This window comes from Streptomyces sp. NPDC029526, assembly GCF_040637405.1.
Lineage (GTDB): Bacteria > Actinomycetota > Actinomycetes > Streptomycetales > Streptomycetaceae > Streptomyces.
In genome coordinates, this window is sequence record NZ_JBEZWE010000008.1 from 57,291 (window position 1) to 113,971 (window position 56,681).

Annotated in this window: 48 protein-coding genes and 1 pseudogene (2 of these 49 cut by a window edge); 19 read left to right on the plus strand and 30 right to left on the minus strand. The window is 74.1% G+C overall.

The window, feature by feature from the left end; genetic code table 11:
• On the plus strand, window positions 1-82 hold the final stretch of the coding sequence (locus AB0F01_RS19115) for an MFS transporter (RefSeq protein ID WP_362097193.1). It extends 1,400 nt beyond the left edge of the window; the window shows 82 of its 1,482 coding nt (coding positions 1,401-1,482); the start codon falls outside the window, past its left edge; its stop codon occupies window positions 80-82.
• A 112-nt stretch (window positions 83-194) separates the two neighbouring features.
• Here the strand turns inward: AB0F01_RS19115 and nhaA are convergent, their stop codons facing one another.
• Both nhaA and AB0F01_RS19125 read right to left on the minus strand, forming a co-directional pair.
• On the minus strand, window positions 195-2,027 hold the full coding sequence (nhaA, locus tag AB0F01_RS19120; RefSeq protein WP_362097194.1) for a Na+/H+ antiporter NhaA: 1,833 nt from the start codon (window positions 2,025-2,027) through the stop codon (window positions 195-197).
• 130 nt (window positions 2,028-2,157) lie between these two features.
• Window positions 2,158-2,667: a carboxymuconolactone decarboxylase family protein gene (locus AB0F01_RS19125; protein ID WP_362096788.1), complete on the minus strand. Its 510-nt coding sequence runs from the start codon at window positions 2,665-2,667 to the stop codon at window positions 2,158-2,160.
• A 993-nt stretch (window positions 2,668-3,660) separates the two neighbouring features.
• Here AB0F01_RS19125 and AB0F01_RS19130 point away from each other — a divergent pair.
• A complete protein-coding gene (locus tag AB0F01_RS19130) occupies window positions 3,661-4,575 on the plus strand; it encodes a YceI family protein (protein ID WP_362096789.1) in 915 nt (304 codons plus the stop codon).
• Between the two features lie 9 nt (window positions 4,576-4,584).
• Here the strand turns inward: AB0F01_RS19130 and AB0F01_RS19135 are convergent, their stop codons facing one another.
• Window positions 4,585-5,190, minus strand: a complete 606-nt coding sequence (locus AB0F01_RS19135; protein ID WP_362096792.1) for a DUF998 domain-containing protein — start codon at window positions 5,188-5,190, stop codon at window positions 4,585-4,587.
• A 240-nt stretch (window positions 5,191-5,430) separates the two neighbouring features.
• Here AB0F01_RS19135 and AB0F01_RS19140 point away from each other — a divergent pair, with 240 nt between their 5' ends.
• A complete protein-coding gene (locus tag AB0F01_RS19140; RefSeq protein ID WP_362096794.1) occupies window positions 5,431-6,303 on the plus strand; it encodes a CAP domain-containing protein in 873 nt (290 codons plus the stop codon).
• A 9-nt stretch (window positions 6,304-6,312) separates the two neighbouring features.
• Here the strand turns inward: AB0F01_RS19140 and AB0F01_RS19145 are convergent, their stop codons facing one another.
• From AB0F01_RS19145 to AB0F01_RS19155, 3 genes are read right to left on the minus strand one after another with little or no spacing between them, the layout of a single operon-like run.
• Entirely contained in the window at window positions 6,313-7,623 is a 1,311-nt protein-coding gene (locus tag AB0F01_RS19145) for a HAMP domain-containing sensor histidine kinase (protein ID WP_362096797.1), read from the minus strand.
• Window positions 7,620-8,309 carry a response regulator transcription factor gene (locus AB0F01_RS19150; RefSeq protein WP_362096800.1) on the minus strand — a complete coding sequence of 230 codons (690 nt, stop codon included), beginning with the start codon at window positions 8,307-8,309 and terminating at the stop codon, window positions 7,620-7,622. Before AB0F01_RS19150 ends, AB0F01_RS19145 begins: the two co-directional genes overlap by 4 nt.
• A gap of 53 nt (window positions 8,310-8,362) precedes the next feature.
• Window positions 8,363-8,788: a hypothetical protein gene (locus AB0F01_RS19155; RefSeq protein WP_362096802.1), complete on the minus strand. Its 426-nt coding sequence runs from the start codon at window positions 8,786-8,788 to the stop codon at window positions 8,363-8,365.
• A 1-nt stretch (window position 8,789) separates the two neighbouring features.
• Here AB0F01_RS19155 and AB0F01_RS19160 point away from each other — a divergent pair, with 1 nt between their 5' ends.
• The 4 genes from AB0F01_RS19160 (at window position 8,790) to AB0F01_RS19175 (ending at window position 11,245) form a co-directional block, all read left to right on the plus strand.
• A complete protein-coding gene (locus AB0F01_RS19160) occupies window positions 8,790-8,915 on the plus strand; it encodes a hypothetical protein (protein WP_362096805.1) in 126 nt (41 codons plus the stop codon).
• Window positions 8,916-8,992: 77 nt separating this feature from the next.
• Window positions 8,993-9,841 (plus strand): NAD(P)H-binding protein, encoded by an 849-nt coding sequence (locus AB0F01_RS19165; protein WP_362096807.1) that lies wholly within the window; start codon window positions 8,993-8,995, stop codon window positions 9,839-9,841.
• Between the two features lie 135 nt (window positions 9,842-9,976).
• Window positions 9,977-10,357, plus strand: a complete 381-nt coding sequence (locus tag AB0F01_RS19170; protein WP_362096810.1) for a hypothetical protein — start codon at window positions 9,977-9,979, stop codon at window positions 10,355-10,357.
• 87 nt (window positions 10,358-10,444) lie between these two features.
• Window positions 10,445-11,245: a thioesterase family protein gene (locus AB0F01_RS19175; RefSeq protein ID WP_362096812.1), complete on the plus strand. Its 801-nt coding sequence runs from the start codon at window positions 10,445-10,447 to the stop codon at window positions 11,243-11,245.
• A gap of 462 nt (window positions 11,246-11,707) precedes the next feature.
• On the opposite strand, the gene AB0F01_RS19180 is transcribed toward AB0F01_RS19175, so the two are convergent.
• Complete coding sequence (locus AB0F01_RS19180) at window positions 11,708-13,837, minus strand: MMPL family transporter (RefSeq protein ID WP_362096815.1); 2,130 nt, start codon at window positions 13,835-13,837, stop codon at window positions 11,708-11,710.
• A 119-nt stretch (window positions 13,838-13,956) separates the two neighbouring features.
• On the opposite strand from AB0F01_RS19180, the gene AB0F01_RS19185 reads away from it, so the two are divergent.
• Window positions 13,957-14,475 (plus strand): MarR family transcriptional regulator, encoded by a 519-nt coding sequence (locus AB0F01_RS19185; protein WP_362096818.1) that lies wholly within the window; start codon window positions 13,957-13,959, stop codon window positions 14,473-14,475.
• Between the two features lie 16 nt (window positions 14,476-14,491).
• On the opposite strand, the gene AB0F01_RS19190 is transcribed toward AB0F01_RS19185, so the two are convergent.
• From AB0F01_RS19190 to AB0F01_RS19200, 3 genes are all read right to left on the minus strand, one after another.
• Complete coding sequence (locus AB0F01_RS19190; RefSeq protein ID WP_362096821.1) at window positions 14,492-14,926, minus strand: PPC domain-containing DNA-binding protein; 435 nt, start codon at window positions 14,924-14,926, stop codon at window positions 14,492-14,494.
• Between the two features lie 44 nt (window positions 14,927-14,970).
• The gene (locus tag AB0F01_RS19195; RefSeq protein ID WP_362097197.1) at window positions 14,971-15,948 is read right to left on the minus strand and encodes a zinc-binding dehydrogenase; all 978 of its coding nucleotides are present in this window, start codon (window positions 15,946-15,948) and stop codon (window positions 14,971-14,973) included.
• 362 nt (window positions 15,949-16,310) lie between these two features.
• Complete coding sequence (locus tag AB0F01_RS19200; protein WP_362096823.1) at window positions 16,311-17,579, minus strand: FAD-dependent oxidoreductase; 1,269 nt, start codon at window positions 17,577-17,579, stop codon at window positions 16,311-16,313.
• 199 nt (window positions 17,580-17,778) lie between these two features.
• Here AB0F01_RS19200 and AB0F01_RS19205 point away from each other — a divergent pair, with 199 nt between their 5' ends.
• Window positions 17,779-19,449, plus strand: coding sequence for a helix-turn-helix domain-containing protein (locus AB0F01_RS19205; RefSeq protein ID WP_362096825.1), 1,671 nt, complete (start codon window positions 17,779-17,781; stop codon window positions 19,447-19,449).
• A gap of 344 nt (window positions 19,450-19,793) precedes the next feature.
• Here AB0F01_RS19205 and AB0F01_RS19210 read toward each other — a convergent pair whose 3' ends face one another.
• Window positions 19,794-20,204, minus strand: coding sequence for a hypothetical protein (locus tag AB0F01_RS19210; protein ID WP_362096828.1), 411 nt, complete (start codon window positions 20,202-20,204; stop codon window positions 19,794-19,796).
• A 157-nt stretch (window positions 20,205-20,361) separates the two neighbouring features.
• On the opposite strand from AB0F01_RS19210, the gene AB0F01_RS19215 reads away from it, so the two are divergent.
• Together AB0F01_RS19215 and ligA are read left to right on the plus strand one after the other, a co-directional pair.
• Window positions 20,362-20,526: a hypothetical protein gene (locus tag AB0F01_RS19215; protein ID WP_362096830.1), complete on the plus strand. Its 165-nt coding sequence runs from the start codon at window positions 20,362-20,364 to the stop codon at window positions 20,524-20,526.
• 61 nt (window positions 20,527-20,587) lie between these two features.
• Entirely contained in the window at window positions 20,588-22,702 is a 2,115-nt protein-coding gene (gene ligA / locus AB0F01_RS19220) for an NAD-dependent DNA ligase LigA (RefSeq protein ID WP_362096833.1), read from the plus strand.
• A 60-nt stretch (window positions 22,703-22,762) separates the two neighbouring features.
• On the opposite strand, the gene AB0F01_RS19225 is transcribed toward ligA, so the two are convergent.
• From AB0F01_RS19225 to AB0F01_RS19235, 3 genes are all read right to left on the minus strand, one after another.
• Window positions 22,763-23,524, minus strand: coding sequence for a PepSY domain-containing protein (locus AB0F01_RS19225; RefSeq protein WP_362096835.1), 762 nt, complete (start codon window positions 23,522-23,524; stop codon window positions 22,763-22,765).
• A gap of 596 nt (window positions 23,525-24,120) precedes the next feature.
• Window positions 24,121-27,495 (minus strand): pyruvate carboxylase, encoded by a 3,375-nt coding sequence (locus AB0F01_RS19230; protein ID WP_362096837.1) that lies wholly within the window; start codon window positions 27,493-27,495, stop codon window positions 24,121-24,123.
• A gap of 210 nt (window positions 27,496-27,705) precedes the next feature.
• Window positions 27,706-28,911 carry a S8 family peptidase gene (locus AB0F01_RS19235; RefSeq protein WP_362096839.1) on the minus strand — a complete coding sequence of 402 codons (1,206 nt, stop codon included), beginning with the start codon at window positions 28,909-28,911 and terminating at the stop codon, window positions 27,706-27,708.
• A gap of 473 nt (window positions 28,912-29,384) precedes the next feature.
• Here AB0F01_RS19235 and AB0F01_RS19240 point away from each other — a divergent pair, with 473 nt between their 5' ends.
• Complete coding sequence (locus tag AB0F01_RS19240) at window positions 29,385-29,759, plus strand: hypothetical protein (RefSeq protein ID WP_362096841.1); 375 nt, start codon at window positions 29,385-29,387, stop codon at window positions 29,757-29,759.
• Between the two features lie 190 nt (window positions 29,760-29,949).
• The gene (locus tag AB0F01_RS19245) at window positions 29,950-30,315 is read left to right on the plus strand and encodes a metalloregulator ArsR/SmtB family transcription factor (protein WP_362096844.1); all 366 of its coding nucleotides are present in this window, start codon (window positions 29,950-29,952) and stop codon (window positions 30,313-30,315) included.
• A 355-nt stretch (window positions 30,316-30,670) separates the two neighbouring features.
• On the opposite strand, the gene AB0F01_RS19250 is transcribed toward AB0F01_RS19245, so the two are convergent.
• The 6 genes from AB0F01_RS19250 to AB0F01_RS19275 all read right to left on the minus strand — a co-directional run bounded on the left by AB0F01_RS19250 (window position 30,671) and on the right by AB0F01_RS19275 (window position 36,813).
• Complete coding sequence (locus AB0F01_RS19250; protein ID WP_362096845.1) at window positions 30,671-30,934, minus strand: GlsB/YeaQ/YmgE family stress response membrane protein; 264 nt, start codon at window positions 30,932-30,934, stop codon at window positions 30,671-30,673.
• Between the two features lie 123 nt (window positions 30,935-31,057).
• Window positions 31,058-31,633: a TerD family protein gene (locus tag AB0F01_RS19255; RefSeq protein WP_362096847.1), complete on the minus strand. Its 576-nt coding sequence runs from the start codon at window positions 31,631-31,633 to the stop codon at window positions 31,058-31,060.
• A gap of 128 nt (window positions 31,634-31,761) precedes the next feature.
• Entirely contained in the window at window positions 31,762-32,763 is a 1,002-nt protein-coding gene (locus AB0F01_RS19260; protein ID WP_362096850.1) for a sporulation protein, read from the minus strand.
• Window positions 32,764-33,357: 594 nt separating this feature from the next.
• Entirely contained in the window at window positions 33,358-34,467 is a 1,110-nt protein-coding gene (locus AB0F01_RS19265) for an AI-2E family transporter (protein ID WP_362096853.1), read from the minus strand.
• Between the two features lie 66 nt (window positions 34,468-34,533).
• A complete protein-coding gene (locus AB0F01_RS19270; RefSeq protein ID WP_362096856.1) occupies window positions 34,534-35,763 on the minus strand; it encodes a glycoside hydrolase family 64 protein in 1,230 nt (409 codons plus the stop codon).
• A gap of 201 nt (window positions 35,764-35,964) precedes the next feature.
• Complete coding sequence (locus AB0F01_RS19275; protein WP_362096858.1) at window positions 35,965-36,813, minus strand: GntR family transcriptional regulator; 849 nt, start codon at window positions 36,811-36,813, stop codon at window positions 35,965-35,967.
• 650 nt (window positions 36,814-37,463) lie between these two features.
• Between AB0F01_RS19275 and AB0F01_RS19280 the strand changes: the two genes are divergently transcribed.
• Window positions 37,464-38,900 carry a cellulose binding domain-containing protein gene (locus AB0F01_RS19280; RefSeq protein ID WP_362096861.1) on the plus strand — a complete coding sequence of 479 codons (1,437 nt, stop codon included), beginning with the start codon at window positions 37,464-37,466 and terminating at the stop codon, window positions 38,898-38,900.
• A 164-nt stretch (window positions 38,901-39,064) separates the two neighbouring features.
• Complete coding sequence (locus AB0F01_RS19285; RefSeq protein ID WP_362096864.1) at window positions 39,065-39,721, plus strand: CBS domain-containing protein; 657 nt, start codon at window positions 39,065-39,067, stop codon at window positions 39,719-39,721.
• Between the two features lie 329 nt (window positions 39,722-40,050).
• Here the strand turns inward: AB0F01_RS19285 and AB0F01_RS19290 are convergent, their stop codons facing one another.
• From AB0F01_RS19290 to AB0F01_RS19300, 3 genes and pseudogenes are all read right to left on the minus strand, one after another.
• Window positions 40,051-41,499, minus strand: a complete 1,449-nt coding sequence (locus AB0F01_RS19290; protein ID WP_362096867.1) for a cellulase family glycosylhydrolase — start codon at window positions 41,497-41,499, stop codon at window positions 40,051-40,053.
• 398 nt (window positions 41,500-41,897) lie between these two features.
• Window positions 41,898-43,466 (minus strand): MFS transporter, encoded by a 1,569-nt coding sequence (locus tag AB0F01_RS19295; protein ID WP_362097199.1) that lies wholly within the window; start codon window positions 43,464-43,466, stop codon window positions 41,898-41,900.
• A 463-nt stretch (window positions 43,467-43,929) separates the two neighbouring features.
• Window positions 43,930-44,247 (minus strand): annotated as a pseudogene (locus tag AB0F01_RS19300) (VWA-like domain-containing protein); the annotation flags it as partial.
• A gap of 253 nt (window positions 44,248-44,500) precedes the next feature.
• Here AB0F01_RS19300 and AB0F01_RS19305 point away from each other — a divergent pair.
• Complete coding sequence (locus AB0F01_RS19305) at window positions 44,501-44,953, plus strand: phospholipase (RefSeq protein WP_362096870.1); 453 nt, start codon at window positions 44,501-44,503, stop codon at window positions 44,951-44,953.
• A gap of 84 nt (window positions 44,954-45,037) precedes the next feature.
• Here the strand turns inward: AB0F01_RS19305 and AB0F01_RS19310 are convergent, their stop codons facing one another.
• Genes AB0F01_RS19310 through AB0F01_RS19320 form a run of 3 tightly spaced genes read right to left on the minus strand, consistent with a single transcriptional unit; the run spans window position 45,038 to window position 48,934 of the window.
• The gene (locus AB0F01_RS19310) at window positions 45,038-47,104 is read right to left on the minus strand and encodes an iron ABC transporter permease (RefSeq protein WP_362096873.1); all 2,067 of its coding nucleotides are present in this window, start codon (window positions 47,102-47,104) and stop codon (window positions 45,038-45,040) included.
• Between the two features lie 4 nt (window positions 47,105-47,108).
• Complete coding sequence (locus AB0F01_RS19315) at window positions 47,109-48,086, minus strand: iron-siderophore ABC transporter substrate-binding protein (RefSeq protein WP_362096876.1); 978 nt, start codon at window positions 48,084-48,086, stop codon at window positions 47,109-47,111.
• Window positions 48,083-48,934 (minus strand): ABC transporter ATP-binding protein, encoded by an 852-nt coding sequence (locus AB0F01_RS19320; protein WP_362096879.1) that lies wholly within the window; start codon window positions 48,932-48,934, stop codon window positions 48,083-48,085. Before AB0F01_RS19320 ends, AB0F01_RS19315 begins: the two co-directional genes overlap by 4 nt.
• Window positions 48,935-49,138: 204 nt before the next feature.
• On the opposite strand from AB0F01_RS19320, the gene AB0F01_RS19325 reads away from it, so the two are divergent.
• Window positions 49,139-49,633, plus strand: coding sequence for a DUF5949 family protein (locus AB0F01_RS19325; protein WP_362096882.1), 495 nt, complete (start codon window positions 49,139-49,141; stop codon window positions 49,631-49,633).
• Between the two features lie 113 nt (window positions 49,634-49,746).
• Here the strand turns inward: AB0F01_RS19325 and AB0F01_RS19330 are convergent, their stop codons facing one another.
• Complete coding sequence (locus AB0F01_RS19330; RefSeq protein WP_362097202.1) at window positions 49,747-49,971, minus strand: hypothetical protein; 225 nt, start codon at window positions 49,969-49,971, stop codon at window positions 49,747-49,749.
• Window positions 49,972-50,193: 222 nt separating this feature from the next.
• Here AB0F01_RS19330 and AB0F01_RS19335 point away from each other — a divergent pair, with 222 nt between their 5' ends.
• Window positions 50,194-50,670 carry a carboxymuconolactone decarboxylase family protein gene (locus tag AB0F01_RS19335; protein WP_362096885.1) on the plus strand — a complete coding sequence of 159 codons (477 nt, stop codon included), beginning with the start codon at window positions 50,194-50,196 and terminating at the stop codon, window positions 50,668-50,670.
• Between the two features lie 113 nt (window positions 50,671-50,783).
• Here AB0F01_RS19335 and msrA read toward each other — a convergent pair whose 3' ends face one another.
• Window positions 50,784-51,296, minus strand: a complete 513-nt coding sequence (gene msrA, locus AB0F01_RS19340; protein ID WP_362096887.1) for a peptide-methionine (S)-S-oxide reductase MsrA — start codon at window positions 51,294-51,296, stop codon at window positions 50,784-50,786.
• Between the two features lie 636 nt (window positions 51,297-51,932).
• On the opposite strand from msrA, the gene AB0F01_RS19345 reads away from it, so the two are divergent.
• Window positions 51,933-54,680, plus strand: coding sequence for a SpoIIE family protein phosphatase (locus AB0F01_RS19345; protein WP_362096889.1), 2,748 nt, complete (start codon window positions 51,933-51,935; stop codon window positions 54,678-54,680).
• Between the two features lie 52 nt (window positions 54,681-54,732).
• Here AB0F01_RS19345 and AB0F01_RS19350 read toward each other — a convergent pair whose 3' ends face one another.
• Together AB0F01_RS19350 and AB0F01_RS19355 are read right to left on the minus strand one after the other, a co-directional pair.
• Window positions 54,733-55,185, minus strand: coding sequence for an ATP-binding protein (locus AB0F01_RS19350; protein ID WP_362096891.1), 453 nt, complete (start codon window positions 55,183-55,185; stop codon window positions 54,733-54,735).
• Between the two features lie 792 nt (window positions 55,186-55,977).
• Window positions 55,978-56,681, minus strand: the 3' portion of a protein-coding gene (locus AB0F01_RS19355; RefSeq protein ID WP_362096894.1) for an NAD(P)-dependent oxidoreductase. The gene runs 199 nt beyond the window's last position; the window shows 704 of its 903 coding nt (coding positions 200-903); its start codon lies off the right edge, out of view; it ends in the stop codon at window positions 55,978-55,980.

Below are 56,681 nucleotides of genomic sequence, written 5' to 3' on the forward strand. Positions count from 1 at the left end.
ACTGATCGCCGTCGTGGCCATCCAGGTCCGGCCGTCCGACCTGCAACGCCTGCGGGGAGGCGACGGGCCCGGCCAGGTGTGAGACGTGGTGTCCACACCCGGCCGGGCCCGTCGGCCGGTGCCGCCCGCGCGCTGTCTCCCCGGTGGGCGGGGGGCGCGCGGACCGCGGAGCCCTGTCGGCTAGCCGACGGCCGTCACGACGTCACCGCGCCGGTGTCGGACGCCTCCAGCTCCCGGGCGAGGGTAGCGGCGTCGTACGGTCCGGTGTGCCGGCGGTTGCCGATGAAGAACGTCGGGGCGCCGGTGGCACCGCTGGCCTCCGCGCTCGCGACGTCCTGCCGCACTCGCTCGGCCGTCGACTCGTCGTCCAGGTCGTCCAGGAACTTCTCGATGTCCAGTCCCAGGTCGCCCGCGTACCCGACGACGTCGTCGAACTCCAGGTGCTCCCGGTGCGCGAACAGCAGGTCGTGCATGTCCCAGAAGCGTCCCTGCCGGTCGGCGGCGACGGCGGCCCGGGCGGCGAGCTCGGAGTGCTCGTGCACGTCGGGCAGCGGGAGGTGCCGGTAGACGTACCGCAGCCGGTCGCCGAAGCGGTCCCTCAGCTCCTGCAGCACACCCGTGGCGTGCGCGCAGAACGGGCACTCGTAGTCGCCGTACTCGACCAGGGTCAGCGGGGCGTCCACCGGGCCGGAGATGTGGTCCGTCTCCGGGTCGACGGGTGCGTCGAGGAAGCGCGGCAGGTCGGCCTCCGTCTCTCCGCGCAGGACGGCGGCGAGACGGAAGGCCACCCAGCCGAGGAGGGTGGCGAACACGGCCGCGAGCAGGATGCCGACCGTGGCCTCGGCGCGCAGTTCCTCGTTGTCCGCGAAGGCGAGCTGGGCGATCAGCAGGGAGACGGTGAAGCCGATGCCGGACAGGACGCCGCCGCCCATCACCTGGCCCTCGCCGACACCGCGCGGCAGACTGCCGAGGCCGAGCCGGGTGCCCAGCAGCGCACCGCCGCTGACGCCCAGGAGCTTGCCGAGCACCAGACCGATGACGACGGCCCAGGTGACCCAGGAGGACAGGGCGTCGGCCAGGACACCGTCCCGCAGGTCCACGCCCGCGCTGGCGAGTGCGAACACCGGGACGATGAAGTAGCTGCTCCAGGGGTGCAGCACCGTCTGCAGGCGCTCGTTGACCGAGACGGCCTGCTTCAGCCCTCGACGGGCGGTCATGCCCACATCGGCCCGCGGCGACTGCCGGAAGGCGCGGAACAGCCTGGCCGCCCGTTCCACCGCGTGACGCGCGGGCGCCTGGGCGGGGATGAGCAGACCACCGATCATGCCCGCGATGGAGGCGTGCAGACCGCCCTCGTAGGTGGCCACCCACAGGACGAGCACGACGATCACGTACGGTGCCGCGCGCCAGACCCCCAGCCGGGTCAGGCTCGACAGGAGGACGCAGAGGGCGAGCGCGATCAGCAGCGGTCCGTAGCCCACCGACCCGGAGTAGACGAAGCCGATGACGGTGACGGCCACGATGTCGTCGATGACGGTGATGGCCAGCAGGAAGACGCGCAGCTGGGTGGACAACCGCGGCCCGACGATGGCGAGCGCGCCCAGCATGAAGGCGGTGTCCGTGCCGATGACGATGCCCCAGCCCTTGGCGGCCTCGCCGCCGGGGGAGACCGCCAGGTACAGCAGGACGGGGATCAGCATGCCGCCGATGCCCGCCATGGCGGGGATGATGATGCGCTGTCGGCTGTTCAGCACACCGACGGAGACCTCGTAGCGGACCTCCAGGCCGATGACGAAGAAGAACACCGCCATCAGGCCGTCACTGACCCAGTGGCCCAGGTTCATGGACAGGTCGGCGCCGCCGACGGAGATGGACGCCTCCGTCGACCAGAGCGAGGTGTACGCGTCGGACCAGGGTGAGTTCGCCCAGATCAGGGCGATCACGACGGCGGCCAGCAGCAGGCCGACACTGCCCGCCTCGGTCGTCAGGAAGTTGCGTGCCCGGCCCGCCAGCTGGGCCCCCAGCATGCGCCGCTTGGCCGTGGTCTGGCTCTTGGGCCGACGGCGGTCTGTCACCTCGCTCACGGGCGCCGCCAGGAGGTCTCGCGCAGACGCTGTTCTGGGTCGAGGCGGACGCTGGAGGTCATGCGTGCCCTTTCTAGGGGTTGTGCGGACTGACTGCGGGCGGGCTCACGGCCGCCCGTTCGTGCACGGGGTGGCGACTCGCGATCGACACCCGGTTGAAGGCGTTGATGGTGATCACGATCCAGATCACGGCCGAGAGTTGCTCCGGTGTGAGGTGCCGGGCGGCCTCGGCGTGGTCCTGGTCCTGGACGCGCGGGTCCGGGAGGGTGGTGAGGCTCTCGGTCAGGACGAGTGCGGCGCGCTCGGCCGGGGTGAAGAGGTCCGTGTCGCGCCAGGCCGGCAGGACGGCGATGCGCTGGGACGTCTCCCCTGTCCGCAGCGCGGCCCTCACGTGGACGTCGAGGCAGGAGGCGCAGCCGTTGAGCTGGGAGGCGCGGATGTTGACGAGTTCGACCAGGGTCCGGTCCAGCCCGGCCTCGCGGGCGGCGCGACGGACGGCTTTGGCGACCTCGACCTGCGCCCGGTACAGCTCCGGGTGCTGCCGGTCGATCGCGATCCGGCCGCCGGGCGGAGGGCCGCTCATTTCTCCCCCGCCCGGTGGTGCCGGGCCGGGCCCGCGGCGGTGGCCGGAGGCACGGGGGAAGCGGGACGGGCCGGACGACCGCGGCCGGGGCGGAGGACGGTGCCGGGGCAGGCGTGCAGGTCGGGACCGGGGTCAGGTTCGCCGGTGCCGGTGGGGCAGGAGCCCCGGCCGGGCGCGGAGCGACGGGCGGGCAGGGCCGAGCACCGCGGGCGGAGGGCGCGGCGGTCCGGACGGAGGGGGTTGTCCGTACGGGCCCGCGGGGCGTCGACGCGGGTGTGCCGGCCGACGGCGGTCACGTCGCGGCCCGGGCACGGGTGGCCGGTGCGGGCGTGGTCCGCGGGAATGACCTCCGTACTGACCGGTCCGTTCATCACACGACACCTCCACCCTTGCGTCCACCACGGCCCCCGGGGGACACATCCCCCGCACAACCTCTCCTCATACTGTGCCAAACATCTCGTCCCGCCCGGTCGGAAGAAGGGGGAACGAGGGAGCACGGGGACGGACGATCACCGCAAGGGCGCTCGTCCATCTGTTCGCCACCCTATACGCAGGTCAAGAGCAAGCAAAGACAGTGTTTACCGCACCTCCGCGACCCTTCGCGCGGGCGGAGGCACGAGTAGCCCTCACCGCCCCGCCCACTCCTCCGACCAGGTGCGGAACCCGTGGGGCCGGCGTGAACCGAACGTCACGCCGCTCACACTTTGCCGATACAGGAACGCAAACCACCGCCCGTCCGACGAGCCGGAAACCATGCCACAACCGGACATCTCCCCACGAAGGGAGCGACCTGCCATCGCGACCCGCCGTTCCACGGTGCCGATGCGGGGTGATCTGCTCCGTGTCGGCGGCTTTATGATCACATCAGGAACAGGCGACACCAGGTTGCAACCCGCGTGCGCCCCCTTCCCTGTCGACGACTCTTGGCAACCGCGAACAGTGGCGCCGCACGCTCGCGCGCCGGTGACACGTGTGACGAAAGGTGTGAACAGCATGGTCCTCGGACTGCTGCGGCGACGGCGCGACCACGGCGCCTCCGGCTCGGCACCGGACCTCTCCGCCCTCCTGCCGGCGGGGGCCGGTGGTTTCGGCTGCGCGGTCGTCGACGGCATGGAGCAGCCCGTGGGCGGCGCCGAGGTGACCGTGACCGCCCTGGACACCCACCGGGTCGCCGCCCGGGGCACCACCGATCCTTACGGCCTGTTCCTGGCGGCCCTGCCGCCCGGCACGTACAGCGTGCTGACCTCGGCCGAAGGACTCTCCCCGGACCGCCGGACCGTCGAGATACACGCCGGGCACACACCCGCCCCGGCCCGCGTACAGCTCGTGCCCGCCCGGCGGCTGGAGCTGCCGTCCGCCGGGACCTGGCTGTTCGATCCCCCGCACACCGCGATCCGCTTCATCGCCCAGCACGTCGGCATGGCCCACGTGCACGGGCGGTTCACGCGGTTCCAGGGCGGCATCCGGGTGGCCCCGGACATGGCCGACTCGCAGGTCTCGGTGCGCATCGACGCCGCCAGCATCGCCACCGGCAACCGCACCCGGGACAATCACCTGCGCTCCGCCGACTTCCTCGACGTCGAGCGCTACCCGTACATCGACTTCGTCAGCAGCCGCTTCGCGTACCACGGCGGCTCGAAGTGGACCCTGCACGGCACGCTCACCATGCACGGCACCAGCCGCTCGGTCGGTCTCGACACCACCTACCTCGGCACGGTCAACGGCGGTTACGGACAGGAACTGCGCTGCGCGGCCCTGGCCCGGGCGGAACTGCACCGCGAGGACTTCACGCTGAACTGGCGGTCCATGCTGGCCCGCGGGATCGCGGTGGTGGGCCCCACGGTCCAGCTGGAACTGGACGTCCAGGCCATGTACCGGACCCACGACACGCCGACGCCCCCGGAGTAGTCCTCGCCGTCAGGACGCCGTGGCGCGGTACGGAGCCCTGGCGCGGTGGACGCACGCGGCACAGACCACGAAGGGCCACACCGACTGCAGGGACGTCACCACGCGTTCGGCCACCCCGGCGGCGCCGTCGGCGTCCATCTCGAACAGGAACCAGAGCGCCCCGGCCCCCATCAGCAGCGTCACGGCGAGGGAGACGGCGGGCCACAGCGGCCACGGTGCCGTGCGGGTGCGGTCGGCGGCCAGCACCGGCCACACGGCGAGGAGGGTGAAGCCGGCCACGACGGCCGAGCCGTGGTGGAGCGAGCCGCCGCTGCTCGGGGCCGGCACCATGGCCACCACCACCGCCGCCACTCCCCCACAGGCCAGCGCCGCCCGCCCGGCCGACGCCGCGGCGCGCAGGCCCCACGCCGTCAGCAGGTGGCAGACGCCCAGGGCCAGCAGCGCCGCCGTCATCACCCACGACCCGGCCGCCCCGTCGGACGCCAGCACGCTGATGGTCTGGGTCGCCGGATCGTAGGCGGGTCCTTCCAGGCGCCCCGCGACCGCCCAGCCGCCGGCCAGCACGAGGGGCGCACATCCCGACGAGATCAGGGTCCACTTGGGCACAGGTCGCACCGGAACACGGTAAAGCAGACAAAACGTCGTTCGTCGGACCTCCGGGCGGCCGGTCCGGGCGCCTGCGGGCCGCCCACCTCAGCAGACCTTGGCGGTTTTCTTAAGGCTTCTTGAAGTTGACCTTCGAACGACGGAATCCCGTCCTCCGCCCCCTACGCTCGCAGCACCCCCCACAGTCCCGGTGGGTGCGGTCGCGCCCACCGGGTCTCCCTCCGACCGACCGACCGAGGTGTCTCACGTATGGGTTCCCGCCGAGCCTCCCGCCCGTCCCGCTCCCACGCCCGCTCCGGCGGTCACCGGACGCGCAACACCACCCTGGTGCTCGGTGCCGCCGTCCTGACCGCCGGGGTCGGCTTCGCCCTCTCCGGGATCGGGGACGACAGCGGTGACGGCGGGGCCTCGGACCGGGTGGCCGCGAGCACGGTCGAGGACGCGCCCTCGGCCGGGGAGGCGACCCCCTCCGCCTCGCCCTCCGACAGCGCCAGTCCCAGCGCCGACCCGTCCCCCGGCAAGAAGAAGGACAAGGACGAGAAGAAGACGAAGGCGTCGGCGAGCCCCTCCCGCACCGCGACCCCGACGGCGGCCGCGAAGGCCCCCGAGCGTCCCGCCGCCCAGGCGGGCGGCAGCCGCTCGGGGAGCGGTTCCGGGTCGGGCTCGGGCGGGTCGGGATCCGGCGGGTCGGGCGGGTCGGGCGGTTCCGGTGGCTCGGGGGGTTCCGGCAGCTCCGACGGGAGCACCGAGTCGCAGGTGATCACGCTGGTCAACAAGGAGCGCGCCTCGGCCGGCTGTTCCCCGCTGAAGGCCAACGCCCAGCTGACCCGCGCGGCGGACGACTACAGCGACGTCATGGCCGCGAGCGGCGTGATGTCCCACACCGGCCCCGACGGCTCCACCATGGCCAGCCGGGTCGAGGCCGCGGGCTACCGGTGGTCGACGCTGGGCGAGAACATAGCCCGGGGGCAGGCCGACGCCGCGTCGGTGATGAAGGCCTGGATGAACAGCCCCGGCCACCGCGCCAACATCCTCAACTGCTCCTTCAAGGAGATAGGCGTCGGCGTCCACTTCGGTGACGGCGGCCCCTGGTGGACCCAGAACTTCGGCGCGAGCCGCTGACGGTCCCGCTCAGCCCCGCTCCGGGGCCAGCGAGAAGGACACCCGCACCCGTGCGCCGCCCATCGGCGCACGGGTGATCGTCAGTTCCCCGTCGGCCGCCCGGGCGGCGCGGGCCACGATGTCCAGGCCAAGCCCCGTGGAGCCGCCGACGCTGACCCCGCGCGTCAGCGCCGCCTCCGGGTCGGCGACCCCCGGACCGGCGTCGTCGACGGTGAGCAGCACCTGGTGGTCGGCCCGCTCCACCCGGACGGCGAAAGCGGTCCCGACCGGCGTGTGCCGGAAGACGTTCCCGATCAGGGCGTCGACCACGGCCGCCAGGTCGTCCGGCGAGAAGCGGACGGGCGTCGGGCGCGGAGTGAAGTAGCGTTCCCAGGCCCGGTCCTGCTGGGTGGCCAGCACGGCCCAGAAGTCCAGGCGCACGGCGACCACCTCCGACACGTCGCAGGGTCGCGCCGGGTCGTGGGCCGCACCGCCCGGCTGCGACACGGCCAGCGGTGCGCGGGCCGCCGTGATCACCGCGTCGAGTTCGCTCTCCAGCTGGGCGGCGGCCTCGGCGATCCGGCGGGCGCTCGGGGTGGGGCCCATCCGGTCCGCCTCCAGGCACAGTGCGGTGAGCGGCGTGCGCAGGCGGTGGGAGAGGTCGGCGACGAGCTCGCGCTCGACGGCGAGCAGGTCGACGACCCGGTCGGCCATGGTGTTGAACGCGGCCCCGGCCTCCTGCAGCTCGGGCGGCCCGTCCGGCTCGACCCGGACGTCGAGGTCGCCCGAGCCGAGGGCGAGCGATGCCTTCTTCAGGCTGCGCGAGGAGCGGACCACCCGGGCACCCAGCCGGTCGGCGACCAGGACGGAACCGCCGACCAGTCCGAGGGCCAGCAGCGCCATGACTCCCCAGGACGCGGCGACGCCCCGGCTGAGGTCGGCGGCGGGCACCCAGGACTCCACGACCGCGACCCGGTCGCCCCGCAGGACGACGGGCTGCAGGTAGCTCCAGCCGTCCTCGGTGTCCAGGGCCAGCGTCTGCCGGTCCTCCACCGCACGGTCCAGGGCGCTGCGGGGGGCGTGCGACCGACCGACCACGTCGCCGTCGGGCAGCCGTACGGCGAGCCGGTCCGGGGAGCCGATCTCGCCGAGGGCCTGCTCCACGTCGGCGCGCCGGGTGGTGAGGGCCAGCACCGGGGACAGGGCCGCCGCCCGCTGCTCGGCGACGGTGGTGGCCTGGTCGCGGGCCTGCTCCCGGACGAGCAGGGCGAGGGGTATCAGGAAGGACAGGGCCACCATCGACGTGACGGCGAGGGCGATCCCGGCGAGGGCGCGTCTCACGGCGTGCCGACCAGCTTGATGCCGATGCCGCGCACGGTCCGCAGGTAGCGCGGCTGGCGGGCCTTCTCGCCCAGCTTGCGGCGCAGCGCGGACAGGTGGACGTCGACCGTCTGCTCCTCGAGGTACGGCTGCTGCCACACCTCGGTGAGGATGCGCCGCCGCGACACGACCTGGTCGGCGTGCGCGGCCAGGTAGGCGAGCAGGTCGAACTCGCGGCGGGTCAGGGGCAGTTCCCGGCCCGCCAGGTGCGCCGTGCGCGCGGTGGGGTCGATGTGCAGGTCCCCGATGTGCAGCACCGGCTGCCGCGGGGCAGGGACGTCGGCGGGCGCCGAACGGCGCAGCACCGCGCCCAGCCGGGCCAGGAGCTGGCCGCCGGAGAACGGTTTGACCATGTAGTCGTCGGCGCCGGCGTTGAGCAGCCGGATGATCTCGGTGTCGTCGTCGCGGGCGGTGGCGACGAGAACGGGCACGCGGGATATCCCGCGGATCATGCGGAGCACGTCGAGGCCGTCGAGATCGGGCAGCCCGAGATCGAGCACGACGATGTCCGGCGGGCTCTGGGTGATCTCGCGCAGCGCCTCGAAGCCCTGGTTGGCGGTCTTCACGGCGTGGCCGTGTCCGCTGAGGACCTCGATCAGCGCGGCCCGGATGACGGCGTCGTCCTCGACGACCAGTACGGAGGCCATGGGCGGAAACGTTAGCGGGTCCGTCACTATGGTGTCGTGCCCCGCCTCCTGCGCTACCTGCTGATATGGCTGTCCTGCACGGCAGCCAGTGTGACCGCCGTCATCGTCACCATCTCCTTCGTCGTGGGCTCCACCCGGCCGACGGCGCCGGTCGCCCAGTCGGCGCCGGAGGAGCTGCCCGCGGCCACCCGGTCCGCCCCGCCGCGCAGCGCCGCCCCCTCCCCCAGTGCGTCGCCCAGCACCCGGAGGCCGAGCCCTTCCCCGACCCGCACGGCCGAGGCCGCGCCCGAGCCGAGTCCGACGCGGGCCCCGGCGTCCAGCCCGGCGCCCCGGCCGTCGGACACCGGCGGCGGCGACCCGGGGTGTGCGGGGCCCGGGTCCGGGGTGCACACGGTGCCCGCGCAGGGCGGGAAGGCGACCGTGCGCTTCGGCGGGGGCCGGGCGTGCCTGATCTCCGCCGTGCCGAACCAGGGGTTCACGGTGAGTACGCGGCAGGACTCCCCGCAGGCGCTGACCGTGACGTTCTCCGGCCCGCGCCGGCGCTCCGAGGTCACCGCGACGGCCGGCTCCCCGGACCGGGTGAGTGTGCGCGAGGCCTCGTTCTGACCCCGGCCGCACCTCCTCCGCGCTCGTGCCGGTGATCGCGGACAGCAGTCGGCCGCAAGGCTTCCTACGGTCGTCCCATGACCCACACGCAGAAGATCCTTGTCACCGGCGCCACCGGCACCGTCGGCCGTGAACTCGTCGCCGGACTGCTCGACCGCGGCCACGCGGTGCGGGCCCTGACCCGGGACCCGTCCCGCGCCGCCCTCCCGGTGGGCGTGGAGGTGGTCGGGGGCGACCTGACCGAACCCGACACCCTGGTCCCCGCCCTGGAGGGCGTCACCGGCCTGCACCTGATCACCTTCGACGGTGGCGGGTTCGCCCCGCTGGAGACCGGCCCGCGGATCCTCGCCGCGGCCCGCGCCGCCGGGGTGCGCCGGGTGACCGTGCTGAACGGCGGCGGGCCGACCCCGCTGGAGGACGCCGTCCGCGCCGACGAGGCGGTGGACTGGACCGTGCTGATGCCCGTCGAGTTCATGGCCAACGCCCTGGAGTGGGCGGAGGACATCGTGCGGGCGGACGAGGTGAGTGAGCCGTTCGTCTCCCGGCTGAGCGCCATGGTGCACGAGGCGGACATCGGTGCCGTCGCCGCGGCCGCCCTCACCGAGGAGGGTCATGCGCGCCAGGAGTACGTGATCACCGGACCCGAGAACCTGACCGTGCGGGACAAGGTCGCGGCGATCGCCGCCGCCCGCGGCCGGGAGATCGCCCTGGTGGAGCTGACCGAGGAGGAGGCCGTCGCACGGTGGCGGGCCGCGGGGCAGCCCGAGGAGGTGATCGGCTTCCTGCTGGAGATGTACGGCAACACCCCGGAGGCCGGCCGCACGGCCCTCGACACGGTCGAGAAGGTCACCGGGCGGCCGGCCCGCACCTTCGCGCAGTGGGCGGCCGAGCACGCCGCGGCGTTCACCCGCGCCACCGCTCCCTGACCGCCGTCCCCTCCCCGGCCGCCGTCCGCTTTGTCCGCTCCGTCTCCCGGGACCCGCGCCCGCCGGGGCCCCGGGTGAGCGCGGCGGCGCCCCTGCCGCCGGGCCGCTGTCGGAGGCCGTCGATACGCTCGTGCCATGAGCGTCTCCCTCTACTACAGCGCCCGGCGGGACGAACCCCTGACGGATGCCGAGACGGCCGCCGTCGGCCGGATCGCCGCGGCCCGGCACGCCTCCTTCCCGCATCCCGGCGAGGAGGGTCTGCACCTCTACGAGGGCGGGGGCGACGCGGCCGAGCAGGTGCTGGCCGGTTCCACCAAGCTGCCGCGCGCCCCGGAGCTCGTACTGCCGGTGATCGCCCACGTGCTGGACTCCGTCACCGAACTCCGCCGCGCCCTGCCCGGCGCGGCGTGGCACGTGCACCTGGACGACCTGGACGTCGACTGGGACGAGGACGAGGGGTACGCGCTGCCCGGCATGCGCGACGCCGGCCTGCTCACCGAACTCGACGGGCTCTGACCGGCCTGCCGCCCGGCTGATCGGCGCGGGTACGGTCGTCGGACACCGGCATCCGCCGACCGCCGACCGAAGCACGAGGACCGACCGTTGTACCGCGGCAGTTACTACGAGGCCATCGACGAGCACCGCTACAAGCCGACCGCGCACGCGAGCGGTGCGTGGGACACCGACGAGCTGCACTTCAGCCCGCTCGGCGGGCTGATCGTCCACGCGATCGACCGGTTTCTGGAAGGGCGTGAGGAGCGGACGCTGCCCCTGGCGCGCATCAGTTACGACATCCTGGGCCGGCTGGCTCTGGACGAGTGCGAGGTCCGGGTGGAGTCGATCCGGCCCGGCCGCACGATAGAACTGCTCGAAGCGGTGGTGACCATCGCCGGCCGGCCCGTGGTGCGGGCCCGTGCCTGGCTCCTGGCACCGCACGACACGGCCGCCGTCGCCGGAGGTCCCGACGGCCGGCTCCCCGCCCCCGAGGGCCTCGAACCCTGGCCCATGGGTTCCGTGTGGCCGGGCGGGTACGTGGCCTCCCTCGACGTGCGGCCGGTGGCACCACCGCAGCCGGGGCGCGGCACGGCCTGGCTCTCCACCGGCCTCGATCTCGTCGCCGGGCAGCGCGTCGGCGCACTGGCGTCGTTCGTGGCGCTGGTCGACACCGCCAACGGCATCGCGGTCCGGCAGCCGCCGACCGCCTGGATGTTCCCCAACGTGGACCTCACGATCCACCTCCACCGGCAGCCGACGGGGCGCTGGACAGGACTCGACACCACCGTCGCCTTCGGCCCCGCCGGGCACGGCATCACCAGTACCGTCCTCCATGACGTCGAGGGGCCGGTCGGGCACGCGCAGCAGATCCTCACCGTCCGGCCGGTGCCCGGCGCCGCGGGATCGTAGGGCGGTGCCCGGCACGGGAGCGGTGCCCAGCACGGAGTGGACGCCGCGCCCCCGTGCCGGGCACCCGCGAGGGGCCGGCCGCCGCCGGGGGCCGTCCCGGAGGTCGTGGTTCCGCCAGGGGCCGGGCGGCCGTGCGGAGGCGGGGATGCGGCCTTCGGAGCACCCGGAGGGGCGCCGAGCGCCACCGAACGGCTCGAACGACACGGTCGTCCCCGTCCCTGCCGTGTGGAACTGGACGCGGTGATCCGCGGGGCGAGTTCTTGCCGCGCACGGCTGCCCGGCCCGGGTCGAGTCCGGTACCCGGGCTCTGGCGGGGGCGAGGCGGGACTCGTCGTCCCGCCTCGCCGGGGCCCTCTGGGATCGATCCCGGCCGGCCGCTCCCGGGCTACGCCGGACCGGCTCCGCCCGCGCTCCTGACCGGCTGCTCCGGTGGTGCGGACGACCGGATGCGGGGCAGCGCCCTCAGGCCCGGTCCCCGGCCTTCGCCTCGGCGGTGTCGGCCGCGGGGGTGCCGGTTTCGCCGCGGGCCAGGGGGCTGGGCCACCAGGCGCGGGGGCCGATGTCGATGACCAGCGCGGGCACCAGCAGGGACCGGACGATGAGGGTGTCGAGCAGGACGCCGAAGGCGACGATGAACGCCAGCTGCACCAGGAACACCAGCGGGATCACCATGAGCGCGGCGAAAGTGGCGGCGAGCACGACACCGGCCGAGGTGATCACCCCGCCGGTCGTGGTGAGGCCGCGCAGGACGCCCCGCCGGGAGCCGAGCGTCTTCGCCTCCTCCCGCACCCGGGACATCAGGAAGATGTTGTAGTCCACGCCCAGGGCGACCAGGAACACGAAGCCGTACAGGGGGACCGAGGCGTCCATGCCGCTGATGCCGAGCAGGTGCTCGAAGACGAGGACCGCGACGCCGAGGGTCGCCAGGTAGTTCAGCGCGACCGTCGCCACCAGGAGCACCGGGACGAGCAGGGACCGCAGCAGGGCGACCAGGATCAGCAGGATGATGCCGAGCACGACGGGCACGATGACCATGCGGTCGCGGGAGGCGGTCTGCTGGGTGTCGTACTGCTGGGCGGTGTAGCCGCCGACCAGAGCGTCGGCGTCGGGCACGGCGTGCACCGCGTCCCGCAGCCGCTGGACGGTGTCCTTGGCGGCGTCGCTGTCGGCGGAGTCGCTCAGGGTGACGTCGATGCGGACCCGGCCGTCGACGACGAGCGGTTCGCCGGCTCCCGGCCGTCCCGACTCGGAGACGGGGGCGGCCGACGCCACGCCCTTCGTGTCCTCGGCGGCGGCCGTCACCTCGGCGGCGCGGTCGGCGTCCGCGATGACGACGGCGGGGTTGCCCGAGCCGCCCGGGTAGTGCTCGGCGAGCGTCTTCTGGGCGGAGACCGAGGGGGCGTCGTTGACGAAGATCTCGTCCAGCGGCACGCCCTTGGCGGTCAGGGTGGAGGAGAAGCCCGCGAGCAGGGCCAGGCCGAGCGCGGTGACGACCCAGGTGCGGCGCGGACGGCGGTCCACGGTCGCGGCGACTCGGTGCCAGATGCCCTTGCCGTCCTCGTCCGTGTCGGGCGCCTTAGGCCGGGACGGCCAGTAGGCGGCCCGCCCGAGCAGGGCCAGCACGGCGGGCAGGAAGGTCAGCGTCGACAGCACGGCGCAGGCGATGCCGATGGCCCCCACGGGCCCGAGGGCGCGGGTGTTGGTGAGGTCGCTGGCGAGCAGCGCGAGCAGGCCGAGGGCCACGGTGGCGGCGCTGGCGGTGATCGCTCCGAAGGAGCGGCGCACCGCGACGAGGGCGGCTGTCACCTTGTCGCCCCGCACCGCCAGCTCCTCGCGGAAGCGCGCGGCCAGCAGCAGGGCGTAGTCGGTGGCGGCGCCGATCACCAGGATGGAGAGGATCCCCTGGACCTGGCCGTCGACCATGACGACGTCCCGGTCGGCGAGGACGTAGACCACCGCGCACGCCAGCGCCAGGGCGAACACCGAGCCGAGGATGATGACGAGGGGCAGCAGGACGCTGCGGTAGACGAGCAGGAGGATCAGCAGGACGGCGCTCAGGGCCACGCCCAGCAGCAGTCCGTCGATGCCGGCGAAGGCGTCCGAGAGGTCGGCCTGGCTGGCGGCGGGGCCGGCGATCTGTGCCGTGGTGCCGGGGACGTCCCCGGCGGCCGCGCGCACGTCCTCCAGGACTTCGGGCAGTTCGTCGCCGAGGTCGGTCTCCAGTTGGACGACCGCCTGCAGGGCCAGGCCGTCGTCGGAGACGAAGGCGGGCGACGGGCGTTCGACGACACCCGGCTGCCCGGCGAGTCCGGCGACGGCTTCGGTGGCCGCGGTCTGCTGGTCCTTGGTGATCCGTTCGCCGTCCGCCGTCCAGACCACGATGGCGGGCTGCGTACCGGACTGGTCGAACGCCTCACGGGCCTCCAGGACCTGCGTGGACTCGGCGCTCTCGGGCAGGAACGTCGACTGGTCGTTGGTGGCGACCTCGCCCAGCTTGCCCGCGTACGGCCCGAGGGTGCCGCCCACACCCAGCCACACCACCAGCAGGACGAGTGGTACGGCCCACCGGGCCCAGCGCGGTGCGGTTCTCATCGGACTCCTTCGGATGCTGCGGACGACACACGGGACGGGGACATGAGAAGGGAGAAAGAATCGAGGAATTGACTCGATGGTCAAGTATCTCGATGGTCGAGCAAATATATACTGGGCCCATGAGCGGCCCGGTCAGCACCCCCTCGCCTTCTGTTCCCCAGGACGACCCCACAGGGTTGCAGTCCTTCGCGGTTCTTCTGCGCCGGATGAACGGCGAGCTGAACCGTGTCACCGAGGAGTTCGCGCAGGCCCAGGACCTGCACCTGACCGACATGCGGGCGCTGATCGCGATCCTGGACGACGATCCGGCGCTCGGCCCGATGACACCCGGCCGCTTGCGCAAGCACCTGAACCTGACGTCGGGCGCGATGACCGCCTGCGTCGACCGTCTGGAGAAGGCCGGACACATACGGCGCGTCCGGGCCGCCGAGGACCGCCGCGTGGTGCACCTGCACTACGCGGACGCCGCCCGGGAGGTCGCGCGGGAGTTCTTCCGGCCGCTGGCCCTCAGCACCGACACCGCGCGGGGCCGCTTCACCCGGGACGAGCTGCTGGTGGTCGTCCGCTTCCTCGCGGAGATGAACCACGAACTGTCCCGCCTGCGCGAGGCCCCCGCGCCCCCCGCCCCGGCCGGCTGACACGCCCCGTCCCCGCTCAGCCGAGGTCGATCAGGGCGAGGCCCAGCTCGGGGTGGTGGGTCTTGGCCAGCTCGGCGGGGCTGTCCCGGACGATGACCTCCAGCGTCGGCCAGACACGGCCCGACAGCAGGTGGCCGCCCCGGGTGGAGCCGTCGGACAGGCCGAGCACGGCGTGCAGGTGCGGCGCCGGTCCGTCGTCGCCGACGGCGACGTCACCGATGAGCGACAGCACCTCGCACTGTTCGTCGACCGGGATGGGCCGGTAGTCCATGGCCTCCCGGTCGAACCAGCCGACGACCGCCTCCGAGAAGGCGCCCACGGCGGTGATCTGGGAGGCGCCCAGGGACCGTTCCCGGGCGAAGTCGGTGAGGGCGCGGACGGCGTCCTCGCCCGGGTCGAGCACCACCACGTACACCGCCGACGGTCCCTGCTGCACCTGTTGCCACTGCATGCACCGCCGGGTACCCGGCGGTGTCCCGGACAAGCGGCGGACGGTCAATGAACGGTGAGGACCAGTCGGCCGCGGACCGCTCCGGCCTCCAGCCGGCGGTGGGCCTCGGCCGCCTCCGACAGCGGCAGCCAGCCCGCGATGCGCGGGCGCCACGGCGACTCGCGCAGCAGGCGCCCGACCGCCCGGGCCGCCGCCGCGAGGTCGCCCGTCGAGGCGTTGCTGATGGCGAACCCCACGATGCTCGCGTCCTTGGTGTAGAGGCTGCCCGGTGACAGCTCGCCCGGCCCCCCGCCGAGTCCCACCATCACGACCATGCGCCCGCCGTGGGCCAGCAGGCTTACGGAGTCGGCCAGCGCCCCGTGCCCGGACGTGTCGAGGTGGAGGTCGACGCCGTCGGGCGCGGCCCGGCGCAGCCGCGCGGTCAGGTCCGGCGCCCGGTAGTCGAGGACCTCGGCGGCGCCCAGCGCGCGGACCGCCGGGACGTCCTCGGCCCGTGCGGTGCACAGCACGCGCGCCCCTGCCGCGGCGGCCAGGGCGACGGCGGCACCGCCGACATTGCCGGCCGCGCCGCCGATGTAGACGGTGTCCCCCCAGGTCAGGCCGCCGTGCCGGAACAAGGCCAGCCAGGCCGAGGCCGCGGGGTGGGCGGCGGCCACCAACTGCTCCTCGTCGACACCGGGCGGGACCGGGTAGAGCCGGTCGGCGGCGACGGTGGCGTACTGGGCCGCGGCTCCCTGCCGGCCCGCGTGCCCCAGGCTGTTGCACCACACCGGATCGCCGGGGGCGAACCCGACGGCGCCCGGCCCGGCCGCGGCGACCTCCCCGACCAGATCACGGCCGACGACGAACGGGAAGGGGACGGGGGTGGCGTAGGCACCGGACCGCACGAAGGTGTCCACCGGGTTGACGGCGACGGCGCGCACCCGGACGAGGACGTCGGTGGGGCCGTACGACGGTACGGGGAGGTCCCGGTGGCGGATCGCGTCGGCCGGGCCGACGGCGTCGATGTAGGCGGCCTTCATCAGGCCGGGGACGGTGCCGGTCCTCATGGGCGTCATGGGCGTCATGCTACGGACCGTCAGCGCCCTCGCCCGGTCCCGTGGGGCCGTGTCGGGGCGCGCGCCGGTCCGCGCGGGGAGCGTGTCGGTCCGCGCGACGGAAGCGTGCAGGTCCGCGTCGGCGGCATGCCCGCCCGCGCACCGGAAACGTGCAGGTCCACGCGCCGGTGGAGTGCCGGTCCGCGTCGGCGGGGGCGTGCCGGTCCGCGCCGGGAGAGTCCGGTCCGTGTGGGCGGCGTACCGGTCCGCGTCGGCGGGGGTGTGCCGCGAGGCGGGTGGGGGACGGTGGCCGTGGCCCCTCCCCGCCCGCCCCGCGGCACGGGCGGTCAGCGCAGCGGGTCGAACGGCGCGAGTTCCGCCGGACGGCGCCCGGTGACCATGGTCTCGGCCAGCAGCAGGCCGGTGGCCGGGCCCAGGGTGATGCCCCACATGCCGTGGCCGCCCGCGGCGAAGACCCGGGGCGACTTGGTGGCCCCGATGAGCGGGAGCCCGTCGGTCGTGCACGGGCGGGAGCCGACCCACTCGTCCTCGCGGGCGTTCAGGTCCGCCCCGCGGAGCAGCGGGCGCGCGGCCTCGGCGATGGCGTTGATCCGGCGGGAGTCCAGCGGGGCCTCCGGCTTGCGGAACTCCATCATCCCGGCGACGCGCAGCCGGTCTCCGAGCGGGGTGCAGGCGACCCGCTGGGCGGGGAAGTACACCGGACCGGTCGGGACGTGCTCGATCGGCACGCTGAAGCTGTAGCCGCGGCCCGCCTGGACCACGGAGCGGACGCCGAACTTCCGGGCATGCCGACCGAGCCAGGCGCCGGTGGCCAGGACGACCGAGTCGAAGCGCTCGACCGCGGCGTCCGCGGTGCGGATCGCGACGGTGCTGCCGGTGTCGTGCAGGTCGGTGATCTCCGTGCGCTCCTCGATCCGCCCGCCCCGGGCGCGGACGGCGTCCGCCAGGGCGTGCACGAAGTGGCCCGGGTCGATGTAACGCTGGCCGTGCAGCCGGATGGCCGCGCCGACCTCGTCGGACAGGGACGGCTCGATGCCCCGGGCCTCGTCGCCGTCGAGCACGTCGAACTCCATGCTCTGGCCCGCCGCGTGGATCTGCTCCAGCTCCTCCAGCAGCACCGTGCGCTCCTCGGCCGTGCGGTAGGCCGCGAGGAACGACTTGGCGTCGAGGGTGCGGGCCTCGACACCGCCATCGGCCAGCAGGTCGAAGCTGGACAGCGACAGGTCGTTGATGGGGACCAGGGCGCGCATGGCGCGCAGCCACCGGGTGGCGGTGCTGTTGCGGGCGAAGCCGGTCAGGAACCGCAGCAGGCTGGGGTTCGCGCTCGGCGGCACGTAGACCGGGGACGACGGGCTGAGCACGGCGCGCACGCCGTAGGTGAGGACGGCGGGTTCCGGCAGCGGCGTGGCCAGTCCGGGCGTCAGCCATCCGGCGTTGCCCCAGGACGAACCCGCGGCGACGCCCTCACGGTCGTAGACGGTCACCTCGACGCCCCGCTCCTGGAGGAACCAGGCGGTGGAGAGGCCGACCATGCCGGCACCGACGACGGCGACACGGCTCGGGCCGTTGGATGCGGGCGAGGAAGGGCGGGCCATGCGGAACCTCTTCTCACGTACTTCCGGGGACAGGAAAAAAACAGGGGGCCTATGTCGATGGTGGGCCCGGCCCGGGGGCGTTGTCTTTGTGCTGATGGGCCAAGACAGCGCGTGCAGATGGTGCTCCGCGCACCATCCGCGTGGGCCACAATGTGTGCATGACCACACGCGTACGAGCCGTCGCCGCAGGGTGCGGGGCATGATCGCCGTCACCGACCTGGTGGACGCCCTGGGCGCGGGCTTCCTGCGCACGGTCGTCGCGGCCGGGGACGCGGAGGTGCACGACGTCAGCCTCGCCGAGCCCGGTGACGCGGGCGGACGGCCGGGCGAGCTGGTGCTGGGCGTCGGGGTCACCGACCGGGAAGGCGCCCTCGCGCTGCTGGACCGGGCCGCCGCCGCGCAGGCCGCGGGCGTCGTGCTGAAGGGTCCCGTCGCCGCCGACCCGCGGGTGACCCGCGCCGCCCGGCGGGCGGCGGGTCCGGCCCTGGTGGAGCTGCGCCCGCACACGTCCTGGGCGCACGTGGTGTGGCTGCTGAGGGGTGTCCTGGACCATGCCGCCGCGCCCGGCACCGGGGTGTTCGGCGCCCCCGGCCCGCACCACGACCTGTTCGCCCTGGCCGACAAGGCGGCCGAGATCATCGACGCCCCGGTGACGGTCGAGGACGCGCAGTCCCGGGTGCTCGCCTACTCGGCCCGGCAGGACACCACCGACCCGGCGCGGGTCTCCACGATCGTGGGGCGACGGGTCCCGCCGGAGACGCTCACGCACTTCCGGGCGAGCGGTGTGTTCCGGAGGCTGGCCCGTTCCGCCGACCCGGTGTGGACGCCCGCGGGTCCCGACGGCACCCTGCCCCGGCTGATCGTCCCGGTCAGGGCGGGCGGGGAGTGGCTGGGCTCCATCTGGGCCGTGGTCAAGTCGCCCGTCGCCCCGGAGCGCATCCGGGAGTTGGGCGACGTGGCGTCCGTCATCGCCCTGCACCTGCTGCGGCTGCGGGCCGAGGCGGGCATCGCCCGCCGGGTGTCGGCCGGGCAACTGCGGGCGGCCCTGAGCGAGGGCGCCGCCCTCGCTCCCGGCGGCCCGGGCACGGACGCCGGCCCCGACGTGGGGCCGGTCCTGCCGGCCGGTCCGTGGCGGGTGGTGGCCCTCGGCTCCCCCGAGGGCACCGGCGACATCCGCCGGCAGCTGGACCTGTGGGAGTCGGTCGCCCGCCGCTTCGGCTGGCACCAGCCGCTGCTCACGGATCTCGACGGGCTGCTGCTCGCCCTGGTCACCGACCGGCACGGCACCCGGCGCGGCACCCCCGCGGCCGCCGAGGCGGGCGGCCTCCGCTGGCTGCGGCACGTCCTGGCCGAGGTGCGCGCGCACGACCCCGGGCTGTTCGCGGCGGCCGGCTCCCCGGTGTCCGCCCCCGACCGGCTCCCCCGGTCCCGGGCGGAGGCCGTCGAGCTGCACCGGCTGATCGGCACCGGCCGGCTGCCGCGCGACACCGGTGCGGGGACGGTGCTGATGGAGGACGCCTGGGACACCGTCGTCGTGGAGCGCGCCCGGGCCGCCGTCGGCATCGACGCCGGTCTCCTCGGCGGGCCGCTCGCCGAGCTGCGCGGCCACGACGAGGAGCACGGCACCCCCTACCTCGCCACCCTCGCCGCCTGGCTGGACCACTTCGGGGACCCGCAGAGCGCCGCGCGGGTGCTGCGGGTCCACCCCAACACCCTGCGCTACCGGCTGCGCAAGCTGGAGGAGGTGGCGCCCGTGGACGTCTCCTCCCCCCGGACCCGGCTGGCGCTGCGGCTGCAGCTCGCGGCGATGGACCAGATGCCCCCGCACGAGAACGGCTCCAGTGAGGGGTCCGCACCGCCGGTCAGGTGATCCGGTGCGGACGGTTCCGGGCCGGCCCCGGCTCGTACGGGACGTTCCCCGCGAGGCCGGGTCACGGGGGCGGCCCGGGGCTCGGCCGCCGGCATCGAGGCGGGGCGACGCCCTTCCGGCGGAGCCGGCGAGGGAGCGTTCCGACCGGTCCCGTAGCACAGTGGGTGCATGAACCGTCACCGACGCCCGCCCCGGCGTGCCCCGTGGATCGTGGGCGGCGCCGTCGCACTCGCCCTCGGCGGTGTCGGTGTGTGGGCGCTGGTCTCGCAGGACGGCGACACACCGAGCCCCACGCCGTCCGCCTCGACGGATCTGACCCTGCCGACGCTGGACCCACTGCCGACCTACTCGTCTCCCCCGGAGACGTCCGGTACGGCAGAGCCCACGGAGGACGGGACGACAACGGCGACGACGGCTCCGACCGCCTCGCTCACGGCCGCGCCGCCGCCCTCCCGGACGGCCGCGCCCACGCCGGGGGAGTCGCGCACGGCCGGCCGGACGCCCGGCACACCGGACACCGCGCGGCCGGCCTCGCCGGGCACCCCGCCCCGCCGGACGACCCCCGAGGGCACCCCGCCCCGCCGGACGGCCTCGTCCGCCCCGACACCGCGCCCCCCGTCCACCGCACCCCGGCCCCCCACCTCCCGTACCCCGGCGCCCGCCTCGCCCCGGACGCCGGGGACCGCGCCGTCCCGGTCCGCCCCCAGCACACCGGGCGCCTCGCCCTCACACACCGCACCGGCGCCGACCGTCACCCGGACGGCGGCACCGACGCCGAGCCCGGCGACACCGCGCCCGCACCCGACGGCGCCTCACCCGTCGACACCGGCCGAGCCCTCCCCCTCGGCCGCGCGGCCCACGGGCCCGACGGTCACCGGGCCGACCACCTCCTGGTACACCTCCCCCGCCGCGGTGGCCGCCGCGCGGCGGATGGCCGCCGCCGGGGTCGTCGGTGACCCGGTGTGCTCGATGGCCTCGGTGGGCCCGCCGGACCCGGCACTGGTGCCGCAGGGCGGCCGGATCGGCATCGGCAGCCACGGCGGCTACTGGTGCCTGATCGTCGGACCGGCCCGCTGAGCAGGCCGGGGGCGGCCGACGCTCGGCCCGACTGTCAGTGGTGGGCGGCAGGATGACGGTCATGACGACATCAGCAGCACTGATCGTGGACGCCCCCTCCTACGCCCGCGCGGTGGACACCGCCGTCGACGCGGCGGCCGCCTACTACGCGGGCGGCACCTCGCCGTTGGACGACGACGCCTACGACCGCCTGGTCCGCGAGATCGCCGCCTGGGAGGCGGCGCACCCCGACCAGGTGCTGCCCCGGTCGCCCACCGGGAAGGTCGCGGGCGGCGCGGCGGAGGGCGACGTGCCGCACACGGTGCCGATGCTCAGCCTCGACAACGTCTTCTCCGCCGAGGAGTTCACCGCCTGGACGGCGTCCCTGGCACGCCGGACCGGACGCGACGTCACCCGGTTCGCCGTCGGACCGAAGCTGGACGGCCTGGCCGTCGCCGCCCGTTACACCGAGGGCCGCCTCACCCGGCTGATCACCCGCGGCGACGGGACGGCCGGGGAGGACGTCTCGCACGCGATCGGCACCGTCGAGGGGCTGCCCGAGCGGCTGACCGACCCGGTCACCCTGGAGGTGCGGGGCGAAGTCCTCATGACGACGGCACAGTTCGCGTACGCCAACGAGGTGCGCACCGGTCACGGCGGGCAGCCGTTCGCCAACCCGCGCAACGCCGCCGCGGGCACCCTGCGGGCGAAGGAGCGCGCCTACACCGTGCCGATGACCTTCTTCGGGTACGGGCTGCTCGCCCTGCCGGGCACCGATCCCGCGACCGCCGACCGGCTCGGTGAGCTGACCTACGGTGAACTGATGTCCCTGACGGACGAGTTGGGCGTGCACACCAGCGTCCGCACGGCCGCCGCGGACATCGTCACGGAGAGCGCCGAGCGGGTGCTGGAGCGGGTCGCGGAGATCGCCGCGATCCGCGCCGAGCTGCCGTTCGGCATCGACGGAGTCGTCGTCAAGGCCGACCTCGCCGCCGACCGGCACGCGGCGGGTTCCGGGTCGCGCGCCCCCCGCTGGGCGGTCGCGTACAAACTGCCGGCCGCCGAGAAGATCACCCGGCTGCTGGAGGTCGAGTGGAACGTCGGCCGCACCGGCATCATCGCCCCGCGCGCGGTCCTCGAACCCGTCGTCCTCGACGGCTCCACCATCACCTACGCCACGCTGCACAACCCCGCCGACATCACCCGACGCGACCTGCGCCTGGGCGACCATGTCATGGTCCTGCGCGCGGGCGACGTCATCCCCCGCGTCCAGGCACCCGTCGCACACCTGCGGACCGGCGAGGAGCGGCCGATCGAGTTCCCCGCGCAGTGTCCGCGCTGCGGGTCGGACATCGACAGGCGGGAGGAGCGCTGGCGCTGCAGCCAGGGACGCACCTGCCACCTGGTGGCCTCGCTGGCGTACGCCGTCGGCCGCGACCAGCTCGACATCGAGGGTCTGGGGTCCACCCGGATCGTCCAGCTCGTCGACGCCGGCCTGGTCACCGACCTCGCGGACCTGTTCGCCCTGCGGCGCGACCAACTGCTGGCGCTGGAGCGGATGGGGGAGACGAGCACCGACAACCTGCTCGCCGCGATCGACCGGGCGAAGCAGCGGCCGCTGTCACGGGTGCTGTGCGCGCTCGGGGTGCGAGGCACCGGCAGATCCATGTCGCGGCGCATCGCCCGGCACTTCGCCACCATGGACCGCATCCGGGCCGCCGACGCGACGGCCATGCAGCGGGTGGACGGCATCGGACCGGAGAAGGCCGCGGCGATCGTGGCCGAACTCGCCTTGCTGGCACCGCTCGTGGACAAGCTGGTGGCGGCCGGGGTCTCCATGACCGAGCCCGGTGCCACTCCCCCGCCGGACGAGGACACGGCCACCGGGGACACGGCCACCGGGGACACTGGCACGGGCGACAGCGGCGCGACGGAGGCGCCGGCGGGTCCGCTGGCCGGGATGCGGGTGGTGGTCACGGGCGCGATGACCGGCCCGCTGGAGAAGCTCTCCCGCAACGAGATGAACGAACTGGTCGAACGGGCCGGCGGTCGCTCCTCGTCGAGCGTGTCCCGCAAGACGTCGCTCGTCGTGGCGGGCGAGGGCGCCGGGTCCAAGCGGGCCAAGGCGGAGGAGCTCGGTGTCCGCCTCGTCACGCCGGACGAGTTCGCCGTCCTGGTCGGCGACTTCCTCGGCTGAACGGACCACCGCGGGCCGCCCGCGTCGGGGGCGGGCGGCCCGGCTCCTCGGGGGAGGCCGTCAGTCGCGGTCGACCTGCTGGTTCTGGACCTCTCCGCTGGCGGCGTCGACGTCGACGGTCGTGAGCACCCAGGTGTCGGGGTCGACGACGTCGACGGCCCACATCAGCTGCTCGTTGTCGTCCTGGTCGAGTTCGAGCCCCATGACGGTGCCGTCGGCCCGGTCCGTAGCGGCCTTGACGGCCTGATCCGGCGACTGGGTGGCGTCGCTCAGCCAGGTGGCGACCTGCTGCTTGTCGTCCGCGCTCTGGTCCTCCTCGACCCGGGTGCGGAAGACCTCGCCGCTCACCGCGTCGATCTCGACCCGGTGCACGGTGCCGTCCTCGGTGGCGACCTGGGCCTCCCACTCCGGAGCGCCGGGTGACGGGGCCGGGGCGGGCGAGCTGGGGCTCGCGGTCCCCGGCGAGGCCGTCCCGGGGGAGGCGGTACCCGGCGAGGACGTTGCCGGAGAGGCCGTCGCGTCGGCGGGCGTGGCCTTCAGTTCCAGGCCCACCAGCCGGCTGTCCGGTACCTCCTGGACGGCCGTGTCGGCCGCCTTGTCCCAGCTGACCTTCGCCGCGCTGAGCAGGTTCTTGCGCTCGGTCTGCTCCTCGCTCAGCGAGGCGGACGGGGAGGGCGAGGCGGAGGTCGCGGTCGCCGAGGTGGCACCCGGGCTGGTCGGGGCCGCCGCGGCGACATCGGCGCGGTCGGAACCGCTGCTCCCGCAGGCGGTCAGCAGCAGGGTGGACGCGCCCAGCGCACAGACGACGGCGAGGGAACGCACAGGGGAAACACGTCGCAAAGAGCTCATACTGCTCCCGTAACCCCGGCCCCACACGAGCACACGGCAGCCCCATCGAAACCACCGGAATGGCCGGGTGGGGTGGCTCGACTGCCGACGGGCAACGGGCCCTCCGCGCCGATGAGCTGGTGCGTTGTTGCGCTGATGCGCCGACCTCGAAGTTACTCCCGGCTCCCGGTCCGACGCCCTCGCCCGGGCCGCCCGCCGGGCGCTCGGCCGCCAGGCGGGCGGCCCGGTGGGGCCCGCCGGAGCGCCCTGCCGCCCGCCTCGTCGCACCCCGGAAACCGCGTGATCCCGGGGACTCGTGATCCCGGCGACCCGTGGGCCCCGGACCCGGGCACCTGAACCCCTGGTCCCCGGGACCCGCGGACCCGCCGGAGGCTCTGGAGGCTCCGCCGGCCGGACACCCTGGCACCACGGCCGCGGGAGACGACCGAGGTGCCGTGTCCCGCGCCGGGCCCGTCCCCGGGACGCCCGCACCCCAGCAGGAGGCGCACAGGGGCGTCGTCCTGCCGGGGGCGAGCGGCTGCTTCGCCGTCCGTCCCGCGCGGTCCCGTCGGCCCGGGGCCGGGGTCGGATCAGGCGAGTTCGACCAGGAGGTCGCCGCCCTCCACCTGCTGGATGCGGTTGATGGCCAGCCGCGACACGGTGCCGTCCTTCGGGGCGGTGATCGCGGCTTCCATCTTCATGGCCTCGATGGTCGCCACCGTGGCGCCCGCCGACACCTGGTCGCCCTCGGCGACGGCGAGGGTGACCACGCCGGCGAACGGGGCGGCCACGTGGCCGGGGTTGGCGCGGTCGGCCTTCTCGGTGACGGGGACGTCGGAGGCGGCGGCGTGGTCGCGGACCTGGATCGGCCGCAGCTGCCCGTTGAGCGTGGCCATCACGGTGCGCATGCCGCGCTCGTCGGCGTCGCCGATGGCCTGGAGCTCGATGAGCAGCCGCACCCCGGGTTCGAGGTCGACGCTGTACTCCTTGCCCGGGCGCAGACCGTAGAAGAAGTCCTTGCTGTCCAGGACGCTGGTGTCGCCGAAGGAGCTGCGGTGGGTGTCGAACTCCCGCGTGGGGCTGGGGAAGAGCAGCCGGTTGAGGGTCGCCCGGCGGTCCTTGGCGAGGCCGGTCCGGTCGTCGGGGCTCAGGTCCTGCACGGGCTTGGCCTCGGCGCGGCCCCGCAGGGCCTTGGTGCGGAAGGGCTCGGGCCAGCCGCCGGGCGGGGTGCCCAGTTCGCCGCGCAGGAACCCGATGACCGAGTCGGGGATGTCGAAGCGGTCCGGGGACTCCTCGAAGTCGCGGGGGGAGACACCGGCGCCGACCAGGTGCAGGGCGAGGTCGCCGACCACCTTGGAGGAGGGGGTGACCTTCACCAGGCGGCCGAGCATGCGGTCGGCGGCGGCGTACATCGCCTCGATGTCCTCGAAGCGGTCGCCGAGGCCCAGCGCGATGGCCTGGGTGCGCAGGTTGGAGAGCTGACCGCCGGGGATCTCGTGGTGGTAGACGCGGCCGGTCGGGGAGGCCAGGCCGGCCTCGAAGGGCGCGTAGACCTTGCGGACGCTCTCCCAGTAGGGCTCCAGGTCGCCGACGGCCTGGAGGTCGAGGCCGGTGGGGCGCTCGGAGTGGTCGGTGGCCGCGACGAGCGCCGACAGGGACGGCTGGGAGGTGGTGCCGGCCATGGAGGCGACCGCTCCGTCGACGGCGTCGGCGCCGGCCTGGATCGCGGCGAGGTAGGTGGCGAGCTGTCCGCCGGCGGTGTCGTGGGTGTGCAGGTGGACGGGCAGGTCGAACTCGCGGCGCAGGGCGGACACCAGGGTCGCGGCGGCCGGGGCGCGCAGCAGTCCCGCCATGTCCTTGACGGCCAGGACGTGGGCGCCGGCCTCGACGATCTGCTCGGCGAGGCGGAGGTAGTAGTCGAGCGTGTAGAGCCGCTCGGAGGGGTCGGACAGGTCGGCCGTGTAGCAGAGGGCGACCTCGGCGACGGCGGTGCCGGTCTCGCGGACGGCGTCGATGGCGGGGCGCATCTGGTTGACGTCGTTGAGGGCGTCGAAGATGCGGAAGATGTCGATGCCGGTGGCCGCGGCCTCCTGGACGAAGGCGTCGGTGACCTCGGTCGGGTAGGGGGTGTAGCCGACGGTGTTGCGGCCGCGCAGCAGCATCTGCAGGCAGAGGTTGGGCACGGCCTCGCGCAGGGCGGCCAGGCGCTCCCAGGGGTCCTCGGCGAGGAAGCGCAGGGCGACGTCGTAGGTGGCGCCGCCCCAGCACTCCAGGGAGAGCAGCTCGGGCAGGGTGCGGGCGACCACCGGGGCGACGGCCAGCAGGTCCTTGCTGCGGACCCGGGTGGCGAGCAGCGACTGGTGGGCGTCGCGGAAGGTGGTGTCGGTGACGCCGATGGTGGGGGACGCGCGCAGCCAGGAGGCGAAGCCCTCGGGGCCGAGTTCGGCGAGCCGCTGACGGGAGCCCGCGGGCGGTTCCCCGGCCGGGACCTCGGGCAGCTTGGTCAGCGGGTCGATGAGTTCGGGGCGTTCGCCGTGCGGCTTGTTGACCGTGACGTCGGCGAGGTAGGTCAGCAGCTTGGTGCCGCGGTCGGCGGAGTGGCGCGCGGTGAGCAGGTGCGGGCGCTGCTCGATGAAGGAGGTGGTGACCCGGCCGGCCTGGAAGTCGGGGTCGTCCAGGACCGCCTGGAGGAAGGGGATGTTGGTGGCGACGCCGCGGATGCGGAACTCGGCGACGGCGCGCCGGGCGCGGCCCACCGCGGTGGCGAAGTCCCGGCCCCGGCAGGTCAGTTTGACCAGCATGGAGTCGAAGTGGGCGGAGATCTCGGTGCCGGCGTGGGTGGTGCCGCCGTCGAGGCGGATGCCGGAGCCGCCCGGGGAGCGGTAGGCGCTGATCCGGCCGGTGTCGGGGCGGAAGCCGTTGGCGGGGTCCTCGGTGGTGATGCGGCACTGGAGCGCGGCGCCCCGCAGGGTGACGGTCTCCTGGGAGAGGCCGAGGTCGGCGAGGGTCTCACCGGCGGCGATGCGCAGCTGCGACTGGACGAGGTCGACGTCGGTGACCTCCTCGGTCACCGTGTGCTCGACCTGGATGCGGGGGTTCATCTCGATGAAGACGTGGTTGCCGTCGCGGTCGAGGAGGAACTCCACGGTGCCGGCGTTGCGGTAGCCGATCTGCCGGGCGAAGCGTACGGCGTCGTCGCAGATGCGGTCGCGCAGGGCGGGGTCGAGGTTCGGCGCGGGGGCGAGTTCGACGACCTTCTGGTGGCGGCGCTGCACGGAGCAGTCCCGCTCGTAGAGGTGCATGACGTTGCCCTCGCCGTCGGCGAGGATCTGCACCTCGATGTGGCGGGGTTCGACGACGGCCTTCTCCAGGAAGACGGTCGGGTCGCCGAAGGCGGACGCCGCCTCGCGGGAGGCGGCCTCGATGGCCTCGCGCAGCTGGCCGGGTTCCTCGACGCGGCGCATGCCGCGTCCGCCGCCGCCGGCGACCGCCTTGACGAAGACGGGGAAGCCGATGTCGTCGGCGGCCCGCACGAGGGCGTCGACGTCGGTGGACGGCTCGGAGGAGCCGAGGACGGGCACGCCCGCCTCCCGGGCGGCGGCCACGGCGCGGGCCTTGTTCCCGGTCAGCTCCAGGATGTGCGCGCTCGGTCCGACGAAGGTGATGCCCGCCTCCTCGCAGGCCCGCGCCAGCTCGGGGTTCTCGGACAGGAAGCCGTATCCCGGGTAGATGGCGTCGGCCCCGGCACGGCGCGCGGCGCGCACGATCTCCTCGACGGAGAGGTAGGCGCGCACGGGGTGACCGGGCTCGCCGATCTCGTAGGCCTCGTCGGCCTTGAGCCGGTGCAGCGAGTTGCGGTCCTCGTGCGGGAAGACGGCCACGGTCCGGGCACCCAGCTCGTAGCCCGCGCGGAACGCCCGAATCGCGATCTCACCGCGATTGGCGACCAGCACCTTGCGGAACATTCTTGATCCCTTCAGCCTGCCGGTGACGAAGACCATCGTGTCGGTGGCACGTCCGGTACGCCATGTGAACCGGGCCACTCACCGGCGCCGGTCTCGTCGTCCGCACCGGCGGCCGGGTGCCGCGGGGGCGTCCGGAACCGGTGCGGGGGGGCCGCGACGGGATCGGTTCCCGTCGCGGCCCCCCGGGGCTGCTGCCCAGTGGGCGGCGGGCTATTCGGTGATCTTCAGGAGCTTGTTCGGGGTCTGCGCTCCGGGGTTGCCGATCTTGTCGGCGGTGGCTCCGTCGGTCAGTGCGGTGGCGACGGCGGCGGGGGTGGCGTCGGGGTGGCCGGCCAGGTAGACGGCGACCGCGCCGGCGACGTGGGGGCTCGCCATGGAGGTGCCGGATATCGTTTTGGTGCCCTGGTCGCTGTCGTTCCAGGCCGAGGTGATGTCGGAGCCCGGCGCGTACAGGTCGACGACGGAGCCGTAGTTGGAGAAGTCGGACTGGGCGTCGTCCTTGGTGCTGGAGGCGACCGTGAGGGCCTCCGGGACACGGGCGGGCGAGCCCTGGCCGGCGTCGGCGGACTCGTTGCCGGCGGCGACCGCGAAGGTGACGCCGGCGGCGACGGCCTTGCTGACCGCCGCGTCCAGGGCCGGGTCGGCGGCGCCGCCGAGGCTCATGTTGGCGACGGAGGGTCCCTGGTGGTTCTCGGTGACCCAGTCGATGCCGGCGACGACCTGCTCGGTGGTGCCGGAGCCGTTGTCGTCGAGGACTCTGACGGCCACGATGTCGGCCTTCTTGGCGACTCCGTGGGCGGCTCCGGCGATGGTGGCGGCGACGTGCGTGCCGTGGCCGTTGCCGTCGTCGGCGGTGTCGTCGTCGTCGACGGCGTCGTAGCCGTGGCGGGCGCGGCCCTCGAAGTCCTCGTGGGTGACGCGGACACCGGTGTCGATGACGTAGGCGGTGACGCCCTCGCCCGCCTGGTCGGGGTAGGTGTACTTGGCGTCGCCGGCGGTGTCCTCCTGGTCGACGCGGTCCAGGCCCCAGGACGGCGGGTCGGTCTGGGTGGCGGTGGTGTGCAGGGTGCGGTTGGCGACGACCGTGCCGACGGCGGGGTCGGCGGCGAGGCGCCTGGCCTCGGTCGCGGTGAGGCCGGTGGCGGAGAAGCCGTCGACGGCGGCCGTGTAGGTGCGGCTGAGGGTGCCGCCGTACTCCTTCGCCAGCTTCTTCTTGGCGGCGGACGTGGTGTCCTCGTCGAGCAGGACGATGTAGCTGCCGGCCACGGCGTTCTCGGCGTTCAGGCCGTACACGGTGCCCTGGGCGGGTGCGTCGGCGTGGGCGGACGGTGCCCCGAGGAGGGCTGCGGTGGTGGCGGCCGCCACGAAGGTGGCGAGGGTGATCCTGCGGGCGCCGGTACGCATCTGGTGCGACATGAAGAGGGGTCTCCTCGTCGTGGGGGGATGTCCTCCGGCACGGCGTTGCGCGGAGGATGACGAGAAGCGTGACCAGTTGTCACGGTCAGATCAATAGTGCTGCTCAGGGGGCGGGTTGACGCCCGGTCACATCTCCACAAGGTCCGCCCAAGTCGGAACCAACCCCGCGACGAAGGCGCAGGTGAGCGCGTTGATTGAAGCGGAGACGAGCGGCTGCGGGAACCGTGTGACCATCCCCTCACCCAATTCTCACGGGGTCGGGCGTTTTCGGGAGCAGTGCGAAGGGATTCGCGCACAGGTCGGCCGAACAGGGGTTCACCGACGCATGTTTTCGATCACTACGGATCAGCACCGGTCAGACGCCCCCACATGCCCCGGTCACTTGCCTAACGTTCCGGCACCGGACAGGGCGAGAGCCGCTCACACGCGGCGTCCGCCTCCTGTCGTCACACCTACGAGCAGAGGATGGGTCCATGGCGAGTGTGGAAGTGTCGCTGAAGGAAATCATGACCGCCATCGAGGGGTGCCTCGGAGCAGCCGTCGTCGACTACTCCAGCGGCATGGCCCTGGGAACCCTGGGCGGGGGCAAGGACCTGGACCTCACGGTCGCGGCGGCCGGCAACACGGACGTCATCAGGGCCAAGGTGCGCACCATGGAACTGCTGGGCCTGACCGGGCAGATCGAGGACATCCTCATCACCCTCGGCGGCCAGTACCACCTCATCCGGCTGGTCACCGGGCGGTCGGGCAACGGCCTCTTCCTGTACGTGGTGCTCGACAAGTCCCGGTCGAACCTGGCGATGGCCCGCCACCAGCTCAAGCGGATCGAGGAACAGCTGGAAGTCTGACCGTCCCGAAGCCCGGGCCGACGCATGCCCACGATGTGAAGACTTCTTCAAGTCACCACATCAAGATGATCCCAATCCACGGATGTGCGCGGCCCCGGGCGAGAAGGATCGGCTTGCGAACGAACACGGCGGGGCGGCGCGGCCGGGCGCCGCCCCGGCGGACACCCCGATGCGGCAGGGAGAGCGCAGCATGCAGGTCCCCCTCTATCAGGCCAAGGCGGAGTTCTTCCGCATGCTCGGACATCCGGTGCGGATCAGAGTGCTGGAACTGTTGCAGCACGGGCCGGTTCCGGTACGGGACCTGCTCGCCGATATCGACATCGAGCCGTCGAGCCTGTCGCAGCAACTGGCCGTGCTGCGCCGGTCCGGCATCGTGGTGTCGGTGCGCGAGGGCTCCACGGTCCGCTACGCCCTCGCCGGCGGCGACGTCGCCGAGCTCCTGCGGGCGGCCCGCCGCATCCTCACGGAACTGCTGGCGGGCCAGAGCGAACTCCTCGCCGAACTCCGGCAGAGCGACGCTCCGCCGGTGTCGGCCGGGCCGCCCCCGGGTCGGTGAGGCGGGCCAGCTCGGGCCCGGGGACGCTCGCTCGGCTCGGGCCCGGGGACCTCGCTCGGCTTCCGGGACGGCGGGGGTGCCGCGGGGGCGGGAGCACCCCTGGCGTCCCGGGAGCGGCGGTCCGCCACTCCGCGACCGGGACGGGACGATCGGTCCGGGTCCGGCCGAGTCGGCGGACTTGGCGGGTCGGCGGACTCGGCGGATTGGGCGGGTCGGCCGGTCGGGCGCACGGTCCGATCAGCGGTGCGGCGCGTACGGTCGGATCAGCGGTGCGGCGCGTTCGGTCGGATCAGCGGTGCGGCGCGTACAGAGCGCGCCGCGTACGGCGGGCGGTGCGCTCAGCCGCGCCGCCCGCTCAGCCGCGCAGCTTGATCCGGCTGACCGCGGCCACGCCGAGCGCGGCCAGGGCGATCTGGATCAGCCACTCGACCCAGTCGACGCCCTTGGTGTCGGCGACTCCGAGGCCGGAGGCGATGCCGGTGCCGATGAACGCGGCGACGATGCCGATCAGGATCGTCCACAGGACCCCGATCCGCTGCCGTCCGGGGACGACGAGCCGGCCGAGCACCCCGATCACGATGCCGATGACGATGGCGCTGATGATGCCTGAGATCTCCATGAGCGTCCGTCACCCCTCAGTCGTTGGTGTCTTCCTCCGGGTGCCCGCTCCACGGTCCGGCAGTCCCGGTACGCCGCCCGGGGGCCCCGGGCGGCGGTGGGATGCGGCGGCGGGCCGGCCCGGTCAGACGTTGACGCCGAAGTCGGCGGCGATGCCCGCCAGTCCGGAGGCGTACCCCTGCCCGACGGCGCGGAACTTCCACTCGGAGCCGTGCCGGTAGAGCTCGCCGAAGATCATCGCGGTCTCGGTGGCCGCGTCCTCCGACAGGTCGTAACGCGCGATCTCGGCACCGTCGGCCTGGTTCACGACGCGGATGAAGGCGTTGCGCACCTGGCCGAAGCTCTGGCCCCGGTTCTCGGCGTCGTGGATGGAGACGGGGAAGACGATCCGGTCGATCCCGGCGGGGACACCGGCCAGGTTCACCTTGACGGACTCGTCGTCGCCCTCGCCCTCACCGGTGAGGTTGTCGCCGGTGTGCTCGACCGAACCGTCCGGGCTCCGCAGGTTGTTGTAGAAGACGAAGTGCTGGTCGGACGGCACCTTGCCGGAGGCGTCCAGGAGCAGCGCGGAGGCGTCCAGGTCGTAGTCCGTACCGGTGGTGGTGCGGACGTCCCAGCCCAGGCCGACCAGAATGGCGGTCAGCCCCGGCGCCTCCTTGCTCAGCGAGACGTTGCCGCCCTTGGACAGGGAAACTCCCACGGTGTGACTCCTTCTCGGCGTGCGCGGTCGGGACCCGGTGCGTGCGTGGCCCCGCTCCCGTCGAATCTACAGCACTGTAGAACGAACGGAGGGGTGGCCCCGGGCCGCCCCTCCCGCGCCGGGCACGCTCAGCCCTCGTCCCCCTCGTCCCCGTCCTCGTCGTCCTCGAAGAAGTCCCCCACCTCGTCGACGACTTCGGCCGCGACCAGGCCGCCGGCCACACCGACGGCGAGGCCCGCGGCACCCGCGGCGACCGCCGTGCCCATGCCCGGACCGGAGCGGTGGTGCCCCTCGTGGTGACCGCCGAGACCGTGCCCGCCGTACGGGTCGCCGTGGCCGTACGCGCCGTGAGCGCCGTAGGAGGCCCGGTGCTCCACCAGGTGGCGGATCCAGCCGTCGACCTCGGCGACCGGGTCGGCCGGGCCGTCGTGGGGGACGGTGAAGCGGGTGATCGCGTCGTGGCCGCCGGAGAACGGTCCCCCGCGCTTGTCCGCCTCCAGGACCACCTCCATGCCGCCGGGGTGTGCCAGGAAGGTCACCTCGATCTCGTTGACCTGGTGGGCGTACTGCGGCGCCGGGGTGAGCTCGATCTCCTGGTAGAAGGGGAGCTGTTGTCCGGTGCCGCCGATCCGCCCGTACTCCAGGTCCGCGGAGCGGAACCCGAAGCCGAGCTGTCCCAGGGCCTCGAGGACCGTTTCCTGGGCGGGCAGCGGAGCCACCGCCAGGGCGTCGAGGTCGCCCTTGTCCCGGGCCCCGGCCACCGCCAGTTCGGTGCGCACGCCGAGCACGATGCCCAGGGGCTGCCCGTGGAGTTCGGTGACGGGTGTCTCCCAGGGCAGGGTCACGGCGAACGGGACGTCACGGTGCTCCTCTTCGGCGAGGCGGAAGCCGCCGCCGACGGTGAAGCGCTCGAAGGCGACGACCCCTTCGCTCTCGCCCTCCTCGTGCTCGGCCTCGACCCGGGCCACCAGCTCCAGGGTGATGTGCTCGATGTCGAAACCGGCGCTGCCGCCCCGGAGGCGGACCTGCCCGGTGAGGGTGCCGCCGGGACGGACCGGGGCGGGATCGAGGACCGTGTCGACGGTGGGGCCGCCGACTCCGAGGGAGCCGAGCAGTCGCTTGAACACCATGGTGGCGTCCACTCCTTACGCATACGTGTGCCACGAGGGACAGCTCCGCACGGGGCCGGACCCTCTACAAACGCGTAGAGCATAGAGCCGCGGACGGCGGCAAAAGGCCAGGTCGGGGCGGGCGCCACGACATCGGCCGAAAAGCGTCTGCCGCCGACTCCGGGGGCCGTGGTCGTGCGGGGCGGTCGGGGCGGGTGGCGTGGCAGTTGCCGCGCCACCGCGACCCGGCGCGGCCGGGCCCCGCCGTCCCCGCCTCACGGTCGGTGTCGGCGCCCGTGCAGGGCGGTGCTGTCCTCACCGCTGTCCGCCTCGGCGGGGGCGCCGGCGCGGGATCCCGAGCGAGCGGGAACCCGCGCGGGCCCGGGGAACCGGAGCTGGAACCCTGAAGGCCGAACAACCGGAGCCGGACCCGCGGGATCCCGAGGACCGGAGCCGGACCCCGTAGGGCCCGAGGGACCGAAGCCGGGCCCCGTGGCGCCTGAGCCGGCTCCGCCGCTCCCGTGAGCGGCACCGGCCCGCCACCGGCACCCGTCGAGCGGCGGCACGGGGTCCGCGCCGGCTCGGTCCGCCTCCGTCCCCCGGCCCCCGCCCCCGTCAGGCGCTCGGCGCTGGTTCCGGTTCGCCGGCGTCCGGTCGGGCCGGCGGTTCGACGAGCTGTTCACGGAGGTGGTTCCAGACGACGGCGATCAGCGCGGCGACCGGTACGGCGAGCAGGCTGCCCACGATGCCGGCCAGGCTGCCGCCGAGCGTCACCGCCAGCAGGACGACCGCCGCGTGCAGGCCAAGCCCGCGGCTCTGGATCATGGGCTGGAACACGTTGCCCTCGAGTTGCTGGACGCCCACGATGATGGCCAGCACGATCAGCGCGTCCATCAGGCCGTTGGACACCAGCGCGATGAGCACCGCGACGAACCCGGCGAACAGGGCTCCCACGATGGGAACGAACGCGGACACGAAGGTGAGCACGGCCAGCGGCAGCACGAGCGGGACGTCGAGGATCCACAGTCCCAGTCCGATGAGCACGGCGTCGATCAGGCCGACCAGGGCCTGGGAGCGCACGAAGGCGCCGAGCGTGTCCCAGCACCGGCCGACCGTCACCGGGACGTGGACCCCGAGCCGGCCGGGGAGCTGACGGGACAGCCACGGCAGGAAACGCGGCCCGTCCTTGAGGAAGAAGAACATCAGGAACAGGGCCAGGACGGTGGTGACCACTCCGCTGAACACGGTGCTCACGCCGGTCACGACGGAGCCGGCGATGGTCCCCGCGCTGTCCTGGACGCGCGCGGTCGCCGCGTCGAACGCCCCGGCGATCTGGTCGTCCCCGATGTTGAGCGGAGGCCCGGCGGCCCATTCGCGGAGCCGGTCGATGCCCGCGATGACCCCGTCGGTCAGCTGACCGGACTGGGAGGCGACCGGCACCGCGATCAGCGCCACGGTGCCGGCGGCGACCGCCAGGAACAGCACGGTCACGACGGACGCGGCCACGGCGGGGGGCAGGCCGCGGTTGCGCAGGGCCCGGGCCGGGGGCCAGGTCAGCGTGGTGAGCAGCAGGCCGACGATCAGCGGCCAGACCACCGGCCACATACGGCCCAGGACCCAGAGCACCACCGCGGCCATCAGCAGCACGAGGAGCAGTTCACCGGAGATGCGCGCCGAGGTGTGGAGCGCGGCGCGCGCTCTCCTCGAACTCAACGTGGCAGACATGGGCTTCACCCTATGGGGCCCGTGGTGCCGCACTGGTGTCCAGGGCGGATGTGACCGGCCGCCGTGTCAGTCGAGCGGCTCCAGCGACAGCCGGGCCTGGCGCGGTGCGCCGTCGTGGACGAGGGACTCGTGGTGACCGACGTCGTCGAAGGCGAAGGCGTACGCCTTGCCGTCGGCCATCTGCGCGTGCACGGCGCGGGCGTAGTGGTTGGTGACGACCGGGTCCCGGTAGAAGGCGCCCGGGCCGGTGTCGGGCTGCTGGGAGTTGACCAGCAGGGTCGTGCGGTTGAACCCGGCGCACAGGGTGCGGGAGATGGGGCCGCGCACCTGGTCGTTGGGGGCGTCGAGCCTGCGGTGGCAGCCGAAGACGGAGGAGGCGTCGGGCTTCTCGAAGCTGGTGACGACCGCTCCGGTGGCGTCGGTGAAGCGCAGGACGCCGCCGGAGACCCGTCCGGAGTAGCGGATGCCGGGCCGGTCGGCGAAGGGGGTGACGGTCAGGGTCGAGGCCGTGTACTTCTGCCAGACGCGGTTGATGTAGTCGTCCATGACGGTGGCGGGCAGCGCGCCGGTCTCCACGCCGTAGAGGGGGGACAGCGCGCGCAGCACGGTGCCGTCCGACCGGGTCTGGATCAGTCCGGCCCAGCCGCCCGGTTGCCCCCGGAGCGCGTCGAAGAGGCCCCGGTACCCGCCGGGCTTCAGTTTCCCGGCGCTCACCGAGGTGCCGTCGGCGCGCTGGAGGCCCACGGTGTACGGCGCGGAGAACATGTCGACCTGGGTGCTGTTGAGCCACAGGCCGTCGTCGTTGAGCGTGTACTCCGACCAGTTGAAGAGGATGTCGCGGTTGGGGTCGGTGGGGTTCTGCACGGCGGGCTGGACCAGTCCGCCGGTGGTCAGCTTGAACTCCAGTTTCCGGCCGTAGGAGAAGTAGATGCGTCCGGAGAACTTGGGGACGCGGATGGTCGTGGACTGTCCTGCCGCCGGGCCGGGTATCGCGGCGTCGGGGGCGGGTGTCGGCGGGTTACCGCCCGGGGGCCACGGGTGGAAGGTGCCGCCGGCGTCGGCCCAGCCCTGTCGGCCGGTCGACAGCTGCGTGCCCAGGTTGTAGACGTACACCCGGTCCGACCGGCCCGAGTTGTTGGTGATCGTCAGGGGGACGGTCTCCGGTACCGCGGCCGCCGGCGCGGGGGCGGCGGCCCGGGCGGGGGTCGCCGAGGCGGTGGCGGCGAGTGAGCCGGCGAGCATCGTGGCGAGGGTCAGCCCCGTGGCCAGGGCCCGCCGTCCGAGAGTGCGCAGCATGGTGCTTCTCCGTTCGACTGTTGCCGATTCAGCTGAATGAGAGCGCTCTCAGCGTCGCGCTATGGCAGGGACCTGTCAACGCATCGCGGAAGAGCAAGTTCCGGCCCATGTCGGGGAGTTCCGCTTCACCGCTCGGATTCCGGTTCGCTGCGGTTGCGGCGCGAGGGTCGTCGGTGTCGCGGGGCTACTGCTGGGCTGCGGTCAGGGCTCTCGCTGCACCTCACCGCGCGTCGAGAAGGTGACCGGGCCCCCGGCCGCGAAGTCCCCCGGCGGGATGCCGGGGTGGTGCCCCTCGGACGGCGCCCGCGCTTCCGCGGGACGGGGGCCGACGGCGAGCCGGGAGACGATGCGGTAGCGGTCCCCGCGGTAGAGGGAGCGGACGTACTCGACGGGCCGGCCGGCGGTGTCGGTGGTCAGACGCTCGAAAAGCAGGGCGGGGGACAGTTCGGGCACGTCGAGCAGGTCGGCCTCGGCCCGGGTCAGCACCGTCGGCTCGATGGACTGCACCGCCTCACCGACCTGCACGCCGTGGCGGTCGCGAAAGTGCTCGTACAGGTCGCCCTGCTCCAGTTCCTCGCCGGTCAGAGCCGGCACCAGCGCAGCCGGTACGTGCAGGTACTCGATGGCCATGGGCGAGCCGTCGACCAGCCGGAGCCGGGCCGCGTACCGGATCCCGGCCGCCGGCGACAGGCGCAGCCTCCGCCCGACCCGTGCCCCGGCCGGCAGGGTGCGGAGCTCCATCAGCCTGCTGGTCCACCGACCGCCCGCGCGGGGCAGACTGAAGGAGTCCCGCTCCGGGACCAGTTCCTGAGTGATCTTCTCTTCGGCCACGAACATCCCCCGGCCGTGCTCCCGCACCAGCAACCCGGCGCCGACCAGTTCGTCCACGGCGGCACGCACCGTGGGACGGGACACGCCGAGCCGGGCACACAACGCCCGTTCGGACGGGATGGCGTCGCCGGACCGTCGCGCCTCGATCAGTTCCAGGATCGCTTCGCGGACACGCTCGCGCTTGAGCACCGCGCCCGAGACGGCGGCGTCGATCTCCATACGGCTCCCCCGGTCCTCTGTTGGTGTGTCGGTTCGTGCGGCTCGTTGGTCCGTTGACCCGTTGGCTGCCGGTCCGTCGGTCGTTGGTCCGTTGATCGTCGGTCGCTGTTCCGTCGGTTCGCTGGTTGCCGGTCCGCCGGTCGTTGGGCCGTTGACTGCCGGCGCGCTGGCTGCTTCGGTCGGGCGATCCGCTGGTCGCCGCCGGGCACTGGTATGCCCCCTCACCTTAACTGGTAACCCCAGGAAGGGAGTCGGGCCGTGGTTCCGGGCTTCCGACCGACGAGCCGGCAATGCCTATGAGCAGCACGGGACTTGCCTCGCAGAGGGTTGACGGCTCCCGACGCCCGTGTCACGTTCGGCACGTACCACTGGTAAGGCAGAGGTGGGCAACTGGTCAGTCCCCAGGGCTCCGTCGCCGCCCCGGCGTCTCCCTGCACAGGTCATGCCGGACGGGGCACGGAGCCGCCGGGGCCCGCTGCCGCCCGCCCCGGCCCCGCCCGGCGTACCTCCGGAGCCCGGACGCCACCCACGGCACCGGACGCACGTCCGGCACCACCCCACCGGACGCACGCACCACCCACCGGCTCCGCCCCGCACCGTGCCCCGCTCCCCCACGCCCGCTTCCCGGCGGGACTCCGAAAGGACCACGGATGAGCACTCCTCCCCCCACTTGGCGCCGCGTGCGCGCGGTTCTCGCCGTGACCGCGCTCCTGGCGGGTTCGGCCCTGGCAGCCGCACCCGCCGGCGCCGCCCCGGCCGCCGACGGCGCCGTCGCCGTCCAGTACCGCACGAGCGCCACCGGCCCGACCGCCGACCAGAGCGAGCCCTGGCTGAAGATCCGCAACACCGGGTCCACCACGATCCCGCTGAGCCTCGTGAAGGTGCGCTACTACTTCTCGGCGGACGCGCCGGACGCCGCCTACCGCTTCGCCTGTTCCTGGGCCGTCCGGGGCTGTGCCGCCGTGACGGGCACGTTCGGGACGCCGGAGCGGCCCACTCCGACGGCGGACCGCTACCTGGAGATCGGCTTCACCGCCGGAGCCGGATCCCTGGCGCCCGGGGAGGACACCGGCGACCTGCAGCTCCGCTTCCACCGGTCGTCGTGGCAGCCGCTGCGGCAGAGCGACGACCACTCGTTCGCCGGGGAGCGGACCGCGTACGCCGACTGGGACCGGGTCACCGCCCGCATCGGCGCGGAGACCGTGTGGGGCACGGCGCCCGGCGGTGACGACCCGGACGATCCCACGGACCCGACCGACCCGACCGATCCTCCAGCCGGTGGTCAGGCCCTGTTCGACGACTTCGACTACGCCTCACACACCGACCCGGACCTCGCGGCCCACGGCTGGCACGTGCGGTCGAACGCGGGCGGCCCGGGGGTGCCCGGGGCGACCTGGGACCCCTCCCGGGTCACCTTCGCCTCCTCTGGCGGCACCTCGGTGATGAACCTGCGCACGTCCAGCGCGGGCACCGGCGCGTCCACCGTCCACACCGAAGTCCTCACCCGTGCCACGAAGTTCCGGAACGGCACTTATGCCGCCCGGGTGCGGTTCTCCGACGCGCCCGTCCACGGGCCGGACGGCGACCACGTCGTGCAGACCTTCTTCACCATCAACGACCTCACGGCCCCGATGGCCGACGACTACGCGGAGTACGACTTCGAGTACCTGCCCAACGGCGGCTGGGGCGAGCCGTCGAACATCCTGTACACCACCTCGTGGGAGACCTACCGACCCGACCCGTGGGAGGCGGTCAACCAGCACACCGAGAGTCGGCGGAGCTTCGCCGGCTGGCACGACCTCGTGGTGACCATCGACGACCGGGCGATCACCTACTACGTCGACGGGCAGCTGTTCGGCACGCACGGCGCCGCCTACCTGCCCGAGCGGCCGATGTCGATCAACTTCAACCAGTGGCTGATCGACCTCCAGGGGCAGACCTCCACCACCCCGCGCGCCTACGACCAGCAGGTGGACTACGTCCTGCACGTCAAGGACCGGGTGCTGACACCGGGCCAGGTGGCGGAACGGGTCGGCGCCTACCGGGCCGCGGACACGTCCTTCGTGGACGACGTGCCGGCTCCCTGACCCGGGCGCGCCCCGGCTCCGCCGACGCCTCCGCCCGCCGTCACCCGCCCGCTGTGTCGCCGCTTCCGCAGGTCATGGCGGACAATGATGTTGGTGACGGCCGCCCGCGCACACCGGCCGTCGCGGAGCGTGGGCGTGCGCCGGAGCGAGGAGGAAGCGCCGCGATGAACCACCGGAAGGTGCGCGACGTCATGAGCGACGCGGTCGTGCGGATCCAGGCCGGCACGCCGTTCAAGGAGATCGCGCACCTGCTGCTCGAATACGACATCACCGCCGTGCCCGTCGTGGACACCGAGGACCGCCCGGTGGGCGTGGTGTCCGAGGCGGATCTGCTGCACAAGATGTGGGGGCGCCAGGAGGGGGACTCCGGGGATCCGCAGCCGGCGTCCCGGCCCACGAAGGCGTGGGCCGTCGACGCTGCCGGGCTGATGACCTCGCCTCCCCTCTGCGCCGAGGAGGATTGGAGCGTCGTCGACGCCGCCCGGGTCATGGCCCGGCGCGGTGTCAAGCGACTCCTCGTGGTCGGTGCGGACGGGCGGCTGACCGGTGTGGTCAGCCGGAGCGACCTGCTGCGCGTGTTCGTCCGCGAGGACCAGGCGATCCGGACGGAGATCGTCGAGGACGTGCTGGTCAGGTCGCTGGGCGAGCCGCCGTCCGCGGTCCAGGTCACCGTCTCGCACGGGTTCGTGGTCCTCACCGGGCGGCTCTCCTCCGGCGCCGCCCCGGTGAAGCTGCTGGAGCTGTGCCGTGAGGTCGACGGGGTCGTGGAGGTGGAGTTCCGGCCCGTGCCGGACGACTCCGACGGTTCGGTGGCCGTCTGACGGTCGGGGCCCGGCCCCGTCCGCGGGGCGCTGCTCGGCTACGGCCGAGGAGCGCCGCCCGGCCTCGTGACGGTCCACGGCCTGCGCTGTTCGGCGGTCGAGGACCTGCCCCGTACGGAGGATCGGTGTGCGGCGGTGTACTCATCACGGACAACATCCGACGACGCACGTCCGGCACCGCACCCGACGACGCACGTCCGGCACCGCACCCGACGGCGCACGTCCGGCGCCGCACGTCCCGGGGGTGCCCCCGCCCGGACGGACGCTCCGGACGGGGGCGGAGTGGGGTCCGGGCGTGAAACCCGGACCGGGGCGGGGGCGGAGCGGGCTCAGTGGGTCGGGAAGTCGTCCGGGGTCCTGAGGTGGTCGCGGATCCAGGCCCCGGCGGGCTTCAGCGACGTGGTGCCGGTCCAGGGGCCGTCGGCGGCGCAGGTACCGCGGGTGAAGACGGCACCCGAGCGGTGGTCGTCGGAGAAGTTCCAGTTGACCCAGCCGATCTTCTTGTCGGCCATCAGGTCGAGGTAGCGCTGGGACCGCGGGAAGTCGTCGGCACCCTCTCCGGCACTGTTCTGGGTGCCGAACTCCGTGACGAAGACCGGGATGCGGTCGGCGGCGCGGGAGAGGGCCGACAGGTACTTCTCGTCGTGGCTGGCGGCGTAGAAGTGGAAGGTGTACATGATGTTCGAGGCGTCGACCGGGTCGGCGACGACCTCGGACTCGTCGGCCCCGTCGGAGACGCCGAGCGAGGACCAGCCCCGGGTGCCGACGAGGACGGGCGCGTCGGCGTCGATGCCCCGGATCACCGGGATGACCTGCTCGGCGTAGTTCTTGATGCGCGGCCAGCTCACCCCGTTCGGCTCGTTGGCGATCTCGTACAGGATGTTGTTCCTGCCCTGGTTGCTCCGGGCGATGTCGGTGAAGAACCGGCGGGCGTGGTCGAGATTCACCATCGGGTCACCGGGGTCCAGCATGTGCCAGTCGACGATCACGTACATGCCGCGGTCGGTGGCCTGCTGGATCAGACGGTTCGCCAGGTCGGTGAAGTGCCGGGGGTTCGTCTCGTAACCGCCCTCCTGGACGTAGGTGGACACCCGCAGGACGTCGGCCTTCCAGTCCGTGGCCAGGGCGTCGAGGGAGCCGTCGGTCAGGCACTGGGCGTACCACTGGGTGCCGTGGGAGCTCATGCCGCGCAGTTGGATCGGGTTGCCGTGCTCGTTGCACAGCTTGGTGCCGCAGACCTCGAGCTGTCCGTTGACGGCGACGGGGGTGCCCGCGGGCGGATCGGCGGGTGGGTCGGCCGGCGGGTCGCTCGGTGGGGTGCCGCCGTCGCAGGGGACGCCGTTGACGGTGCAGTTGAGGGGGTGCCCGAGGCCGGAGGCGTTGAAGCCGAAGCTCTGGCCGGCGCCGGGGGCGACGGTCGCGTTCCAGGAGACGTTGGTGAAACGGTGGTGCTGTCCCTGCTGGGTCCTGGCGGCGGACCAGTGGCTGCCGACCGTGGTGCCCGGGGGCAGGTCGAACTCGACGGTCCAGCCCTCCACGGGTGTGGTGCCGTGGTTGGTGACGACGACGTCGGCTCCGTAGCCGGTGTCCCAGGCGGACGACCGGGTGATCTGCGCGGTGAGCCCGCCTGCGGCGGCGTCGGTCGCGGTGCGGGTGGTGGCCGGGGCACGGTCGGGAGCGGCGGGGGCGGCGGCCGCGGTGGCGAGGGTGAGGAGCAGGGCACTGCCGAGGGCCGCGGCGAGCGCGGCCGTGCGGGGGTGCGGTCGTGCCGGTCTCATGGGGGGTCTCCGTTCGCCCGTGGGGGTAAGTTAGGAAACTTTCCTGACGGGATGGAACCGGAGCGGAGACCGGATGGCAAGGTTCCGGACGGACCGAACACGCACGACTCCCGGGCGGTCGACGCGTCGGGGTGCGTCGGGGGCGCGTCGGGGGCGTGCCGACGGACGGGTGTGCGCGTGTATACGTGCGTGGATACGTGCGCGGGCGCGGGGGTGAGCGGGCAGGCGTGCGCGGGCGCGAGTGGACCGGCGTGCGCGGATGCGAGGGCGTGCGGGGGTGCGAGGGCAGGTGCGTGCGCCAGGGGACGCACCGGTGCGAGGGCGTGCGCCCGGGTCGGCGGAGGCTCGTCTCAGCGCGGAGGCTCTGGCTCCTCTCAGCGCGGAGGCTCGGGCTCGTCTCAGCGCGGGTCGGCCGGGGACTTCCGGTCCGCCGGTGGCTGCTCGCCGGGGCCGCCGGAGGCGGACTCGGGGGCGGACTCCGTCACCTTGCCGCCCGGGTGGCGCAGGGAGACCAGGAAGGCGATGCCCAGGGCGATGGCCATGCCGTAGAAGACCCACTGGTTGGCCTCGGCGAAGTCCATGCGGATCGCCGACATGGTCTCCCGCATGGACTCGGCTGCCCTGCCGCCGCCTTCCGGGACGCGGTCGTCGGAGTGGCCGGTGACCGCCTCGGTGACGCTCCGTGCGACGCCGCGGGCCTCCTCGTCCGGGACGCCGTGGGACGTGAGGGTGTCCACCACCTTGTCGGTGGTGGCGTGGGCGAGCATCGTCCCGAAGACGGCCAGGCCGACGCTGGCCGCGTAGTTGCGCACCGTCTGCGTGATGCCGGTGACCTCGCCGTAGGAGGCGCCGATGGAGCGGTTGACGGCGTCCGTGGAGGCCGGGGCGAGGAGGAAGCCGATGCCGGCGCCCGAGAGGGCCGCGTAGGGCCACTGGTCGTGCATCGACAGGTTGGTCAACTCACCGGCCCACAGGGCGAAGCCGACGGCGCCGAGCACCGTGCCGATCTTGAGGGCGGGGCGGGCGCCGCGTTTGTCGAGGATCCGGCCGCCCCACTGCGAGGCGACGGCGAAGCCGGCGAAGAAGTACAGCAGGAACAGGGCGGCCTGGTTGGGCGAGGCGCTCAGCGAGACCTGGGCGTAGACGGAGGCGAAGAAGAACAGGGGGACGAAGGCGAGCATCGCGAAGAAGAGCACCACCGAGTCCACGGTGAACGCCCGGTCCCGGAAGACCGTCAGGTTGATCAGTGGGTGGCGCTGCCCGCGCTCGTACCGGACGAACAGCGCGAGGAGGGCGAGCCCGCCCGCGATGCACGCCCAGGTGGCGACGTTGTCCCAGCCCCAGAAGTACGCCTGTTGGAAGCCGAGGACGCTCAGCCCCATGCCCAGCGCGATGAGGACCGCTCCGCCGACGTCCAGCCGTTCGTCGCGCCGCCGGTCGGTGATGTGGGCCGTGGCCGTCAGGACCAGGGCGACGATCGCGACCGGGACGTTGACCCAGAAGATGGCCCGCCACGTCCACGCGGTGAGCCAGCCGCCCAGCAGCGGCCCGACGGCGGTCAGCGCGCCGGACAGGCCGAAGAACAGGGCCAGCGCCCTGCCTCGCCGCTCGACCGGGAACACGGCGACCACCACGGCGAGCGCGGCCGGGAAGAGCAGGGCGGCACCCAGTCCCTGGGTGGCGCGGAAGACGATGAGCCAGGTCTGCGCGAAGTCGCCTCGGGGCACGCAGCCGCACAGCACGGAGGAGACGACGAACACGATCGTCCCGGCCACGACCACGCGCCGCGCACCGAGAATGTCCGTCAGCCGGCCGCCCAGGGCGAAGAACGCCGCCAGCGACAGCAGGTAGGCGTTCACCACCCACTGCATGCCGGAGGTGGAGAGCCCCAGTTCGCGGTCGATGTCGGGGGCGGCGATGGAGACGATGGTCTGGTCGATGAACGTCATGGCGACCGCGAACAGCATGGCCGCCAGGGCCACGTTCTGCCGGGCCCGCCCGTGCGGGGACGAAACGGTCCCCTCACGTCCCGAGTGATGGACCTTCATTCGACCAGTCTGCGTCGGAACGGGTGACGCCGCATCCGGTGCGCGGCACCCCCATTGACCAGGCCCGATGCCCGGGGCCCGGCAGGCGCCGGCCGGGCCCCGGGCGTCACCGGGGGCAGAGGGGTGGAGGGTTCGGAGCGTTGGGCAGGCCTTGCACCTGCATCTCCCCGCGGGCGGCGGAGCGTCTTGCCTTGGACCACCAACGCACGGCCCCCGGACGGTGATCCGGGGGCGCGTCCGGTACGACCGTAGCCCTGCACGGGGCGGCGCAGCACGACGGCATCCGCCGGCCGGGTGACGGGCCCGTGCAGGGCTCACGCGGGCCCCGTCGTCGCGGAGGTCCGTGTGGGCCCTGCCGCGCGGCGGGCCCGGGGCCCGACCGTCACCACGCGGCGGACCCGGGCCCGATCGTCACCACGCGCGCCCACGCGGGCGGGCCGTCGGGAACGTATTCGGGGTCGTCCTCGTCCATGGGCGGCCGGTCGCGGGGGAAGAGACCCACCACCGTCCGGCACGGTGGCCGGGTCGCCGGCCACGGTGTCTGTCCGTCCGTGAGGACGACCACGACGTCGGGCCGGGGCCGTGCGGCCAGCGCCCGGGAGAAGCCCGCCCGCAGATCCGTCCCCCCGCCGCCGGTGAGCGGGATGGACCCGGCCCGGCACATCCGGTGCACCCGGCCGGCGGCCGCGTCGCAGGGCAGTGCATCAGCACTCACCTTGCGCGGACGGGACCCCCCATCTGTGTGCACAGTGAGTCGTCATCGCGGCGAGCATAGCCACGCGGCCGACGGACTGTCAGCGCGTTTTTCTCCGGGCCTGCCTCACCGGCCCCGCCCGGGACGCCACGTGACATCACGTCAGCTGTTCGAGGTTGGGCGGGGCGCTCCGGTGGGCATCAACTTGTCATGCACCTGCGGGCGCGAGGGCCGGGTCCGCAACCCGTGGAGGTGTGGGATGGGCCGAAGACTCGCCACCGTGCTCGCCGCTCCGGTCCTGGCCGTCGTGACCGCCCTGGGCACCGCGACCGCCGCCCACGCCGCCCCGGCCGACAAGGCGCGGGTCCTGTCGGGCTGGACGCAGACCGGCGCGTCGAGTCAGCAGAGCTGGAACGCGGCCCAGGCCGACCGGCCGGCCTGGGCCGCCTACGGATTCGACTGGTCCACCGACCACTGCTCCTCCTCCCCCGACAACCCGTTCGGCTTCCCGTTCTCCGCCTCCTGTGCCCGCCACGACTTCGGCTACCGCAACTACAAGGCCATGGGCATCTTCTCCGCCCACACGTCACGCCTCGACGACGCCTTCCACGAGGACCTCGAACGGGTCTGCGCCGGGTACGGCGGGGCCACCGGGACCGCGTGCGACAGCACCGCGTGGACCTACTACCAGGCCGTGCGGGCCCTCGGCTGACCCGCCGGTCCGGCGGCCGGGCGTCGCCGCTCACCCCACTGGAGCGGCGCCGCCCGGACCCGTCGGCGGTCCCGGACCGGACGGCTACCTCCGGCCGCGCACCAGTATGTACAGGAAGTACGGCGTCCCGATCACGGCGGTCATCAGGCCCGCGCCCAGCTGGGCGGGGGCGATGACCGTGCGGCCCAACAGGTCGGCCGTGCAGACGAGTACGGCGCCGAGCAGCAGCGCCACCGGCAGCACCCGGGTGTGCCGGCGCCCGACGAGGGCCCGGGCCGCGTGCGGGGCGACGAGGCCGACGAACCCGATGGTGCCCGCCGCGGCGACCGCGGTCGCGGTGAGCAGCACGCTCAGCACGAGGAAGCCCAACCGCCCGCGGGCCAGGCGCAGTCCGAGGAGCCGGGGGGTGTCCTCGTCGAGGGACACCAGGTCCAGCTCCCGGTGGCGTACCGCCGTCAGCCCGATGCCGGCCGCCAGCACGGCGGCGAGCGGCAGCACGTCGGGCAGGGACCGGCCGTAGGTCGAACCGGACAGCCAGGTCAGGGCCTTGGTGGCGTTGAACGGGTCGGTCAGCACGATCAGCAGACTGATCAGCGCCGTGGTGCCGGCCGCGACGCCGACACCGACGAGCACCAGCCGGTTCTGCTGGAAGCCGCCCCGCGCCGCCAGTCCGAAGACGAGGGCCGCGGTGACGGCGGACCCGGTGAAGGCGGCTGCGGCCACGCTCCAGGAGCCGGCCACCGGCACCGTGGTCACCAGGATCACGGCGCCCAGCGCGCCGCCGCCGGAGACGCCGAGCACGGCGGGCTCGGCCAGCGGGTTGCGGGTGACGGCCTGCACCAGGGTGCCGGCCAGCGCGAGCGCGGCCCCGGCGAGGAGCGCGGCGAGCACCCGGGGGACGCGGGTGTCCAGCACGAAGGAGACGGTGCGGCCCGCCCTGCCCTGCGCCCAGTTGACGACGTCGCCCAGCAGCAGCTTGCTGTCGCCGACCAGCACGGCCGCGATCGTGACGCCGGCCAGCACCACGACGAGGGCGCCGAGGGTGGCGAGGAAGACGGCGCGACTGCGGATGCGCAGCGTGTCCACGGCGGCGGCGCCCGCGGTGTCACGCAGCCGGGCCGCCATGACGACCAGGAACACCGCGCCGACGAGGCTGGTGACCACGCCGGTGGGCACGGCGACCGACCGCTCCGCCGACACGAACGTCCGCAGCAGCACGTCCGCCCCGAGTACCAGCGCGGCCCCGGCCAGGCCGGCCAGCGGCACCGCGGCCCGCAGCCGGAGGACGCCGCGCAGCCGTCGGGCGAGCAGCCGGACGAGGGCGGGGGCGCACAGGCCGACGAAGCCGATGGGCCCGGCCAGGGTGACGGCCGCCGCGGACAGCAGGGTCGCCAGGACGACCGTGGTGATCCGCGTCGAGCGGACCGGTACGCCGACCCCGCGGGCCGCGTCCTCGCCGAGGGCGAGGGCGTCGACGCGGCGGGCGACGAGCAGGAGCCCGGCGAGCCCCACGACGACGACGGGGAGCATCCGCACCACGCCGTCGAAACCGTTCTGACCGATGCTGCCCTGGTTCCACTGGTAGAGGCCCTCGGTCTGCTCCGGGTAGAGCAGCAGCAGGCCCTCGGTGACGGCCGTCAGTCCCAGGGCGAGGGCCGTACCGGCGAGCACCAGGCGGACGGTGCCGGCGCCGAGGCCCGACAGGCCGAGCACCACGGCCGCCGCCGCCAGTCCGCCGGCGAAGGCGACGCCGGAGGAGGCGAGCAACGGCAGCGACACCCCGGTGACGGCGACGACGCCGAGCGCGGCGTAGGAACCGGCGTTGACCGCCAGGGTGTCGGGGGAGGCGAGCACGTTGCGGCTGACGGCCTGCAGCGCGGCGCCCGCCATGCCGAGCGCCGCGCCGACCAGCAGCCCCGCGGTCATGCGGGGCAGCCGGGAGGCGACGACGACGGACGCGTCGGCCGGGTCGGCCCGTCCGGTGAGGGCCTTGAGGACCTCGGCGGGGCCGACCGCGGCCGTGCCCTGGGTGATGTCGACGACGGCCAGGGCCGCGACCAGGAGCACGAGCGCGGTCGTCACCGCGGCCGCGCCCGTCCGGGAGGTGACGGTCTCCGGACGGGCGGAGGGGGTGGTGGCGGTGACGGCCATCGCGCTACTTCGTCAGGGCCGCGACGAGCGCGTCGACGTAGGCCGACATGGAGCCGGGGCCGCCGAACATCCAGATGCCGTCGGGCAGGCGGTGGACGTCACCGGACTTCACGAACGGCAGCGACTTCCACACCGAGTTCTTCGCGAGCTGCTTGCCGAAGGGGTCGCTGTTGGGGTCCTTGTCGCTGCCGATGTAGGCGAACTGGACCTCGCCGAGGCCGGTCAGGCCCTCGACGTCGGTGGCTGCCAGACCGTAGGCCTCGTCGCCCTTCTGCTTCCAGGCGTTCTTCAGGCCGAGCCTCTCGTTGACCTCGCCGATGAGGGACGTGGCGGTGTACGGGCGGACGGAGACCTGGTTGGAGGTCACATAGCCGTCGGCGAAGGCGATCTCCTCGCCGTCGAGACCCGCGTCGGCGAGCGCCTTCCCGCCCTCGTCCAGCTTGGCGTCGAAGTCCTTCTTGAGGGTGGTGGCCCGGTCGGTGGTGCCGGTGGCCTTCGCGATGAGGTCGATGTTCTCCAGCATCTGGTCGATCTGGCCGGCGCCGTCGGCGGACTGCACCGCCAGGACCGGGGCGACCTCGCGCAGCTGCTTCACGGCGGCCGGCGGGAGGTCGCTGGTGGCGACGATGAGGTCCGGCTTCAGCGAGGCGATGGTGTCCAGGCTGGGCTCGCCGCGGGTACCGATGTCCTTCGGCTCGCCGGTGAGCGGGACGGCGGTGTCCCAGGCCCGGTAGCCCTTGACGTCGGCCACCCCGACGGGGTCGACACCGAGCGAGACGAGGCTCTCGACGACGTTCCACTCGGTGCCGACGACCTTCTCGGCCGGGCCGTCGAGTTCCACCTTCGCGCCGGTCGCGTCGGTGAGGGTGATGGCGTCGGTGGACTTCTCGGAGTCCTTCGCGGCCGGTTCGGTGGTGCCGCAGGCGGCCAGCAGGAGGGCCGCGGCGGTGACGGCGGGCAGGGTGCGCAGGAGGCGTGTCATGAGGGGGTGGTGAGCCTTTCTCGGGTGTGGTGGCGGCCTATCGCGCGGGTGCGCAGCCTGCCGGTCAGGGGGTCGGTGGCGACCTCGATCCGGATGCCGTAGACGTCCGTCAGCCGGTCGGGGGTCAGGACCTCCTCGGGGCGGCCCTCGCAGACGACCCGCCCCCCGGCGAGCAGCACGATCCGGTCCGCGACGGCCGCCGCCTGGTCGAGGTCGTGGAGCACGACGCCGACGGCGATGCCGTGGTCGTCCGCCAGATCGCGGACGAGGTCGAGGAGTTCGACCTGGTAGCGCAGGTCGAGGTAGGTGGTGGGTTCGTCGAGGAGGAGGACGCCGGTCTCCTGCGCGAGGCATCCGGCCAGCCAGACGCGCTGGAGCTGACCGCCGGAGAGGTGTTCGGCGCCCCGCTCGGCCAGTTCGGCGACGCCCGTCATGGCGAGGGCGCGGTCCACCGCCTCCCGGCCGCCCGGGTCGGCCCCGCCCCATCGGCCGCGGTAGGGGTAGCGGCCGAACTCGACGACGTCGCGCACGGTGAGTCCGCTGGGCGTGGGGCGTCCCTGGAGCAACAGGGCTACGTGCCGGGAGAACTGACGGGGGCCGAGCGCCAGGGCGTCGGTGCCGGCGTCGAGGGTGAGGGTGGCGCTGCGGGGCCGCTGCAGCCGGGCGACGGTGCGCAGCAGGGTCGACTTGCCGCTGCCGTTGGGGCCGACGAGGACGGTCACCTCGCCGGGCCGCAGGGCCAGCGAGGCGTCGTGGACGACGTCCACGCCGTCGTAGGCCACCGTCACGCCGTCGGCGGTCAGTTCGTGGCCACGCGGGCCCGGGGACACCTCTTCACCAGGTTTCACGGGGCAAGGTTAGCCTACCCTTAGTCCACGTTATGCACCGGTGACCTGCGGGCTTGGCCGCCCGCACCGGAGCGGCCCGGAAGCCGCCCCGCGGGTGCGGCCGAGGGCGCCGCTTCCCTCGTACGTGTGGAGACCGCACGGCGGATCGCCCATCCGGGTGACGGGGACCCGGGCCCGGCGCGCCCGCGTCGGTACGGTGCCGCGGTGACCTCCACCTCAACCGAAACTCAGCCGTGGCGCGCCGCCGACCTGGGCTCCCTCGTCGTGATGGCCTGGCGCCGGGAGACTCCCGACGGCGACATCCCCTTCCTGCTCGCCTGCTCGCTCGGTGACGGGGCGAACGGTCCCGAGGCCGGCGCCGACGCCGTGCGGCAACTGCTGCAGGCGGCCGGACTCTCCGTGGGCGGCGGCCTCGTCGACGCCAGCGGGCAGTCGGGCGAGTCGGCCGGCGTCCTCGTGGTGCCGGGCGCCGCCTCCCTGACCATGCCGGGCCTCAACGCGCAGTTCGCCCCGCCGCCGAAGTGGGCGGCGGCGGCCGGCGAACGCTCCTACGTCTACCTCCTGTTCGCCACCCGTCCGTGGCCGGAGGGGGTGAAGCCGGGCGACCTGGAGACGCTGGACGCGTTCACCTCCGACCAGGAGACCCTGACGTCGGCCGCCCATGTGCTGCTGCCGGTGCGGAGCCTGCGCGCCGGCTGAACCCGGTTCCCGCGCCCTCGCCCCGTATGTGAGCCTCCGTCAGTCACCGGCCGCGACGGCCGCGTCCGCTCACGCCGCCCGCCCCGCGTCCCCGCCCGGCGGGCGGCACGCGGTCAGAACAGCCGCCCCTGCTCGCCGGGGGCCGGCGGACGCGGCGCGCGGCGCGGGCCGGAGCGCTGCTCCGGGGCCTCCCGGCCGAACAGCGGGGCGGTGCCGTACGCGTCGGGCTCGGCCGGCACCACGACCGGGCCGGTGCCGACGTTCAGGCACAGCGGGGCGTCCCGGTCGAAGTCGCCCGGCGTCATGGCCGTCCAGTCGCACTCCCGGGACCCGTCCACCGGCGCTCCGCTCCCCCGCCCGCCCATGTCGTCCCGCCCTTCCTCCCGGACGCCCCCGCCCCTCTTCCCGGGCACGTCCCGCACGTCCCGCACGTCCCGCTCGCGGAGCCGGACCACGCTCCCGTCGCTTGGGTGACGCACGCCACATCCTCTCCCTGTCACACCGCATCGAGCCGCTCCGTCAGAGGTGTGTACCCCATGACGAACGACCCAGGAGAGATCATGACCGATGCCCGTGTCGACTTCTTCGGCAACGCCCTCGCGGCCCAGGTACTCAAGCACATCAACTCGGCGGGCGCGGCGCTCACCCGCTCGGCGCTGCCGACGACCACCCAGGAACTGGTGAAGATCCGGGCCAGCCAGATCAACGGCTGCGGCTTCTGCACCGACATGCACACCAAGGACGCCGTCGCGGCCGGGGAGACGCACCAGCGGCTCCACCTGGTCGCCGCCTGGCGGGAGGCCACCGTCTTCACCGAGGCCGAGCGCGCGGCCCTGGAACTCACCGAGGAGGCCACCCGTATCGCCGACGCGGCCGGGGGCGTGCCGGACGCGACGTGGGCCAGGGTCACCGAGCACTACGACGAGGACCAGTCGGTCGCACTCATGTCCCTCGTCGCGCTCATCAACGCCTACAACCGCATCAACGTCATCAACCGGCAGCCCGCGGGCGCCTACCGGCCGGGCCAGTTCGGCTGACCGGCCGCCGGCCCCGGGCCGGAGGCGGGGCGGAGGCGGGGCGGAGGCGGGAACGGCGCAGGGGCACGCCCGGTGCGGGCGTGCCCCTGCGGTGGGTGCGATGTGACGGCGGCTCAGGACGCCGCGCGCTTCGGCAGGCGCCAGCCGGGCCGCACGAAGTGGCAGGTGTAGCCGTCCGGGTAGCGCTGGAGGTAGTCCTGGTGCTCGGGCTCGGCCTCCCAGAAGGGGCCCGCCGGCGCGACCTCGGTGACCACCTTGCCCGGCCACAGTCCGGACGCGTCGACGTCGGCGATCGTGTCCTCGGCGACGCGCTTCTGCTCGTCGTCGAAGTAGAAGATGGCCGAGCGGTAGCTGGTGCCGACGTCGTTGCCCTGCCGGTTCCTGGTGGACGGGTCGTGGATCTGGAAGAAGTACTCCAGGATCGTACGGTAGTCCGTGACGGCGGGGTCGTACGTGATCTCGATCGACTCGGCGTGCGTCCCGTGGTTGCGGTAGGTGGCGTTCGGCACGTCGCCGCCGCTGTAGCCCACGCGCGTGCTCAGGACCCCCGGGAACGTGCGGATCAGTTCCTGCATGCCCCAGAAGCAGCCGCCCGCGAGCAGCGCCTTCTCCTCGGTCCTCGTCATTCGTTGTGCCCTTCTCCCGCGTCGGCGGCGGCTCCGCCGGGCGCGGACCCGGCGGACAGCCGTTCGTTCAGCAGTGACAACCGCTTCCGGCAGCCGATTGTTCCGGGTGCCCCCGGCAGCCGTGCGGGCGGGTCCGAGGGCGGGGCGTGACGGCGTGCGGCGGCGCCGGTTCGCGCGACACGTCTCCCGCGTCCGGCAGCCACCGACCGGCTCCGCCGGGCGGACGGGGCCCGGTGGGCGCGGGCCGTCCGGGGGCCCGGCGCGCGTGGGGCCCGGCAGCCGGGGTGCCGGCGGACCGGGACCCGGTGCGTCCGAGGGTCGGGGAGCTGGGGTGCCTGCGGGCCGGGCCTTGGTGCGCCCGAGGGTCGGGGAGCTGGGCGCGCGTCCCGTCCGGGGCCCGGTGCGCGTGGAGGTCGGGTGGCTGGGCGCGCGTGCCGTCCGGGACCCGGTGCGCCCGAGGGTCGGGGAGCCGGGCGCGCGTCCCGTCCGGGACCCGATGCGCGTGCACCCCGGCAGCCGGGGTGCGGGCGGGCCGGGACCCGGTGCACCCGAGGGCCGGGAGCCGGGCGCGCGTCCCGTCGGGGACCGGCGGGCCATCGCTCGCGGCCTCCCCGCAGGGGGTGTTAGAACGGAGACATGGCCGGTTTCCTCGGCCGCCTCCGACCGGTGGTGACCGCCCGCAGCGTCGCCCGTGAGGTCTTCGCGCTGCACCTGGCCCTCGTGCTCGTCCTCGTCCTCGCCGCCGCCGCGGCCCTGGTGCTGCAGGCGCGGGCGGACGCCGAGCGGGAGGCACGCGACCGGGCGCTCGCCGTCGCCTGGGCGTTCGCGAGGGCACCCGGCCTCGAGGAGGCCCTGGCCGCCCCCGACCCCAGTGCCGTGCTGCAGCCGCGGACGGAGAGCGCGCGACGGGTGGCGCGGGTCGACTTCATCGTGGTGATGACCCCGGAGGGCATCCGGCACACCCACCCGGATCCGGCGCTGATCGGCCGGCGCCACGGCGGCACCATCGCCCCGGCCGCGGCCGGCGGCACGGTACGGGAGACCGTCAACGGCACCCTGGGGCCGTCCACCCGGGCCGTCGTCCCGGTCGTGTCGGTCGGCGAGGGGACCGTGGTGGGGCTGGTCGCCGCGGGCATCACCCTGGAGGGGGTCGCCGACACCGCTGACGGCCACCTCCCGCTGCTGCTCGCCGCCACCGCCGCCGCCCTCCTCCTGTCCCTGCTGGGCGCGGCCCTGGTCGGCCGGCGCCTGAGGCGGCAGACCCGCGGGCTGGAACCGGCCGAGATCACCCGGATGTACGAACACCACCACGCCGTCCTGCACGCCGTGCGGGAGGGGGTGCTGATCGTGGCGGCCGACGGACGGCTGGCCCTGGTCAACGACGAGGCGCGCCGCCTGCTGGACCTGCCGCCCGACGCGGAGGGCCGCACGCCCGAGGCCCTGGGCATCGACGAGGACCTGGCCCGGCTGCTCGCCGGGGGCCGGACCGTCACCGACGAGGTGCACGTGGCCAACGGCAGGGTGCTGGCCGTGAACCAGCGTCCGACCGCCCGCGACGGCGAGCCGTCCGGGTCCGTCGCCACCCTGCGCGACACCACCGAGCTGCGTGCCCTCTCCGGACGGGCCGACGCCGCACGGGAGCACCTCAGCCTGTTGTACGACGCGGGGGCGAGGATCGGCAGCCGGCTCGACGTACCGCACACGGCCCGGGAGCTGGCGGACCTGGCCGTGCCCCGGTTCGCCGACGCCGTCGCCGTCGACCTGCCGGAGGCCGTGCTGCGGGGCGAGGAGCCGCCGGAGGACGACCTGCCCCCGCTGCGCCGCGTCGCGGTCCGGGGCGGTGCGGACGGCATGCCGTTCCCGTCGGCCGGCGAGCCGATCGCCGTCTCCCCCACCACCCCGCAGGGCATCGCCTACCGCTCCGGCGACAGTTTCCTGCAGCGCGACACGGCGGCGCACTCCGCGCGGCAGGCCCCTGAGCAGCCGCTCGCCCCCGGGGGCGACGTCGCGAGGGCGCACTCGGTGCTCGCGGTGCCGCTGCGGGCCCGGGGCACCGTCCTGGGCGTGGTGACGTTCTGGCGCTCGCGCACCACCGAGCCGTTCGGGTACGAGGACGAGTCGCTCGCCGAGGAGCTGGTGGCGCGGGCCGCGGTGAGCATCGACAACGCCCGGCGGTACGCCCGCGAACACGCCCTGGCGGCCGGCCTGCGGCGCAGCCTGCTGCCCCGGACGCTGCCCGCGCAGAACGCCGTCGAGGTCGCCCACCGCCACCTGCCCGCCCCCGCGGGGCGGAGCGGGGCCGGCGGCGACTGGTACGACGTCGTCCCGCTGCCGGGCGCCCGGGTGGCACTCGTGATGGGGCACGTCATGGGCCACGGGCTGCACGCCGCGGCCACCCTGGGGCGGCTGCGCACGGCGGTGCACACCTTCGCCGCCCTGGACCTGCCACCCGAGGAACTGCTGTGGCGGCTGGACGAACTCGTCAGCCGCATCGACCGGGAACACGACGGCACCGGGGAGCCCGCCCGGGTCACCGGGGCGAGCTGTCTGTACGTGGTCCACGACCCCTGGTCGGGCCGGTGCACCCTGGCCCGCGCCGGACACCCGCGCCCGGTGCTGCTCGCCCCGGACGGCCGGGCGGACCTCGTGGACGTGCCGGACGCGCCGCCGCTGGGGCTCGGCGGCCTGCCGATGGGGACGGCGTCGCTGCTGCTGTCCCCGGGCAGCACCCTGGTACTGCCCGGCCACGGCCTGCTGGGCGAGAGCGACGGCGAGGGCGAAGGCAGCGGCGAGGGCGAAGGCAACGGCGACGGCAGCGGCGAGGGCGGCAGCGACGGCAGCGGCGAGCGGTGGACGCTGCTGCGGCAGACGGTGGGACGCGCGGGAGCCGGGGCCGGGGCCGGGGCCGAGGCGGTGTGCGAGGCGGTGTGGGAGGCGCTGCTCCCGGAGCGTTCCCGCGACGACATGGCCCTGCTGGTGGCCCGGACACGCGCCCCGGACCGCCGTCGCGTGGCCTGTTGGGACGTTCCGCACGAGCCCGCCGCGGTGAGCGGCGCGCGGGCGGCGGTGCTGCGGACGCTGGCGGAGTGGGGGCTGTCGGCGCAGGCGTCCGTCACGGAACTGATCGTCGGTGAACTCCTCGCCAACGCCGTCCGGCACGCCTCCCCTCCGGTGCGGGTGCGGCTGATCCGCGACCGGGCGCTGATCTGCGAGGTCTCCGACGGCAGCAGCACCTTCCCGCACCTGCGCCGGGCGACGGGCACCGACGAGGGCGGGCGCGGCCTGTTCCTGGTGGCCCGGCTCGCCGACCGGTGGGGCACGCGCTGCACGCCGGGGGGCAAGGTCGTCTGGGCCGAGCGGTCGCTGCCGCTGGGCCGCGACTGACGGTGGGGCGGCGGGGCCGCGACTGACGGCAGGGCGGCGCGCCCGGCCGGGGCTACTGCTCGCCCGGCGCGTCCACCAGGGAGATGCGGGCGGTGACCCGTTTGCCGGCCGCCTCCTGGCGCACTTCCAGTGCCTCGGCGAGGGCCATGACGATCTCCAGGCCGTGCTGACCCACCCGTCCGGGGTCGGCGGGCCGGGCCACCGGCAGCACCGGGTTGCCGTCCCGCACGCCGACCTCGAGCGCGTTGCCCGAGATGCGCAGGTCCAGCCGCACGGGGCCGGGCGCGTACTTGCGCGCGTTGGTCACCAGTTCGCTGACCACGAGCTGGGTGACCTCCACGGCACGGGCCGACACGGGCAGACCGTCCGCCGCCTCGGCGGCCCGGGTCAGGAAGGCGGCGGCGAGCCCGCGGGCTCTGGCTATCCACGCACCGTCGCCCTCCAGGGCATACGTGGCCCGCGCCCCCGTCACCGCATCCCCTTCGTCGACTGGAACTGGTTCCATCCGGTCCGCCTTCACTCACCGATCACACCGCGCGACTACCCACGCGGTTCCCCCGCACGCCCCGGCCCCCCGGACACGGCCGACCGGTGCGTGGCACCAGCAAAGTGTGACAGGTGCCGGTGACAGCGCTCCGTCCGCCGCCCCACGCGGCCCGGTGGCGCGCCACCCGGTCGGCCCCGCCCACCCCAACGCCCCACGGTGGTCGGTCCGGCGGACGTCGTGGCCCTCGTCGCGCGGCAGCCGTCCGGCTCGACACGTCCGGCGTCGACGCCGTCCAGCCTCGACGCCGCGTTGCCGGGCATCCGGGCCTCCGGACGAAGCGGCTCCGGCTCGCCGGGCGGCATGCCGGTGTCGTGCGCGCCGTGCACGGCGAGACAGAGTACCCGCAGGGCGTCGCCAGGGTTCACCGGGGACGGCGCGCGCAGCGGTTCGCCGTCGCGCTCGGGGGTGGCTCGTGCCCGAGGGGACGGACCGGGCGACCGGACCGGCGCTCGGTGCCCGCGCGGAATGTCGGGAGGCCGGACGTGCGGGCAAGCGCGACCTCAGTGGGGGAACAGCGCAACCGCAACCGCGACCCGGCCCGAGGTCCGCCCGGCGGCGGGCGCGGTCCGCGGGGAACGTCTGCCGGAGGACGGCCGCGACCCGGCGCGACGGCCGCCCGGCGGTGAGTACAGGACGCCCGGGCGGCGGCTCAGCGGCACTCGGGCGCCCCGGCGGTGGCTCCGCGGTACTCGGGCGCTCGTCGGCCGGGCGTCGGCGGGGGCCGGGCCTCCTCCGTCCGCGGGACGACGCTCAGCCGGCGGTGCCGTCGGCCGTGGCGTGCCCGCTGTCGCTCCGGGCCTCCAGGGCGCGCAGGACCGCCACCATGTCCTCACCGCCGTGGCCCCGGGCGACCGTCTCCTCGTAGAGGGTGTGGCAGACGTCGAGGAGCGGGGAGGCGAGCCCGGCCTCGCGGGCGGCCTCCGCGATGAGGCGGTTGTTCTTCAGGACGTCGGTGGCGGCCGCCTGCACGGAGAAGTCGCCGGCCAGCAGCTTCGGTGCCTTCATGCGGTGGACGGCGCTCGCCATGGGCCCGGCGTCCAGGACGTCGAGGAACGTGCGGCGGTCCAGTCCCTGCCGGTCGGCGAAGTGGAACGCCTCGGTGAGTCCGGTGACCTGCGTGATCAGGAAGATGTTGACGGCGAGCTTCATCAGCAGCCCGCCCGGCGCGGCCCCGCAGTCCACGACCTCACGGCACAGGGGGGCGAGCAGCGGGCGGACCGTGTCCCGGGCGGCCCGGTCGCCGGCCAGCATCGCCACCAACTGTCCCTGTTCCGCCGGGACGCGGGAGCCGGACACGGGCGCCTCGGCGTACGCGCCGCCCGCTGCGCGGACGTCCGCCTCCAGGGCGGCCGAGTGCTCGGGTGCCACGGTTCCCATCTGGACGACGGTTCGTCCGGCGACCCGGCGGGCGAAGTCTGGGGTGCCGCGGGCCAGCAGGGCGTCGGTCGCGGTCT

Bases quoted from the DNA above. Each gene is read 5' to 3' on its own strand.
- msrA (WP_362096887.1), bottom strand. From the start codon at position 51,296: ATGACGAGGACCGAGGAGAAGGCGCTGCTCGCGGGCGGCTGCTTCTGG.
- AB0F01_RS19240 (WP_362096841.1), top strand. From the start codon at position 29,385: ATGGCGAGTGTGGAAGTGTCGCTGAAGGAAATCATGACCGCCATCGAG.
- AB0F01_RS19185 (WP_362096818.1), top strand. From the start codon at position 13,957: ATGAGCGGCCCGGTCAGCACCCCCTCGCCTTCTGTTCCCCAGGACGAC.
- AB0F01_RS19350 (WP_362096891.1), bottom strand. From the start codon at position 55,185: ATGGAACCAGTTCCAGTCGACGAAGGGGATGCGGTGACGGGGGCGCGG.
- AB0F01_RS19345 (WP_362096889.1), top strand. From the start codon at position 51,933: ATGGCCGGTTTCCTCGGCCGCCTCCGACCGGTGGTGACCGCCCGCAGC.
- AB0F01_RS19140 (WP_362096794.1), top strand. From the start codon at position 5,431: ATGGGTTCCCGCCGAGCCTCCCGCCCGTCCCGCTCCCACGCCCGCTCC.
- AB0F01_RS19150 (WP_362096800.1), bottom strand. From the start codon at position 8,309: ATGGCCTCCGTACTGGTCGTCGAGGACGACGCCGTCATCCGGGCCGCG.
- AB0F01_RS19310 (WP_362096873.1), bottom strand. From the start codon at position 47,104: ATGGCCGTCACCGCCACCACCCCCTCCGCCCGTCCGGAGACCGTCACC.
- AB0F01_RS19200 (WP_362096823.1), bottom strand. From the start codon at position 17,579: ATGGCCCGCCCTTCCTCGCCCGCATCCAACGGCCCGAGCCGTGTCGCC.
- AB0F01_RS19190 (WP_362096821.1), bottom strand. From the start codon at position 14,926: ATGCAGTGGCAACAGGTGCAGCAGGGACCGTCGGCGGTGTACGTGGTG.
- AB0F01_RS19280 (WP_362096861.1), top strand. From the start codon at position 37,464: ATGAGCACTCCTCCCCCCACTTGGCGCCGCGTGCGCGCGGTTCTCGCC.
- AB0F01_RS19170 (WP_362096810.1), top strand. From the start codon at position 9,977: ATGAGCGTCTCCCTCTACTACAGCGCCCGGCGGGACGAACCCCTGACG.
- AB0F01_RS19245 (WP_362096844.1), top strand. From the start codon at position 29,950: ATGCAGGTCCCCCTCTATCAGGCCAAGGCGGAGTTCTTCCGCATGCTC.
- AB0F01_RS19125 (WP_362096788.1), bottom strand. From the start codon at position 2,667: ATGAGCGGCCCTCCGCCCGGCGGCCGGATCGCGATCGACCGGCAGCAC.
- AB0F01_RS19205 (WP_362096825.1), top strand. From the start codon at position 17,779: ATGATCGCCGTCACCGACCTGGTGGACGCCCTGGGCGCGGGCTTCCTG.
- AB0F01_RS19195 (WP_362097197.1), bottom strand. From the start codon at position 15,948: ATGAAGGCCGCCTACATCGACGCCGTCGGCCCGGCCGACGCGATCCGC.
- AB0F01_RS19290 (WP_362096867.1), bottom strand. From the start codon at position 41,499: ATGAGACCGGCACGACCGCACCCCCGCACGGCCGCGCTCGCCGCGGCC.
- AB0F01_RS19265 (WP_362096853.1), bottom strand. From the start codon at position 34,467: ATGTCTGCCACGTTGAGTTCGAGGAGAGCGCGCGCCGCGCTCCACACC.
- AB0F01_RS19285 (WP_362096864.1), top strand. From the start codon at position 39,065: ATGAACCACCGGAAGGTGCGCGACGTCATGAGCGACGCGGTCGTGCGG.
- AB0F01_RS19180 (WP_362096815.1), bottom strand. From the start codon at position 13,837: ATGAGAACCGCACCGCGCTGGGCCCGGTGGGCCGTACCACTCGTCCTG.
- AB0F01_RS19335 (WP_362096885.1), top strand. From the start codon at position 50,194: ATGACCGATGCCCGTGTCGACTTCTTCGGCAACGCCCTCGCGGCCCAG.
- AB0F01_RS19315 (WP_362096876.1), bottom strand. From the start codon at position 48,086: ATGACACGCCTCCTGCGCACCCTGCCCGCCGTCACCGCCGCGGCCCTC.
- ligA (WP_362096833.1), top strand. From the start codon at position 20,588: ATGACGACATCAGCAGCACTGATCGTGGACGCCCCCTCCTACGCCCGC.
- AB0F01_RS19130 (WP_362096789.1), top strand. From the start codon at position 3,661: ATGGTCCTCGGACTGCTGCGGCGACGGCGCGACCACGGCGCCTCCGGC.
- nhaA (WP_362097194.1), bottom strand. From the start codon at position 2,027: ATGCTGGGGGCCCAGCTGGCGGGCCGGGCACGCAACTTCCTGACGACC.
- AB0F01_RS19235 (WP_362096839.1), bottom strand. From the start codon at position 28,911: ATGTCGCACCAGATGCGTACCGGCGCCCGCAGGATCACCCTCGCCACC.
- AB0F01_RS19270 (WP_362096856.1), bottom strand. From the start codon at position 35,763: ATGCTGCGCACTCTCGGACGGCGGGCCCTGGCCACGGGGCTGACCCTC.
- AB0F01_RS19275 (WP_362096858.1), bottom strand. From the start codon at position 36,813: ATGGAGATCGACGCCGCCGTCTCGGGCGCGGTGCTCAAGCGCGAGCGT.
- AB0F01_RS19230 (WP_362096837.1), bottom strand. From the start codon at position 27,495: ATGTTCCGCAAGGTGCTGGTCGCCAATCGCGGTGAGATCGCGATTCGG.
- AB0F01_RS19250 (WP_362096845.1), bottom strand. From the start codon at position 30,934: ATGGAGATCTCAGGCATCATCAGCGCCATCGTCATCGGCATCGTGATC.
- AB0F01_RS19295 (WP_362097199.1), bottom strand. From the start codon at position 43,466: ATGCTGTTCGCGGTCGCCATGACGTTCATCGACCAGACCATCGTCTCC.
- AB0F01_RS19165 (WP_362096807.1), top strand. From the start codon at position 8,993: ATGACCCACACGCAGAAGATCCTTGTCACCGGCGCCACCGGCACCGTC.
- AB0F01_RS19260 (WP_362096850.1), bottom strand. From the start codon at position 32,763: ATGGTGTTCAAGCGACTGCTCGGCTCCCTCGGAGTCGGCGGCCCCACC.
- AB0F01_RS19305 (WP_362096870.1), top strand. From the start codon at position 44,501: ATGGGCCGAAGACTCGCCACCGTGCTCGCCGCTCCGGTCCTGGCCGTC.